Below are 57,671 nucleotides of genomic sequence, written 5' to 3' on the forward strand. Positions count from 1 at the left end.
GATGCCCATTTATAAACGCCACTTACCCCATTTAATGTTTCTAATTTATTCTTTCCAAATACTTTATAGCTATGCATTCCTTGTACTGGCTCACCATTAACCAGCTCTTTAAAATAACCAAAACGTTTATAGATTTCAGGGTCTTTCACCCAATCAGGAATATTTTCAACATGATAGGTAATGTACACATCGCGCACGGTGCCGCCCCCTACGCCATTAATGGTGTCTTTAGTGCGTTTAATTTTATCGACAACCACTCGACCAAAACAAAAATTAGTATTACCAAATGTCCATTTTACATATTTGCGCCCTAAATCGGTCAGGTTATAACGGTATATCGGTTTACCGTCGACTTCGCCTAGGTATTCCTCGGTAAAAAAGCCTCGCTTGCTAAATAAATGTAAATTCTCATTTTTTAAGCGGTTATGATATTCTTTCATAGTTTGAGTTGAGAAAGGTAATTCTTCCCCTTTTAGATGTATAGTGGTATACGGGTACATGGACTTAGTTACTCTGCCTGCCATCATACAAATCGCTTTATCGCCAGTTTCATTGTTCCAGTCATAAATTTCTTGAATATCCTTTTTATACGGGTAGTTGTCGCAAGCGGTCAACAAGATACCGCATATTGAGAGTGTTAGAATTTTTTTCATTTTTTATACTTCGCTTAATCTTTTATATAGCTGTTACCCAACACACTATTTTAACTCTTTATTAAAATCTGATGCCCATTGATAAACACCGCTTTCACCAGTTAATGTTTCTAATTTATTCTTTCCTAATACTTTATAGCTATGCATTCCTTGTACTGGCTCACCATTAACCAGTTTTTCAGAATAACCAAAACGTTTATAGATTTCAGGGTCTTTCACCCAATCAGGAATATTTTCAACATGATAGGTAATGTACACATCGCGCACGGTGCCGCCCCCCACGCCATTAATGGTGTCTTTAGTGCGTTTAATTTTATCGACAACCACTCGACCAAAACAAAAATTAGTTTCAGCAAATGCCCATTTTACATATTTGCGCCCTAAATCGGTGAGGTTATAACGGTATATCGGTTTACCGTCGACTTCGCCTAGGTATTCCTCGGTAAAAAAGCCTCGCTTGCTAAATAAATGCAAACTGTCATTTTTTAAACGGTTATTATATTCTTTCATAGTTTGAGTTGAGAAAGGTAATTCTTCCCCTTTTAGATGTATAGTGGTATACGGGTACATGGACTCAGTTACTCTGCCCACCATCATACAAATCGCTTTATCGCCAGTTTTATTGTTCCAGTCATAAGTGCCTTGGATTTTTTGTTTATACGGGTAGTTGTCGCAAGCGGTCAACAAGATACCGCATATTGAGAGTGTTAGAATTTTTTTCATTTTTTATACTTCGCTTAATCTTTTATATAGTTGTATGAAAGCAAGAATGGCGTTTTTTCTTGTTTCTCTTTATTGTTATCTGATTTTTCAAACATGCCTGTTGGCCAGTAGTTAACCCGAATTGAAACCTCGTGCTTGCCTTTTATTTTCCCCAACTTCCATTTTATTAAAAATAGCCCTACTTGGTTTTCAATTGGTTTACTATCTGATGGGGTATCAATCGGTTTACTATCCGATGGGGTTTCAATCGGTTTATTATCTGATGGGGTATCCGTCGTCGATGCATCCGAGCTTTTATTGTCGTCTGACTTGCTGTCAAAGGCGATATCCATCATTTCTATTAACAGTTTTTCATCATCATTTTCATCACCCTTTTTCTCATCCATACGGTAACGTTCTTCACTCTCTGCTTGCTCTTCGGTTCTCGGAGTAAAAAAATCAGCGGAGGATAATGGCTTAATAGCTAATAATTTACCGCCATGAGATATCGTCAATTCAACTGGCGTTTGATTACTCTTCGATAAGGATTTAATGGTTACTTTTCCTTCAAATACGGATTTATCTCTATCAAAATCCGGCAAGTTTAGCGTTAGCATTAAATCGTAATCGATTTCAATAAGTTTATACACCACCCCTATAGGATACATTGGTGGTGTATTTGTTAATATGGTATCCGCTGCTTCTAATAAGGTACTCCTTTCAGCTTCGAGCAAACAACGACCCCCATTTACCGCTAAATAGTAATCCTGCTCGGAAAGTAACATACATTTCGGCGTCGGTAAGTAATAAGGTGGGTATTTTGATTGATGAAAATCAAAATTACCTAGCATACAACGGTTTAACCATTTGTTGATTTCATCCCAATCGCTTCCATCACTGTAAAATATATTATTGACAATCAAAATACCAATAGAAATAACAATAAATATAATTTGCCCCCAAAAAGGCACAATATTTGCGCATACGGCAAGACCCATGATAAGACTTAAAGCACTTGTGGCACAAACAACACCAGAACCCGTGTTCCCTTCAATACAGCTTGTTATTGCTTGAGTCAGCGACATTGCACTGTCTATCACACCTAGCACATTAGCTACATTGGCTACCGGTTTTAACCCTTCTAGTAACGCACTGAGTCGACCGCCTCGCTCGATAAATAGTGACGCGTTTTGCGCACGTATTACCCCTAATAATTGGGTGCCGTCTATGATTAACTGCGTTGTTGCCGACATTGTTGAGGCATAACTTATCAATAGGCGATACTTCATTAAAATTTTGGCAATCGGATCTTTGATATTATCGATTTCTTTTTGCGCCTCTTTTAAGGCGGTCACCTGAAAATATAAACCTATGCTACCTAACACACAACTGGAGGATTTATCAAATATTTCAATAAGTTGTTTTTTCCTTTTTAAGGTTTTTGATAAATGCTTAATGTCATTTTCATCAAGTGTGGCATTGTTAGCTTCAATAATGTTAGAGGTTATCCGTTTTAACGATTTTTGCCCCAAACCACCCTTTGAGCTAAACCCTTTTTCAAAAAGGCGTTGCTGCTCTTCGCTTTCAAATGCCATTAATATATTGATTTCAACTGTTTCTTTTGCTATCTGTTTATTATTTGTATGTTTTATATACCAACGAGACTTTTCTGACTGGGCTAAATTGACAGTTGTCCCTTTATTGGTTTTCAGCTCTTTATGCACAAAAAAGGGCATCAGCTTTTCATTGTGTTTTATATATTCATTTAAGCCTTTGATTGACATTTTTACTTTATATTGACATACCCGTTCTTGCCCTTGTACTTTAAACAGTTTTATAGCTTCTAGATAGTGGTCTTGCAATTTTAGATTATGGATTTTTACATTATTTTCCATTGAACGATTGGCGCCTTCAATACTAAAATTCACAATTTTTTCAATGAACCGGGTCATTAACTTTTTGTTATTTTTTAACTTAACACTAAGGAGCTCATTGGTGATAGCAATAACGTCCCTGCCCGATAAGCCCACTTGTTTCAAGGCTGATTGGTCGTTGTCCTCTAATTCTGCCACATATTTAAATACCAACGGGGTCGTTGATTGTGTTGTTCCTTCCTTCTCGTTTATTTTCGTTTTATCCCCAAGCAGATAAAAATATATCGATTGGTCATTATTCAGTAACATTCCCCATAACGCCGAATGTTGCGGTAAGGTGATGGTGCCTAAACAGGCACTGTCAAATATCACTAAAAATGAATTTAAAAAGCTTAAGTGCATATCTGAAATATCTGGCTCTATTTCTGCTTGCCAAAAAAGCAGCTTATTTACCGTGCTTGGTAACGCAGCTTTCGGCTCGCCGTTTTGAGCACTACCCTTCGATGCCGGCGAAGATTCAACCTGATAATATTTGTGGTCCTCACCAAATAACCAAATCAAATAGTTATAATAATCTTGCGAGCAAGTTTCAATATAATGATATAAAGATTGATACCCCGTTTTTTCAAATGTTTCATAGTTGTCTAACGACGGTTGATTAAGTCGTTTAGCCCGTTTAGACCAGTCATCTTCAAGCCGTTCATCAGCATAATATTGTTTTACTTGTTGTAAATCATAAAAATGTACAACTTTTACACTATCGATATTTTTATATCTATTCGCTTTTTTACCTATATTAGCTTTATATTTTTCAAGTAACTCAGCTTGTTGAACCGGGGTTAAGGGAATTTCTTTATAATTACCTAAACCCCTTTTTTTTGATATTCGGTTTTCAAGACCCAATACGCTGATACGACGGCAATAAACACGCCTATTAAATTGCCATAGGTTATAGACATCATCTTCTGCTATACCCAATTTCTTCGCTAAAGGTATATCACCAATAACACCTCGTACGCTAATTTTATCTATATCACTAAGCTCATCTATGGTCTTTTGTTCTTTATCATATGTATTGATTTCATCGTTTTTCTTGATGTAATGCGTAATATTTTCGTCTGCACTGCCCACTCGATAACGTGGATATTGAGAAGGAGCATTATAGTTCTCTTTGGAATTATAGAATAAAAATAAATAAGCTTCGTTTTCACATTCTTGGGAAATGGAAGAACGTATTGAGTCTTTGTATTGTTCTATTAACTGATATTGTCGGCGGGGATAGTTCAGCTCTGGCTTAAAGTAAACAAAAGGGTATTCTTTTACTAATTGTGTTTGCTCACTGTAATAATTTGCAAGCTCATTTCGACCTCTAGCCTTTTGCATTGCCCTTGCCAATGGGTGAGCGGTTAAATGCTTCTCTTTTTCATAAATTAAATCATGACTACTACTGCGAACTAGTTGATGATACTTTTTTAATTCAACTACATCACTATTATCTTTTATATTTTGACTGGCTAGCCCTTCCGCCACCGGCGCTAATTTTTGGCGCCTTTGTATAGATAGCTCTTCTGCAATACCTAGGCTATCTTCTACTACTAATGCCGCAATTTCTGTAAGGTAATGGCTATTTGATTGGTAGCTTTGTAGCGTATTATTTAATGCCTCAAAGGATTTTTCTAATATTAATGAATTGAAATGGCTTGCCGTAAAAAACTGTTGAACATTCACTTCTTGTAACAGCTCTAGGGTGTAACGAAAAAGTCCATCCAATGAAACGTCCAGTTTTTTAAAAATGCCTTTACTCATTGAGCCGATAAGAGAAATGATTTCATCTAGCTTTTCCTTTGCTTTTTTAGGTTGACGCGATTTTTCCTTTTTTCGCCCGGTTTCATCAAAATAATCATGGACCATTCTATCGTCACACTCAAGCTCTAGTAAGTGACGTTTTTTATCCATAAAGTCGTTAAACAAAAAACTGCGATTTTGCGGCGAAATGTCTGGGGCTTTGGTTTGTGTCAGATCTACTTCACTAAATCGCTGTAAGCGTTCGATTTTATTTTTTCGGTAATGGTTAATCGTTTTGACTTTCCAACGTATCGGGGAATAAGCAATCCAAGCTTTATCATAAACTCGATTGTCAATGGTGATAAATAACCCTTTTATGTTGTGATTGTCTTTAAGGCAACTTTCGGGGATTTCTTTAGGTCTTGAACCTTTGACATCACGGAACTTTCGTAGGCGCATCGCCCCTGAATAAGTCACTTCATAAACCATTACCTCTAGTTTACTATCATCTGTATTGCCTATCGGGTTGCAAAGTATATATACATAACCTTCACGTAGCATTCGATATACGTATTTATATTCTTTCCAACTCTCTTTCGGTTCTCTGTCCCCTAACTCTACCATACCTTTAGACCAGTCAATATTATGATAAAATCTAATCGGTACAATTGACTTACGAACTAAAAATAAGGGAAAACCTTTGCGCTGACATACTCCACATTGTCCATTTTCTAATAATAAGGCTTTTTTATCCGATTCATAAACCAATTCTGGTTCAAAATAACTTTCTTGTGGATCTTGTAAATCGTCTATATTTTGTGTTTTTTTTGTTTCTAATATGTTTTCTTGGTTCATTGTTCTCTTCATCCAGATAAAACTAATACGATACTAATATATTATTTAATTGTTATTTAACGCTTTGCTTTTTATTGAAGTTAAAGCGTGCTCTTCTTGGCTTAATAATTTGCCTAGTTGACCTTGCTTTTCTTCGTTATTTATCACTTGGTTAATTATTTCAGCCAATTGTTCGTTTTCAGTTAATTGTCCATATATTATCGAAAATAATACATATGCCCGCCGGTCATTAGCATTTTTTAGCTGTTTGCCTTGAGGATCATAAAAATAATGAATTATTTTTGATAAGATTTTCGGCGGTAACGGTTTTTCTTTTTCTTCATACAGGTCTGATAATGTTACCGCTATTTGATAAAGCTGAGGTTTGTTAAGATGATTATAACGCAATGATTCATTAGTAAAATTTAATACAAACTCCCATTCATCTTGATAGCTAATTGAATGGAAAGCATACAGCTGATAGTCCATATCAACAAAGTAATAATTGCTATCGGTCGGTAATAATAATCCAAGGTGTGAATTTGGTTCAATATAACTGTGACGAATGAGATCTAATATAAAAGGTTCATAAAACGGTAAATAATTGGTATTTAAAGCTTTACCTGCTCGCAAACAAGATTCGACCAATGCTTCGGCAAGCTCTTTGGGCGGTAAGGGGCTGGCAATAAATCCAGATACATACTGTTTTTTGTTTAAAAATTCATCGTCTATTTGTACAATGGCCGCGGCTAATAGCTCTCTATTTAACGGCTCGTTGGGTGCGGCTATACATACAAGTAGTGGGCAAGAGTGTAATTCATGCAAAAGAGTCGGACGTTTGAGCACCGCTAAACGATCAGAAGGGAAATTTTCTTCTAACTCTTCACTATAGATAAGTGATAATTCACTGACAACACCTAATCTATCTAACAATATATAGCGATATTTTTGTTGATTTGTGTCATTGCTTAGTTCTTTTTTTAATTTATCAAAAGCAACGGATAATGGTATAAGGGAAGAATCCTTCATTATTGCCCCCTTATTCTAAGATTTATTACTATAAGCTTACCGCGTGACTCATCACCACTTTCCAATAAGATTTCTTCATCCAAGAACACTTTATTGGCACAACACTTTTTTTTATTCATCTCTATTCCTAAAATACTAATAGTTTGAACACCTTTTGGGTGGTATTTTTTATTTTATTCAATTAATTCTTTTAAATAAAAAATCATTAACTAATATATATGCTGTTCAACCAAAAATCAAAAAAAGTTTTTTTATGATCTTTTTTGGCTTGTTATGTAGCCGATTATTGATTTTTCTTTATTCTTAATGGTTCGGATATTATCCTTATGTTTGATTTTTTTCGCGCTCAATTGCTCGATAGCCAATATCATGACGGTAAAAACAACCATGCCAATGAATTTTTTTCACTTGTTGATAAGCTCGCTGTTGAGCATCTTGCACTGTGTTGCCAAGTGCAGTTACGCAAAGTACACGCCCACCATTTGTAAATATATGACCTTTTTCAAAACGAGTGCCGGCATGAAATACTTTACAATCTTGCGTTGGCTTTGTCGGTAAGCCCGTTATTATATCTTGGGTGTCGTAGTGACCAGGATACCCTTCTGCTGCCATAACTATGCCTAGCGATGGTCTTGGATCCCATTTTGAGTTGATGGTATTTAATTTGCCATCCACTGCTGCAAGGCAAAGTTCGATGAGATCAGATTGCATTCGCATCATTATCGGTTGTGTTTCTGGATCGCCAAGTCGGCAGTTGAATTCAATAACTTTTGGGTTGCCGTTTTTGTCAATCATTAACCCCGCATATAAGAAGCCAACATAAGTATTACCCTCTTGCGCCATGCCGTTAACAGTTGGGTAGATGATCTCATCGATTACCTTTGCAAAAACGGCATCTGTTACTACAGGAGCAGGTGAGTAAGCCCCCATTCCACCTGTATTTAATCCAGTATCACCATCACCAACTCGTTTATGATCTTGGCTTGTTGCCATCGGTTCTATATGTTTGCCGTCAACCATGACAATAAAACTCGCCTCTTCACCTTCTAAAAACTCTTCTATAACCACTCGGTGACCTGCATCGCCAAAGGCATTGCCTGCTAACATGTCACGTACGGCGTTTTCGGCTTCTTTTAGCGTCATGGCGACAATTACACCTTTTCCTGCTGCCAATCCGTCGGCTTTGATAACAATCGGGGCGCCTTTTTGCCGTAAATAAGTAAGTGCGAGCTTAACGTCTGTAAAATTTTGATATTCAGCGGTAGGGATGTTATGCCGTGCAAGAAAGTCTTTGGTAAAGGCTTTTGAACCTTCTAATTGTGCAGCGGCTTTTGTTGGACCGAAGATTTTTAATCCCGCTTTTTGAAAACTATCAACTATACCCAAAACTAATGGTGTTTCTGGTCCTACTATGGTTAAATCTATTTGCTGTTGCTCTGCAAAGTTGAGTAATCCACTAATGTCGGTTGCTTTGATGTTTATATTTTCTAAATTTGGCTCAAGCGAACTGCCTGCATTTCCTGGTGCAATAAATACTTTTGAAACGAGCGGTGATTGTGCTGCTTTCCATGCTATGGCATGCTCACGCCCGCCATTACCAATGACTAAAACTTTCATAAAAAATCCTTAATAATGCCTTTTTAATAAAAAGATAACTATAAGTAATTATTTGTAATAATAAGCAAAGTTGCCATATTATTCATTTCAAAATTAATGTCTAAAATGGCGCATATTCGTAAATATCATTGCAATATTGTGTTCATTTGCAGCTTGGATCACTTCGTCATCACGAATCGATCCGCCAGGTTGAATTATACACGTTACTCCCGCTGCCGCTGCTGCATCAATCCCGTCCCGAAATGGGAAAAAGGCATCGGAAGCAACGACAGAACCTGAAACTTTTAGGTTTTCATCTTGTGCTTTGATTCCTGCAATTTTGGCGGAATAAACTCGGCTCATTTGTCCTGCGCCAATGCCAATTGTCATGTTGTTTTTGGCATAAACAATGGCATTGGATTTAACAAATTTGGCTACTTTCCAACAAAATAAAGCATCAGACAGTTCTTGTTCTGTTGGTTTGCGTTTGGTGACAAAAGTAAGTTCGTTTGGCGATACCATGCCTAAATCACGATCTTGTACTAATAATCCGCCATTAACACGCTTAAAGTCTAAACTGACCACCGTAGGTGTTGACCATTCGCCGCATTCCAGCACGCGTACATTTTTTTTCGCTTGAATAATGGCTAACGCATCTTGATTGATAATTGGGGCAATGATAACTTCAACAAATTGTTGTTGAACAATAGCCTGAGCCGTTGCCGCATCTAATGGGCGGTTAAAGGCAATAATGCCTCCAAAAGCTGATGTGGGGTCGGTTTTGTAGGCATTTAAATAGGCATTTAAAGTATTGTCGCTAACCGCAACACCACAAGGGTTGGCGTGTTTGACAATTACACAAGCAGGCTGTTCAAAGGATTTTACGCATTCAAGCGCTGCGTCAGTGTCGGCTATGTTGTTATAAGATAGTGCTTTACCTTGTAGTTGTCTTGCCGTTGCTATTGATGCTTCGTTAACGCCTTCTTCAATATAAAAAGCGGCTTGTTGATGACTGTTTTCACCATAGCGCATGTTCTGTTTTTTTATAAATTGGAGATTTAATGTGCGTGGAAATTGTCCTGCTGGTTTATCGGTTTCGCCCATATACGGTGGTACATGTTGTCCAAAGTAGTTGGCAATCATGCCATCGTATTTGGCTGTGTGTTCAAAGGCTTTAATGGCAAGGTTAAAACGATATTCAAATGATAGTGCGTTTTGGTTATCATCCATCATATTAATGATATTTTTATAATCACTACAATCAACTACAATGGCAACATCTTTATGATTTTTAGCAGCAGATCGCACCATAGTTGGTCCACCAATATCAATATTTTCAACAGCATCATCTAAAGTACAATTTGGTTTAGCCACGGTTTGTGCAAAAGGGTATAGGTTTACAACGACCATATCAATAGGCTCAATTTGATATTGGTGCATAATATTATCATCAATTCCTCGTCGCGCTAAAATAGCGCCATGAATTTTGGGGTGTAGCGTTTTGACTCGTCCATTCATCATTTCAGGAAAACCAGTGTAATCAGATATTTCTATGACCGGTATTTGGTGTTCCATAAGTAATTTAGCGGTCCCCCCCGTTGATAGAAGTTGTACGTTTCGTTGATGTAGAGCTTGGGCAAATTCTACAATTCCAGTTTTGTCAGAAACACTAAGTAAGGCTCGATGGATGGGACGTAACTGCTGCATGATGGGACTCCCGATGTTGATACTTTAAATCCAAATCAGTTAAATCGGTATTATATATAAAAGCGTTGTTGTTGTTTAGTAATTAGTTTATATTCTGATAGATTTATGATAATTCAGGTGTTTTATTAGATAGTTTTGCTAGTAGCTTTAAAATTTAAAAATTTTGATATCACTGAGCTAATTAGGTCTAATTATATGTTTTATTTTTAATTAAATTTGGACTATAAAGCGCGTTAGGTGGGGCGTTTATATTTTAGAACTGCTTTCATTTATATAGGGCGATTTTGTGTAGTTTTGTTAGTATTTTGTATCAATAAGTTGTGATATCAATACTAGCTATCAATATTATGTTTAATTTATGCCACTATACCGATAGCTAGTTGGTTATGATATGTTAGTCGTCACTATAACCAAGACTGCGTAAGGCACGCTCGTCATCAGCCCAACCCGCTTTGACTTTTACCCAAAGCTCTAAATGAACTTTATTATCAAAGAATAACTGCATATCTTTGCGAGCTTCTATACCAATTTTTTTGATTTTTTCGCCTTTATTACCTATAACCATTTTCTTTTGTCCGTCGCGTTCAACCAAGATTAATCCATTAATACGGTACATGCCGTTACGTTCGTCCACTTTGAATTGTTCAATTTCAACAGTCACCGAATAGGGTAATTCATCACCTAAAAATCGCATTAGCTTTTCGCGAATAATTTCAGATGCCATAAAACGTTGGGAGCGATCAGTAATATAATCTTCAGGGAAATGATGCTCACCTACAGGCAAGTGTTTTTTAACAATATTTTTGATGATATCAATACCTTCGCCTGTTTCAGCACTAATCGGTATGACATCAAGAAAATTCACTTTTTGGCTGATCGTTTGAATATGTGGCAATAGCTGTGTTTTGCCAGTGACATTGTCAATTTTATTAATCACTAATAATACAGGGCTTTTGCAGTCTTTCAGTTTATTGACGACCATTTCGTCGTCATCAGTCCAATGTGTACCTTCGACAACAAAAATAACCAACTCAACATCACCAATTGAACTGCTTGCTGCTCGGTTCATTAGGCGGTTTATGGCTCTTTTTTCTTCTATATGTAATCCTGGGGTGTCAATATAGATAATTTGGTCGTTATCTTGGGTATCAATTCCAACAATACGATGGCGTGTCGTTTGCGCTTTACGTGATGTAATTGAAACTTTTTGTCCAAGTAATTGGTTTAGTAAAGTCGATTTGCCAACATTTGGGCGTCCTACTATAGCAACAAATCCACAATGTTTTGTTTTTTCTGTCATTTTATACCTAGTTGATTAAGCGCTTCTTGAGCTGCGGCTTGTTCTGCTTTACGGCGGCTCAAACCACGACCTAAATATTCATGTTTGTCATTTTCGATTTTACATTGGATTAAGAATTCTTGTTCGTGGTTATCGCCTGTCACTTCAAGAATTAGATAACATGGTCTTTCATGATGTATACCTTGTAAATATTCCTGTAAACGTGTTTTAGCATCTTTTTGTTTGATGCCTGGTTTTATCTCTTTTAATCGAGTTTGGTACCAAGATAAAATTAATCGACGTACATTTTCAATATTACTATCTAAATAAATAGCACCAATAATGGCTTCGACAGCATCCGATATTATTGATTCTCGACGATATCCGCCGCTTTTTAATTCACCTTGACCAAGAATTAGGTGATCACCCAATTTGAAGTTAATGCCAATTTCCGCTAGCGTTTGACCACAAACTAAACTTGCTCGCATTTGGCTTAAATCACCTTCATCTTGCTGGGTGAAACGGTGGAAAAGCTCATCTGCAATAACAAAGCTTAATATTGAATCCCCTAAAAATTCCAATCGTTCATTATGTGATTTATTAGCACTGCGATGAGTCAGTGCTAGTTCTAATAATGAAATATTTTGGAACTGATAACCTATTGATTGTTGAATTTGAATAAATTTTTTCATAATTGTGATAGCTTAGTGTATACCACCAATCTGGCTAAAGCGGATGCCTGTCGGCCATTCATTAGGTTGTTTTTCAAAGCTCATCCATATTGCTACCGCTTTACCAACAAAGTTTGATTCAGGAACAAAGCCAAAATAGCGACTGTCGCCACTATTGTCACGATTATCACCCATCATAAAGTAATGCCCTTGAGGTACTACCCATGTAGCTATCGGCTGTCCTTTTTGGTGATAGAAATAATTAGGATCTTCATAAGTTCCTTGTGTAATTAAGATATCATGCACCTTGTTACCTAATGTTTCTTGCCGTATTTTCATGTTAAAAGTGATTAATGAATCAGAATCGGTGATCCCTCTATCTTTATACTGTTGTAAGGTATAAAAATTAGGGTTGGATTTAGATCGTTGATGTACTTCTTTCCAATTGCTTTGTCGTAATTCACTATAGTGTAAATCAAGAGGTTCTTCCTTTTGGGCTGTGCAATTGGTATCGTTTATTTGGCAAGCCGGATAAACAATAACTTTTTTCTCTTTTACAAGATAGACAATTTTGTCACCAGGTAATCCAACAACACGCTTAATTAAATCTAATTGGGATCCATCAGGGTGTTTGAACACAGCAACATCCCCACGTTTTGGATGACCAGTTGAAATTAATACTGTATTAGTTATAGGATCGCGTAATCCATAGGAATATTTTTGAACTGCAATAAAATCCCCAATTAATAACGTTTGCATCATTGAACCAGACGGAATTTGGAAAGGTTCAATTAAAAATGAGCGTATGATAAATACCACAAAAAGTACAGGGAAAAATGAAGCTAAGTTTTCAATCCAACCTTTAGGCTTGCCAACTTCAGCAAGTATTTTTCCATCAATGTCTCCATTACATTGTTTACGAACTTCTTCAACTTTTCGTTGGCGAGCAGGTTTCCATTTATATTTTTCTAGAACCCAAAATATTCCTGTAATGAATGTTGCTAATGTTAATATGATGGCAAATGTTCCAGCCATTTTTATTCCTCTTTAACTGATTTATTAATCTTTACCGACATGCAAAATAGCTAAAAACGCTTCTTGTGGTAATTCAACATTACCAATTTGTTTCATGCGTTTTTTACCTTCTTTTTGCTTCTGTAAAAGCTTTTTCTTACGACTTACATCACCGCCATAACATTTGGCTAATACGTTTTTACGCAACTGTTTAACCGTTGAACGGGCAATAATATGATTTCCGATAGCTGCCTGAATAGCTATATCAAACTGTTGGCGTGGAATAAGATCTTTCATTTTTTCAACTAATTCTCGTCCACGATAAGGCGCATTGTCTTTGTGCGTAATTAATGCCAACGCATCTACACGCTCGCCGTTAATCAATACATCTAATCTTACCATGTCAGACGCTTGGAAACGTTTGAAACCATAGTCTAACGAAGCATACCCACGAGAGGTTGATTTGAGTTTGTCAAAGAAATCTAAAACAACTTCTGTCATTGGAATTTCATACGTTAAAGCAACTTGATTACCATGATAAACCATGTGAGTTTGTACACCACGTTTTTCTACACATAATGTTATCACATTTCCTAAGTAAGTTTGTGGGACTAAAATGTTACATTCAGCAATCGGTTCTCGTAATTCTTGAATATTGTTGACCGCAGGTAGTTTAGCCGGGCTATCCACATAAATAATGTCATTTGATGTCGTTAGTACTTCATAAACAACCGTTGGTGCTGTAGTGATTAGGTCGAGATTATACTCACGTTCTAGACGCTCTTGAATAATTTCCATATGCAGTAAGCCAAGGAAGCCACATCTAAAGCCAAAACCTAATGCGCCTGAATTCTCTGGCTCATAAAAGAGTGAAGCATCGTTTAAACTTAATTTTCCAAGTGCATCTCGAAATGCTTCATAATCATCCGAGCTCGTTGGGAATAAACCTGCGTAAACCTGCGGTTTTACTTTTTTGAACCCTGGTAATGGTTTTTCAGCAGGTGTTTTTGCAGAGGTTAAAGTATCGCCCACAGGTGCACCCAAAATATCTTTGATTGCACAAACAACCCAGCCAACTTCACCACATCGTAAGCAGTTTTTATCAACTTGTTTAGGTGTGAAAATACCAATTCTATCAACGTTATAAGTCATGCCTGTGCTCATAACTTTGATTTTGTCACCTTTATGTAATTCGCCATTTTTAATACGAATTAATGAAACAACACCCAAATAGTTGTCAAACCATGAGTCAATGATCAGCGCTTGTAGTGGAGCGTTTGAATCCCCTTTTGGCGCTGGAATGTCACTCACCAATTGTTCAAGTACTTCAATTACACCTATGCCTGTTTTAGCAGAACATCGCACCGCATTAGAGGCATCAATACCAACAATATCTTCAATTTCAGCAGCCACACGATCAGGTTCAGCAGCAGGTAAATCAATTTTATTAAGAACAGGCACCACTTCAAGATTCATGTCTAAGGCTGTATAACAGTTTGCTAATGTTTGCGCCTCAACCCCTTGACCTGCATCAACCACTAATAATGCACCTTCACAAGCTGCTAGCGATCGTGAAACTTCATATGAGAAGTCAACATGACCAGGTGTATCAATGAAATTCAGCTGATATGTTTCACCATTTTTAGCCTGATAATCTAATGTTACGCTTTGCGCTTTAATTGTAATTCCACGCTCACGTTCTAAATCCATGGAGTCTAGCACTTGTGCTTCCATTTCACGATCAGAAAGCCCACCACAAATCTGTATTATGCGGTCTGAAAGTGTTGATTTCCCATGGTCAATATGGGCAATAATTGAAAAATTGCGGATATTTTTATTCATATCAATAAATTATAATCTGTATTTTTGTTATAAAAAGTTAACGATTTAAATGCCATTTGATTATAAATAGTATTTATAATGATAACGAAGTCAGAAAAAGTAGCATTTTACACATTTATCACTACTAAGCATAGCGTTATCGAGAATTTTGCGCTGATTTCTCGACAATATTTTGCGCAATACGCTCAATGGTTGTGCGTGGCAAATTACCAATAATAATAATATTTTTTTGCCCAATATTTGTTGAAAAAACAGTTCGACCACCTTGCTGTATAAATTGATTTGATTGGCTTGTTTTTTCAGGCGATACATTAACTGTAAATGAGAAAACACCATCAGAAAATAATTTAGTTTCTATATCAGAATTGTAAAAATTAACATTGTAGGCTGCAATTTCTTTGAAACCTTTTGGTAACCAAGCTAGTTGCCATGCTTCTAGTACGTCGCCCTCTTTTTGTATTGATAATAATATGGGATATGTTCGTGTATCGATATAATCATTAATTTTGTTTTTATCAAAATTTAAATCAAGATCCACAACTTTTAATTGGCTAATAATTTCACTATGCTGGTCTAATAAGTCTATTCGAAGCGGTAAATAAATTTCATCGTCAATCCAAAAAACATAGCTATAACGATCTTTGTCTTTGGCTATCATTTTAACTAGTTGAACACTTCGATTCGCTGTTCTGGTTTTTCCCAATAATGTAAAATCATAAACATCAATCAGTTTACTGAAATTGTTATAAATTACATCCGGAAATGCTTCAAGAATTCGAGGACTGGTTATAGAAAAAGAAGCGCTGTCTGGTTGGAAATAACTAGTAATATTATCATGCAAAATAATTTCTTTCGCTGAACCTTCAAGATAAAGTAACATCGCTTTAATGTCGTTTTTTTTCGTTGCACCTAAATGTGTATATTCATAGGTGGTAACATACTGATTTTTCTCTTGCGATAGAAAATGAATTTGATAATTTTGAGTTTGCACAGCCTTATTCATTTTGTTTAGTAGGCTGAGGGCCTCATCATAATCCATTGCATTAGCAACTAGGGAGAATAATATCAGAAACAAAGTGACGATATAATATCGACTCTTTTTAATCATTAGTAAACCTGAATTAAATATTAATCTCATTTCGGGTTAACGTGCGTTCAGTCTTTTTTGTAGTTCATAATCTTGTACAAGTAATCGGATTTTATCATATTGTCTTTTTTCAAGTAATAACTGTTCGTTTGATTGTTGTATACCACCAACTGGAGCAACATTAACACCAAAAGGAACTGTGTTTAATGTCGGTACGCCATGATTACTTTCAGATTTGCCTTGTTGATACTGTACTCCTGCAATAATGGCTAAGGTAACACAAGCAGCAAGTCCTACTTGACCTACTTTTGATATGACATCTTTAATACGTATCCAAAGTAAGCTTTCAGTTTTTGGAATAGAAACTTGATTCGGATTAGGTTGGTTATCTAACTGATCATATAAATTTTCATTAGCAACTGCTTGTGCAACTTGATTAGAAATGTCTAGAGTTAATGAGCTACTATGCAGTGCACCTCGCATGACATCTCGTACAATATGGTAACGGTGCCAGCATGATTGTAAACTTACATCTTTTGATATTTCATCCATAATCTGTTGGTCTGTAAGTTGGTCATCCATAAGTAGTGAAAGTTGTTCTTTCTGTTCTGTTCGCATAGTAGATACCTTAAAATTTATGACTACTCTCAATCAATTTTTATTTCCATTAACTAATTAATGGTTTAATTTTTTCATCAATCGCATCTCTTGCTCTAAAAATGCGTGATCTCACTGTTCCAATCGGTGTATCCATAATTTCGGCAATCTCCTCATAACTTAATCCTTCAATTTCACGCAGTGTAATTGCAATCCTTAAATCATCAGGCAATGATTCAATTGCTGCAAATACCGTCTTTTTGATTTCTTCTGAAAGCGCTAAATTTTCGGGATCATCAGGATCCCTAAGAGAATCTGCACCTTCATAACTTTCGGCCTCATTAGCATCGATGTCAGATGACGGCGGCCTGCGACCTTGAGAAGTTAAGTAATTCTTTGCTGTATTTACTGCAATTCGGTATAACCAAGTGTAAAAAACACTTTCTCCCTTAAATAGACTTAAAGAGCGATAAGCCTTAATAAAGGTTTCTTGCACAACATCAGGGACTTCAGAAGCAAGTACATAACGAGAAACCAAATGAGCCAATTTACTTTGATAACGTATTACAAGTAAATTGAACGCATTTTTATCTCCACTTAATACACGAGCAACCAATACTTGATCTGTTACTTGCTCCCCCATTAAAGGCCATTCCTCATTATGTTAATAACTGCTAGCTGACCCAAAATATGTGCACACATACAGTTAGATTCTTAAAATTTAAAAAAGTTCCAATATTTTAATAGAAAATTAATTTTTTTTCTGTTTAAAATAGAACTGCCCTATTTTTATTTGAATTAATAATTGATTTTATGATATTTTTCATATTTATATCACTTTTAGTGATCATCTAATTCAATAAAAAGATCTCACGTTTACCAACATCATTATAGGTGATTTGGTAAAATTGAGGTAGATTAAAATTAACAGAGCTGCTTGTAGTAAACGTAAAACGATCATCAGATAAAACATAAAAATCATTGATATCTTTGACCATATTTTCTTTTGTGCCATTGCAATTGCGATAAATTTCTACTTGGTTGTGTTCATTTAATATATAAAGATCAAAACCTGAATTGGTATCTTCAAAAAAGAATTGGATAATACCTTCATAAGCAACACTGTCAATTTCTTTGGGTAATTCATCAGTTTCATCTAGTATATTCAATGGACGACCTTGAACTTTATTATTTGATACCGCACCATAAAAATCAACCGCATTTTCGAACTGATGAAACGAAACACCTAAGCGTTCAAAAAAAAGATACCACGAAGATCCATCAATTCTTAACGGTTTTACTTGTGTGAAATTATTTTGTGTTGTAGTTAAACGAAGTTCAATACATTCATCCATTAATTTTTTTATTTGCTGTTTAATTTCTATACTTAGATATTTACTGTAGCAAAAAATTTCAATAGGATTAGGTAAATCAGCATCTTTATGCATTCGATTTAGTAATGTTTTAATGGCTTCTAGTACACATAACGATCCACTAAAATGCAATACACGTATTTCATTCCATGAATTTCTATAAAGTAGATCAATTGATCCTACTAAGCTAAGCTCTTTTTTACCATAATTTAAAACATTTTTACTAATTTCATATTCTAATTCTAAATTGGAACTTGGATCATTTTCTAAATTTAAAATAATAGCTAAATGGCGAATTTCGCAAGGACCATATAACTGTTCTTCTGTAGCTGCGGGCACTATAATTGGGAAATATTCTTTTAGATCGCTGATGAACCGGTTGATTTTTGAATTATCTCTATCATCTGCATCATGATAATAAAATTCGGTTGTATCAGAAATTAAACCATTAAAATAACACCAACTTATTAGTTTAACAAGATATTTACTGTATTCTAGATATTGATGCCCTGATATTGATTCCAATACTGGTTTTTGATTATAAACATACCAGCCAGCTCGATTTATTCGGTCTTCTTTCACATGGATAAACGTTAACGCTTCTTCTTGTAAGTTATTGGAAATATTAAGTTTTAATGTTGTTATTTTACCTGGCAAAACTTCAAAAGAAGCATACAATTTACGCGTTAAAATAGCTAAGTCTTGTGGGCTAATTAATGAATCTAAATTATTTCGGCGACCAAAATTTAGTAAATTACGATAACCTGTCATCATTGTGTGCAAAAGTATTTCATGCATTTCGCGGACAGATTGAATTTTCCATGTATTACTTGCATCTAACTTTGTAATTCGCTGTTCACTCCAATTCCATTTTTTAACTAGATTATTTAATACATCTCGACGCCATGAAGCAGCTTTATTAGGTTGAGATAATTTTTCATTGACTTTTAAGTAAAAACAGTTTCGTATTAATTCCAATCTCTCAAGATCTTTAATTTCGATTAAATATTTTGTGATCCTGTCTAAAAGCATATAATAAGAATCTAAATAAATATTTTTCTTAGTTTCAGATTTTTGTATACATTCTCTCATTTCATAAGCGATCGGCCTATTTTCTGGATAGCTCCATGAATAGGCTTCGAGCAATAATGTTTTAAGCACCGCTTTAAAAGGAGAATCAATACTTTTATAAAGCTGCCACAAGCATGCTCCGAAATACTCTTCTGCTGATAATCCGGTTAATGGTCCAAAATCAATCCATTCTTCACGATTTACTAATTTTAGTTCAACTAAGGCGTTAACGCATTGCTCATACGTTGGGTGACTTACGTTATTTATTGTTAAATTATAAGGCACCGCAAACCATAATAGGTATTTACCGGCTAAAAGGTTTGCGGTACGATAAAATTCTTCAAGTAACAAAATATGTTGTGCTGATCCACAGTTTTCTCCCATTAAACATTCATGATGTTTATTAACGAACCGATCAGCATTTACAACAAAGAGTGTTAGTTTTACTTGTTGTTTTTCCGCCCATTGTTCTACTAAACGACATTTCTGTAGTAACGTTTGTTTTCGACTTTCTGATAAATTATTTTCAATACATATCCAAATGTCTAGATCAGACTGAACAGATTGACCAATGGAACAAGTACTACCCATTGAATATAATGCTGATATTTCTGATTTGGCTGCATTTGCTGTAGGAATAAAACCAAAATCATTTTTAAGTTGTTTTTCAATTTCATGAGGTAGATGATAATAAGCTATACCATGAGGTGTATCTTCATTAATGTACCCAGGTATTTTGGGATCATGAAAATGAAAAATAGCTGGTAACAACGAAAAAACGTATTGAAATTCAGCTGACATTCCAATCAAAGCTCGTTCATACTTTAGATTGGCTAGATCTTTAAGTTCTTTTTTTATGTTACTAATATTATATAGCATAGCATTATTTAGATAAAACAGGTGTACCACCAACGGACGGCAATCAATCTAACACTTTATAACTAGAAGGTAAATAGACTAAAAATTTTTAATATCTATAAATTAAGTTATTATTCACAATAATTGTAAAATTATTAAACAGTTTAATAACATTAATTTTGTTAAATATGTTGATAATAAAGCATCTGTTTTATTATCAATAGTAAGTTTCGATGAACAATTGCAATTATTATTTTAATTAAGACAAAAGATACTACAAAGGTAACTCAGTGGTATCTGTTTACTAAGTAGATATCTAGAATCAATCAATATTACATTTGATATATGATTAAAGGAGAAATAATTAAGTCGTTGGCTCTCCCAATAAAGCAAATCATAATATTAGATCAATGAAATTAATGTATCACATCATGAGCAAAGATCACCTATCTTTTTATGGGGGGCTCTAATTCTTTCAATTTTGAATACTATATAACTAAATCTATGTGAATTTGAAAACTGATTTACTATATGGATTAGCTTGTTTTACAAATACCCTATTAATTTAATTGATTGCTTAACCGAAAAGCTGAATGAAGAAAAAGATCTGATTATTCGTTTTATTTTTATCATTATGAATGATTATATTATTTAGGATATAACAGCCTAAACATTAAATGTTTTTATCACAGCTACTGCTAACTTAGCTTTTTTGATTCATTTGACTTTAATAATAAATTTTATAGGTACGCAAAATAAAACAGAGTTTTTTAACAACCTGTTGCGTATTTAACTACTAATACTGTAGAATGATACTGCATTTCGAAATTCTTTGAGTATCACGCAACAATTCTTTTATGTATAACAAGTTGTTTAATTATCTTTCATTAACAACTTTATGTTCGAACGCTTTTAATAAGCAGAAAATAGACAAACATCTGAGCATTCTTTCAGATTGCTATAGTATCTAGAAATTGACACTTCATCTGCCCGTTAAGTAAGCGTTACATATTGATTTAAATCACTTAAAAACAAAGGGTACTAAAATGAAACATTCCAAGAAATTATCTTTTACATTAGTTGCATTATTATCTTTTCCCGTAGTAAATCTTTATGCTGCAGAACCATTAACAGCAAAAGAAAGTAGTAATTTGGTACCAATGAAAGAAATCTCTGTAACAGGCAATTATTTACAAGCAGAAAACGCAGCTGATGATATTTCAAGAATAGCAGATGAAGCTGGCGCTAAATATTATCATATAACAGCTATTGAAAATGCTACTACTACAGATTCCGCTGATTTAGCTGTTGTTTACGCTGATATTTATCAATCAAATGCGCCAATCACATTAAAAAAAGATGAAACAACTTATAACGGAATTGTGGCATATGAACGCAATAAAGCACTTTATTATTTACCATTTGAAATTGTTAAATTTAAAGGCAATTTCAATAATACTTCTGAAATTACTAACGAAGCAAGTAAAATAGCTGCCGAGAAAAATGCTTATGCATTTTACATTACATCCATTACTTCAGCTAATTTACAAAATCTGGCGCAAGATGTGGAGGTAGCTTTATATAAAAAGGATGCCCCTGTAAGAGATTATATTGTTACTAAGGCGATTGAAGGCGAAGATGCATATGAGTTAAGTAGTGATGCATTCAAAATTATGAAACCTTATAACACAATTAGTTTCCATGGGGTATTTAATAATACTTCTGAAATAAGCTCTGCTGCACAAAAGCATGCCATTGCTAATGGGGCTCATTTTTATTATGTTAAAGAAGTTACATCAAATGCTGCAGGCACTGCTCAAACTGTATTTGTGAATTTATATAAATAATGTTATTGCAATAGTAATTTTCCACGTGTGAAATCATTTATGATCACGTGGAAATAAATAACCATACTATATCTTCTATTGATTAGTAATCCTGTTTACGCACTTGGTGCTCTATACTGAAAATTATTTATGGTATCGCTTCTTATTTTATAAAACCGGATATTTTTTCAGCTAGCTGAGTGCAATCGTGATTATGACAAGAGTTTACTATATACCACTAAACTGAATCAATTAATTATAATGTTAAAACCTAATTATGGTTTGGGAGGTACTATTACGCCCTTTCATTTCGAAAATGTTACTATTAATAGCTATAATGTTAATAATGATGAAAGTTCAAAATTAAAACAAATATTGAACTATATAACAAGGCGTTCTATTTTTTGCTAGCATGAGCACAAGAGGAATAATTCAAAAAATAATGATGGCTGGGGTACCAGGATTCGAACCTGGGCATGGCGGGATCAAAACCCGCTGCCTTACCGCTTGGCTATACCCCAATATAAAAAATAAGGCACTTGGTATGGACAATGTAAGATTTGAACTCATACAACTTTCGAAACTAAATTATGAATTAGCATATCTATCTACTAGGCGCTACCACAACAATAGCAGCTAAGCAGCGTTTAGGGCAATATGCCAAAATTTAAATCATGCCGAATCGAGTAATGTTGAATATACTAACACTGTAATGGCTGGGGTACCAGGATTCGAACCTGGGCGTGGCGGGATCAAAACCCGCTGCCTTACCGCTTGGCTATACCCCAAAAAGGATAAATACTAAGATTAAATGGTGCGGGTGGAGAGACTTGAACTCACACACCTTGCGGCGCCAGAACCTAAATCTGGTGCGTCTACCAATTTCGCCACACCCGCACTGAACACTTTCGATAAAAGTACTACTTAATCTTCATGGTGGCTACGACGGGATTCGAACCTGTGACCCCATCATTATGAGTGATGTGCTCTAACCAGCTGAGCTACGTAGCCATTTATTCGCAACGTCATAACCAACACTGCGAGGCGCATTATGCTTGTGTTACGGCAAATCGTCAACTCTTTTTTTAAGATATTTTGAAAAAAAGTGGCGACTGATTAAGTTACAATCAAATACAGTTTAATAACAATTCAATTCGTTTTTTTTGCAATTCGAGCTGAATATTTTTACCAGTGAACCCTTCAGCAATAATATTTTGGACATCCACGCTTCTAGCTATTTTATAGGCATTTTCAAGATATTGAGCTTGGGGATATGAATCGGTTTCAGAAAAAGCCTGGCTTGCAATAATCAATTGATTAAGGTGTTGTGAATTACGCCATACATCAATATTATTTAGTAAGTTAAGAATTTGACTAGCTTCTAGTCGTTGTATTTGCTCCACGTTTTTTCGATATTGTTGTACCATAATAGCAATTTTAGTATATTGGCTCGGTGTTTTAATTTTATTACATAGCGTTTTAACCAATGTGCTATTCACTATATTTCCACATAAAACAGCAAAACGAATGATTAGATTATCAGTCAATAATACTGATTTTTTTAGTGCATTAAGAAGATCATTTGTTAGCATTACAGATGGAAATAATAGTGAAAGTGCGCCGCATTGTTCGAGCACTTGAAAATAAACCTGAGGGTTTGCTGTTGATAATGCTTTCTCAGTTTCTTTCCAGACTCGTTCAGCTGTAAGGTATATAACCTCCCCTTCTGATACCATTTCTTTCATTAGATCCATTGTTTCTTGGGCTATTACAAATCCTAATTGATGATAACGAGCAGCAAAGCGTGCAACACGTAAAACACGTAATGGATCTTCACGAAAAGCAGGAGAAACATGACGTAATAATTTGTGATGAAGATCATCAACACCATGATAAGGATCAATAATGTTGCCATTTTCATCCATCGCTATAGCATTAATAGTGAGATCACGACGGATGAGATCTTGCTCTAAGGTAATATGTTTACCGAAGTCACAGGTAAACCCTGTATAACCCTTTCCTGATTTACGTTCAGTACGAGCTAATGCATATTCTTCTTTTGAAGTCGGGTGTAAAAAAATAGGAAAGTCCTTTCCCACTTGATGAAAACCTTGTGATACAAGTTCATCGGGTGTTGCTCCGACTACAACCCAATCACGATCAGCAATTGGTAATCCTAGTAAATTATCACGTACAGAACCACCAACTAGATAGGTTTTACTCATTTAATGCATCCAACGATCTTTTTTGCGTCGACGAGGCATAATATTAGGTAGAATTAGCCCTAAGAGAAAACCACCTCCTGCAACAAGACCACCATAGGTAAACCAAGTAATAATTAAATCACGCCGTTTATCGTCAACTTGATTTAATGCTGAATCCAGTTGTACTTCTTGTTCTTTGAACTTTCTTTCTAATTCATTATTTTTATTTTGTAGGTTTTCAATTAATTTTTCCGATGTTTGTAACTTTTCAACATAATCACTAATCATTTTTTGATGATAATCTTCTGCATTATCTACTTTGTCTTTATATTCTGCGATTTTTGCTTCTAAAACAGGGATTCGTTCTTTATAACTTGGATAGTCATTTAATTTGTTCGTTTCAATCCATGCGACTTTACCACTGTTAAGTTTGATACGTGTATATTTTCCATCAGGACTTTTTTCGAGCTCAGTAACTTTAGCTCCACTTTTGACCGTATATAAAATTGCATGCTGTTGGCTCGGACCACGGCGTAAATAAACATCAACCTCATCTGCCACATATTTATCTACTGCATTAGCATTTGAAGCCAACATAATAAAAGAAAATAAAGTAATAATATTCTGTTTTTTCATTATATTTCAAACAATCATCCGTAAATAATTTACATGATAACATAAAAAAATATCTTTTCGCACAATCATTTTACAATTGATGTAGGTAGAACCTGAGTTATGAAATATACTTAAATGAAATCGATTACATTTTTATGAGATATCAATCAAAAAATATTATAGTTATTAACAAGTAAATTATTGTGATCGTTACTATACATTATTTGCTCATTAAGTAATAAATCAGGTTATAGCTTAAATTATCATTAACTTTATATCCAAATTAAAAAACAACCTATTTTCGTGAGTTGAACTGTAAAAAGCTTTTGGTTCTTATGATTTAATACATAGATGTGGAGGAATATGCAATTAACTATTTTTAAAAATAAAATCAAATATTTATCAAAAAATTAATACGATTGTTAATAATAATTTTTGGACACCAAAATATACCCAAATTATTATTGACCAATAAGCGTTATAACTATAGGTGAGCTTAAAATGTTGATAAAGAAAATTTATAATCTATAAAAAAACAAGAATCTCAATTAGTATCTTATTTTTTGCCTATTACACTATTTTTATGGCATTGCCATCAAATAACTTATCAAGTTTTTCTATAAATGCTTGTTTAGGGCGATGAAAAAAGATACCTTGTTCAGGCATTCCTCGCAGAAATAGATAATAAACACCACCGAAATGAGTTTGATATTGATAATTTGTAATTCGGCTTCTTAAAAAGCGGTGTAAAGCTAAACTGTAAAATTGATATTGTAAATCATAGCGATGCTCGCACATTACTTTTTCTAACGCGTTTTTCTCATAATATGATACATTATTACCTAACCAATTTGATTTATAATCTACTATATAATATTTACCTTCAAATTCAAAAACCAAATCAATAAATCCCTTTAACATACCCTGTACTGTGCCAAAATCTAATTCAGGGCATAATTTTGATAGTTCATCATATTCTTTACATAAACTATCTAATTGCTGACTAGATATTTTTTCACGAATTGGAAAATGAAATTGTAATTCATTAATGCATTTTCCTATTAATGCATTTGATAATATTAAGTTTGGTTGATGAAGTTTCGTGGTTAGTACCTTTTGCATCCATACTTTGATAGGTTCATTCCACACTGTATCCAAATTAAGTTTTTTCAACATTTGAATACATAATTCATCAACATTTTCTGATGCAAGATTTTCCATAACGCTATGCATTAATGTACCAACATAGGCTCCTTTTGGAAAATGATGAATATCATATTGCAAATTAGTTGAATTTGTAATTTCTGATTGTGGTTGATATTCGTCCCAGTCATTATTGAGTTCTGGATTATAAGCCAATGCGGTATTATTACGCTTTTGTAATTCCGTATAACTAGTTACTCTCCAACAAGTTGAAAGCTGTCGTGAAAAAACATTAGCAGATAATGATGTTTTTTTTAAAACAGGGGAAACATATTTTTCAGTTACTATTGGCAACTGAACATCTACTAAATCAGCAATATTTGCAATCGAACGTAAATCATATTTTAATAGGTGATTTATAGCTGATTGTTTTTTCTTTAAAAAAGCAATTCCAATACTGCAATGATATATAGATCTAGTCATAGCAACATATAATAACCGTAAATCTTCGGCAAGGCGTTCTTCTTCTATTTGTTTTTTAATTTCATCTGTTAATAACCAAGCATATGTTAACTGATAGTCATTTTTTTTATCATGATAAAATTGACTTTCTGATGAACGATACATAGAAATAAATGGTAACCATACAATCGGAAACTCCAAACCTTTTGATTTATGAATGGTTATGATTTTTAATAAGTTTTCATCACTTTCAAGACGCTGCTCATGATTTTCTAAATTCAAATCAGGATTTACAATTTGTTTTTTTAACCAACTTATTAACGAATGAGGGTTATCTAATTCATTTTCTGCTTCTTGCAATAATTCACCCAAATGCATTAAATTAGTTAATATACGTTCACCATTTTGGCGAACTAAAATATCTTCAGCTAAATGACGTTTTTTCATCATTCGGCGCAGCATAACAAATACACCATAGTGTTGCCAAACAACTTGATACTGTTTAAACTCTTCTACTAAACTTTCCCATTTATCTTGGTCATCAGTGATTTGTTCAAGCTCAGACATCGTTTGCCCAAATAGAGAGGTCATTAATGCCAATCTTAACATTGATTCGTTTTCAGGCATTAATACTGCATGTAACAAGCAAAGAACATCTTTTGCTTCAGCTGAAGAAAAAACGCTACGATGATTTGATAAGTAAACACTTTTGATACCAGAATCCGACAATTTTTGACGTATAATCTCAGCCTCACGTCCAGTACGAACCAAAATAGCAATATCAGAAGTAGTAACAGGACGTAATTCATGTTGATTATTGATTAATATCGAAGGATCAGATAACCATTTCACAATTTGTTTAGCACAACAACCTGCCATATACTCTTGATATTCGTCATTGGTAGAAATATCATCAGGCAATAAATAAGCAGTGAATGCACTAGCCTCTTGATTATTAATTAATAAGGCTTTTCGTTCATTCTGCTTTGCTACGTTCATTGGTAAAAAAGGAATGTCTTTAAAGATAAACGGATTATCATGATTAGCAAATAACTGGTTAACAGCACTTATCATCGGTGCGGATGAACGATAGTTAACATCCATTGTAAAATAATTTTCACCAGTTGACTGCTTGGCTTTTAAATAAGTAAAAATATCAGCGCCGCGAAAACTATAAATAGCTTGTTTCGGATCACCAATAAATAGCAAGCCGCAATCAGATTGTTGACTATCATAAATACGATTGAAAATTTGGTATTGAAGAGGATCAGTATCTTGGAATTCATCAATTAAGGCTACACAATATTTTTTTGCAATACTTTGAGCTAACCGTTTTCCTGTTTTTTTGCATAAAGCACGATTAAGTTGCCAAATAAGATCATCAAAACTTATCTCTCCGTATTTGAGTTTTTCGTCATAAATTCCCTTTTGTATAACCTTCACAATATCCATTAATATTTGGCTACGCAAATCTATCGGGTGTTTACATAATGTCTCAATTTTTTCAAAAATAGTATGACAAGGGACGATTTTTCCTTTTTTTGTTTTTTCGGTTAAGACAGACTGACTAAACCTTTCCAGTTCATTGGGCAATTCAAATGTGTAGGTATCTTTATTTGCCCATTGAGATACTTTAGCCAACCAATTAGGTAAATTTCGGATACTATATGATTGTTTATTTATCCCTGACTGTGTAATTATACTAGTAATTTCTTCGATTGATGTTAACCATTCATGTTTTATCTCGTTAATCTTTGTCAATTTTTTTTGATAAAAGGTGTGTATTTTTGAAACAATATCAAAATTAATTTCATCACTGTCATGTTGTTCTAAATTTAAATATGGTGTGATATCTTTCAATAAGCTTTTTGGGTCTTGCCACGTAGCAAATATTAAATATGCCAGTGATTTATCAAGTGGCGAAAAATAGCGACGCCAAAATTCCTGCACTACACGCAATTGTAGTTGATATTCATCTGCAACAAAATTTTGTTCAAATAGAACACCAGATTCAAAAGCATGACTGGTTAAAATACGCTGACAAAAACTATGTATAGTATAAATTGCTGCATCGTCCATTGATTGATGAGCGTCATTTAGTTTCTGCAAAGCTGATTGACGATCAACAATTAACTCAATTAATTGTTGAAAAATAGGATCTTTATGATGCCCTTGCTGTAACCCTATTTTTAATTCTTGAATATTTAGCCTGATGCGAGAACGAAGTTCTTGAGTTGCTGCTTTTGTAAAAGTTACAACAAGAATTTGGCTAACATTTAAAGGTTTTGGATAACTATTTTGACCAATACCAAGCAATAGCCTTAAATAAATAAAAGCGAGAGAATAAGTTTTACCTGTGCCTGCCGATGCCTCAATTAAGGTTCGACCTGTTAAAGGTAAATCAAAAAGGTTGAGTTTTTTTATCCTACTTGATGAAACCATTCAAGCTTCCCAGCTGCATTTGAAGACAAATCCACACAGGCAATAGCCGCAGTTGAAAACATAGATGGCAGAGCTTGCGGGCATAGCTCGCCAATTAAATATCCTACTAACGGCAAGTGAGATACTACTATTATATTTTCAAAACTTTGTGACAATAACATAATTAATAAATCAACAATATGTGATGGGCTACCACCTGGAACTAACAATTTATTCGTTTCAATTTTTGAAACACTCACCTTTGATGATAACACCGATAGTGTTTGTTGTGCACGTAAATAGGGACTTACTAAGCCTAAATCAAATTGAAAATTTTGCTGCTTAAGCCATAGTCCAACTTGATTTGACTGTTTAATGCCATAAGTAGTCAGCGCTCGCTCGGAATCAGTGGAAGCAGAAAACCCTGCTTCGCCATGCCTCATAATGCAAACTTTCATTAATTTTCAATTAACGTAATTTTAATTGAAAAATCATACATTCAGCGCCACAACAAAATGTAAATTTAGCAGCTAATTTAAAACCACTTTCTATTTTTTCGATGCTACTGGTGATTTCACACGGTTCGGTTTCTACATCTTTTGCAGATTGTGTTAATAATGCTAATTTATTTTTAGCTTCTGACTCTGTTGCAAAAACGTGCTCATATTCAGCACTACAATTTTCATTATCAATAATAGTACCTACATCCACACAACAACAAGCAGGAGTTTCATTTGCTTTACATTTGCTTTGAGAATCTGACATGTTACACCTCTATTTACGTTTTTATTGTTAGTAGTATACTCTCAATCATAAATAAGGGCAAAATTCTGATAATAATTACTTTCGATTAATCACATATTAATTTTCTACTATACAGGTAGTTGAATATTCTTTTTTACAATTAACGTAATGATTAATTACTTTTTAAAATTAGATCTTTGTGGCATATCATATAAGACGTAAAAATTATATTTTTATTAATATTTCTTCTATAATATTAAAATAGCCATATTCATAAAATGGCAATTTTAGTCTCAACGACGTTTTTATGAAAAACTTAGATGCGACTGTGATCACCACAGCCGTACTTAGTATGACAAAATCTTTTTTATCAATATACAAAACTTTTCAATTAACTATAATAGGTTCGGTTGCCAACAATCAATTAGTACAATACATACTATATATTTTTATTGTTTAAGGTATAAACAAACACATATCATTTATATGAATCTTTTTATTCGGCTGATGTTATATCTATCCAATTTGCTAGATTAAATACTGTAGAGTTTTCAACAATCGACAAAATTAAAATTAATTTGAAAATTAATGGATAAAATTTACATTATGATCACTCAGTGCAATTCCCCCCTAACTGTATCAAGTTGCCGTGGTAATGAAGCAAACCAAATCGACCTAAACAGTCAAGCACTGTCGACTCACAGTTTTGGCATGAAAGGAATGAAATCACCCGTAACATGGGGCGATTTGGTGAACTCAATTGTCATCAACAATTTTATAGCCGTGTTCGATTGCTTAATCAAAAAGTCAAGGTCAAAGGCGACCAAAACAAACCGTTTGAATGTCATGATCAATATAATGTTGCCGATAAGCTTGGCAAAATGAGCGACAACTACAGAGGGCTGATTTTAACCCAAGATTAAAAAAGCCCGACTAAGTAGCATCAGCCACCAACCGTATAACCATGGACAATTACCGGTTGAGCTGAGCTACAAAGGCTAGCATGAACACTTTTATTTTGATAGGGCAGATAACTTACAGGGTATTGAATTACCACTTGATGAGTTAAAACATGCATCACATGCCCCAAAATTACCGCAACCCCATATAAACTCTAGATAGTAGTTAATAAAATTAAAATTTAGGTGCTGGTGGGCGAATACGCTTTTTGGTAAAACCATTATCAGATATTTCTGATTTATTGGCTCTACGATTTCGTTTTCCACTGGAAGTGCCACCAACTAAACTCATCTTCATTGGCTTATTAAGTATACGTACTTTTTCAAAGTGCTTTAAGATGTCTTTTGGCATTCCTTTTGGTAACTCAACCGTTGAATAAGTGTCATATAGTTTAATATTACCAATATAACGGCTGCTAATATCTGCTTCGTTAGCAATTGCACCAACAATATGACGGACTTCGACTCCATTTTCTTTACCAATTTCGATACGATACATATCCATATCTCCTACATCGCGGCGTTCGCGACGTTTTGGTAATTCTCGATTATCACCACGTAAACGATGCTCACCACTGCGGCTATCTCGATCACGTATTTCATGAGAAGATTTAAACACTGGGTCAGGAGGAAGAATTAATGGTCGTTCGCTTTGTGCTAATTTTAATAAAGCAGTTGCAATTGTTTCCAAATCTGCACAGCTATCAGCTTGTATTTGCGCTAACAATTTCTGGTATTGATTTAAATCATTACTTTGAAGTTGCTTTTGCACTTGCTCAACAAATTTGGTTAAACGGCGTTTTTCTAGCAACTCTTTAGAAGGTAATCCCACTTCTGGAATTGTTTTTTTAATTGTTCGTTCAATATTTTTAAGTAAACGGCGCTCACGGCTATCAACAAATAAAATAGCTCGTCCTGCACGACCAGCTCGTCCTGTTCGTCCGATACGGTGTACATAAGATTCAGAATCTAAAGTAATATCGTAATTGATAACCAAACTAATACGTTCAACATCTAAGCCTCGAGCTGCAACATCAGTCGCAATTAAAATATCTAAACGACCACTACGAAGACGATCTAGTGTTTGTTCACGTAATTGTTGTGTCATATCACCATTTAATGCTGCACAACTGTAACCATGTTTCTCAAGAACTTCAGCCACTTCTAACGTTGCTGATTTTGTACGAACAAAAATAATCGCTGCATCAAAATCTTCCGCTTCTAAGAAACGAATAATAGCTTCATTTTTACGCACTCCTCGAACTAACCAGTAGCTTTGTTCGATATCAGGTGCTGTTTGATTCGTTCCCTTGATTTGTACTTCTTTAGGGTTATGCATAAATCGTTTAGTAATACGACGAATTGGAGCTGGCATAGTCGCAGAAAATAGCGCAGTTTGATGATCTTCGGGAATCGTAGCCATAATACTTTCAACATCATCAATAAAGCCCATTCTTAACATTTCATCAGCTTCATCGAGTACTAATCCTTTAAGACTAGTAAGATCCAAAGTTTTACGATTTAAATGATCAAGTAAACGGCCTGGTGTCCCCACCACAATTTGTGGACCTTGTTTCAAAGCTCGTAATTGTACGTCGTAGCGCTGCCCACCATACAGAGCAAGCACTTTTACACCTTTCATGTATTTTGAATATTCCGAACAGGCATCTGCTACTTGAATAGCTAGTTCACGTGTTGGTGCTAACACTAAAAGCTGTGGTACTTTTAGATTTGGATCTATATTCATTAAGAAAGGAATCGAAAAAGCAGCTGTTTTACCACTTCCTGTTTGAGCCATTCCCAATACATCGTGACCCTCTAATAATAAAGGAATACACTCAGATTGGATTGGTGATGGTTTGGTAAAACCAAGATCATTTAATGCATTAAGGATATCCTTGGATAATCCAAGGTCAATAAAAGAAACTTCTTTTGTCATGTAAACTCGCTTATAAAAACTAGATATATATATACTTGCTTTCTTAAAGTACTGCCTTACTACTATTTATCAATAGCTCGAATAATTGTGATTAGCTTTAACCAATCTAATAACAAATATTATTTCGTAATTTTCTAACGAAAGAAAGTATACATGAATATAATGCCAGCTCACTAAATTGAAAATTTACAACTCACTACTATAACTAACTACGAATATTGATTAAATTAGTAAAAGTTGTGAATGTTACATGGACAAATATAAAACCTGTTCCATACTCTGATCTAAATTTGGATAAAGCCGACTAATAATATCAACAAATCTTATTAAGATACTATTAATGGCAAATCAGAACTAATTTATAACAATATTTTCACTTTTAAAACTGGCATGACCCTTGTTACTTTTCTTCAAGTAACTTTACTTCATAGAGTGCCTGTTGATGTTCAACAAAGTTATAAATATTATTCGTTAAAGCATATTTAAATAACATTTTGGCACGCTCTTTATCACCTTTACTCTGGTAATACTTACCTAAGTAAAAGTATACTTCACAAAGACGCTCGGCTAATTGCCGATTATTTTCAACGCCCCGTTGAATATTTTGCATTAATTTAGATTCGGAAATTTTGCCTAAATAAAATGCAATAATGTTACTACTATAAATCGTTTTGTCATTTATCAGATTATAACGGTTTTGTAGCATATTTAAGGCTTTTTTATCATCAATCTCTTTTTCAATTAGATAAAGCCATAAAATTCTGATCGGCTCATTTATATCATATTGATAAAATTTAATTGCATCATAATCTGCTGCTTGATAATGTCCTGTACGATACAATGTAATTGCTCGATTCAAATAAGCATAAGCATAAGTAGGGTCTAATTCTAACGTTGTATTAAATGATATTAAAGCAACTTCAAAATCCCCTTCTCTTAATGCGTAAGTTCCTAGAAAATTATATACATCTGGAATTTCTGGGTTAAAACTAAGTAGATGAGAAAAATCACTTTGTGCAAACGCTTTAAAACCTAAGGAGTCATAAATAATTCCTCTCTCAAAAATAAGTTGCATCCTTGTGGTTGTATTAATATTTCTTCGAGATAACTGCTGGCTTATCTGAGCAACTCTTAATTCATTATCATAAGAAACTTGCTCAGGAATAGCTAGTATAGGTAGAGAATTAGTGCAACCTGACAAAAGTATAACAGCAAGTAAACAGCATACAATCCTCAGGTTAAACAATCTCATATTTAACTCCTAGTGAGTAATATTTTATTCTACAGAGTGCACAGCTTCCGGTAGTGTTTCTATTGCATCCTTCATACTTAATCGGATTCGTCCTTGTCTATCAATTTCCAATACTTTGACATTCACTTCTTGTCCTACCTTTAAATAATCACCGACTTTCTCAACTCGGTGATCTGCAATCTGAGAAACATGAACAAGACCTTCTTTACCACCAATAACTGATACAAATGCCCCAAAATCAACGATTCTGGTTACTTTTCCGGTATAAATCTTTCCAATTTCAACATCTGCGACTAAATTAGTGATACGATCCATTGCATCTTTAGCTTTATTGCCATCTGATGCTGCAATTTTAACAGTACCATCATCAGTGATTTCAATTGTGGTACCTGTTTCTTCGGTTAATGCTCGGATTGTTGCACCACCTTTACCAATAATATCACGAATTTTTTCTGGATTAATATTCATTGTGTAAATGCGTGGAGCAAATTCTGAAATCTCTTGGCGAGGTTTATTAATCGCCTGATCCATTACATCTAAAATATGTAAACGAGCACCTTTCGCTTGATTAAGTGCTACTTGCATAATTTCTTTAGTGATACCTTCAATTTTTATATCCATTTGCAATGCGCTTACACCTTCACGTGTACCTGCTACTTTAAAATCCATATCTCCAAGATGATCTTCATCACCTAAAATATCAGACAATACGACAAACTTATCGCCTTCCTTCACTAAACCCATTGCAATTCCTGCAACTGATGATTTAATTGGCACACCGGCAACCATAAGTGCAAGTGAAGCACCACAAACAGAAGCCATTGAAGATGAACCATTTGATTCCGTAATTTCAGAAACAACACGCACAGTATATGGAAAATCTTCTTTGCTTGGCATTACAGCTGCAACACCTCGTTTAGCCAAGCGTCCATGACCAATTTCTCGACGTTTTGGTGACCCAACCATACCTGTTTCACCTACAGAATATGGAGGAAAGTTATAATGCAGTAAGAAACGTTCTGTATATTCGCCGGTTAGTTCATCAATAATTTGTGCATCACGCTCAGTACCTAATGTGGCAGAAACTAATGCTTGGGTTTCACCACGAGTAAATAATGCGCTACCATGTGCTCTTGGTAATAAATTTGTACGTATATCTAACGCACGAATCATATCTTTTTCTCGCCCATCGATACGTGGTTCCCCAGCAATAACACGCTTACGAACAATTTGACTTTCCAACTCAACAATAATATTAATCACTTCGTTTTCATCGAGTTCGTCATTTTGTTCTTTTAGTGTAGCTAAAACTTCTTCTTTAATTAAATCAATTTTTGCATAACGTGCTTGTTTTTCAGTAATACGATAAGCTTCACCAAGGCGATCTTTAGCTAGTTCTGAAATAGCATTATATAGCGCTTCATTCTTAGCTGGTGGCACCCAATCCCACTTTTCACGATTTGCTTTAGCTACAAATTCATTAATATTGTCTATAACAACTTGTTGTTGTTCATGCCCTAAAACTACTGCAGCTAACATTTGCTCTTCTGACAATAAATCAGCTTCTGATTCCACCATTAATACAGCACTTTTAGTACCAGCAACAACCAAATCTAAACGGCTATTTTCAAGCTCCTTCACCGATGGATTTAGCACAAACTCATTATTAATCAATCCAACTCTTGCTGCCCCAATAGGGCCATGGAATGGGACTCCAGACAAACAAAGCGCAGCAGAAGCACCAATCATTGCAACTAAATCAGGACTAACATCTGGATTTACCGAAACAACTGTTGCAATAATTTGGATTTCATTAACAAATCCTTCAGGGAATAATGGGCGAAGGGGACGGTCAATTAAACGTGCAATTAGCGTTTCACCTTCACTCGGGCGACCTTCGCGTTTAAAAAAACCACCAGGAATTCGCCCAGCTGCATAAGTACGTTCTTGATAATTAACTGTTAAAGGGAAAAAGTCTTGGCCTTCCTTCACCTTTTTTTGAGCAACAACAGTTACAAATACTGCGGTATCATCCATATTTACCATGACTGCCGCTGATGCTTGACGAGCTAAAATCCCTGTTTCTAAAGTAACTGTATGACGCCCATATTGAAATTTTTGATATGTTGGATTAAACAAAATAATGCCCTCTTGTAATTTAATATGTTGAAGTTTTTAATTCGAAAGGAAGTAACAATAATTCAATTTATTGATACTCACTTCAACAGTGTGGGGAATAACCAACAAAAAGACTATTTCACTGTCACGACTAATGACAAATCTATAAATTATAGAGTTCTCATTAGTCGCGCGAAACATGAGATATAATCTTTTATTTGTTGTGTTACATAAAAGTATTAATTTTTTGAGGCTTATTGCTAGATCAAAGCCTCAATATTTTTCAAGAAAAAGAGGCCTAAGCCTCTTTTCAAGTAGATTATAATTAGCGACGTAATCCTAATTTTTGAATTAATTGATTATAACGATCAATATCTTTACGACGTAAGTAATCTAATAATTTACGGCGACTAGATACCATGCGTAATAAACCACGACGGCTGTGGTGATCTTTCTTATGTTCAGAAAAATGACCTTGCAAGTCATTAATACGTGCAGTCAAAAGAGCAACTTGAACTTCAGTTGAACCAGTGTCATTAGTACCACGACCAAATTCAGCCACGATTTTCGCTTTAGTTTCTACAGTTAGAGACATAATAAACCTCTTAAAAATTAATATAAAATATGGGATGTCCAATCTCTAATTCAGACATACCTCGGTATTCATATAATAAATATATAAACCGTCCGCAATTATACTCAAATTTAATAAAATAGCAATGTGATTCCGCTAAGCACCGAGGATTTACTTAAGTTCAAAACCATATTCTTCTTGAATAAGTTTTTTAAGTGCTTCTATATAATTTTGTGCTGAAATACTCAATTGTGCTTTTTGTGAAGTAATCCAACCAATTAATATTTTTTCTTCTACATCAAGAGGAATCGATAAAATGTCTGAGCCATTCAAATCGGTACTTAGCACACCAGTACTAATTGTATAACCATTGAGTCCATGCAATAAGTTAAATAATGTTGCTCTATCGCTAACATGTATACTTTTTTTATGATAAACCGTACTTAAAATCTCTTCTGAAAAATAAAAAGAATTATACTCTCCTTGTTCAAAAGATAGATATGGATAATCTTCAAGATCATTTAAGGTTAATGACTTCATTGCTACTAAAGGGTGATTAGTACTAATAAATACATGGGGAGCAACCTCAAAAAGAGGGTTGAATGTTAGTCGATGCTCTTTAAGTAAACGTGAGATTACTTTTTGATTAAAATCGGTCAGATATAAAATTCCAACCTCACTGCGCAAATTTGCTACATCAGTAATAATATCATAAGTCCTTGTTTCTCTCAGCGTGAATTCATATTCATCAGTATGATTTTTTTTAATAAGGTTAACAAATGCATTAACGGCAAAGGCATAATGCTGTGTTGATATGCTGCATAATTGTTTAGAAGGCTCTTTTTTAGAATAGTGCTGTTCTAGTAGTTCGGCTTGATCTAAAACTTGCTTAGCATAACCTAAAAACTCAACACCATCAGTGGAAAGAGAAACACCTTTAGATGTGCGCACAAATATTTCAATACCAAATTCATTCTCTAGCTCTTTCACTGCTGTTGATAAGCTCGGTTGCGTAATGTATAAATTTTTGGCTGCTTCATTAATCGAGCCTGAACGGGCGATTTCCAAAATATAACGTAATTGTTGAAGTTTCATAATGTCAGTTAATTGTGTAGCATAAACTATTTTAATTAACACAAATATATACTAAATAGTATTTAATTGAAGTAAATAATTGTTGTCATTTTTATACTCAATCGAATCTTTTCCTGAAAGTTTTTAACAATAATTTACTTGCTATTAAGCCCAGAAAAATGGCTTAAGAAGCTACGGACTTAATTATAAAATTATTTTAGCTATATTGGTCAAAACACAATTAATATTGAAATATAGCAAAATACTCATTATTTAACTGGTAATACACTAAAAGAAGTTTTCATAAATCAATTTGATACTCATAAGCGTTGAAACAGTAATTAGCATTGGTCTGATTAGTTTACGACCTTTAGTAATGACCATCTTAGCGCCAATCCTTGCACCTATAAATTGACCAACTAGCATCACAAGACCAATTGACCATATCACTTCGCCCCCAACAATAAAAAACAGCAAACCAGCTAAATTTGAGGTGAAGTTTAATACTTTGGTATGAGCCGTTGCTTTGGTTAAATTAAATCCTAACAATGTAATATAGGCTAAAGCATAAAATGAACCCGCACCAGGACCAAAAAAACCATCATAAAATCCAATGCTAAAAGCGGGAATTAAAGCAAATTGGATGAGTGAAAGCCGGTTTTTACAGTCGTTTTCCCCTATGTTTTGGGAAAGTAAAAAATACATCCCGACACCAATGGTTAAGATAGATAATAATAGTTTTAAAAAGTCAGCTTTGATATGCATCACTAATAATGAACCAACTGCAGAGCCAATAAAAGCAAAAGTAATTGCCCATTTTTGCTGTATTATATCCACCATACGCTGATGAATAAAATATAAGCTAGCAGAAAATGATCCACCACAACTTTGTAATTTATTTGTGGCCAATGCACTTGCGGGCGGCAGACCAACTGCAAGTAAAGCCGGCACGGTTAATAAGCCACCACCCCCCGCAATTGAATCAATGAAACCAGCTAAAGTTGCAATTATGAACAGTAAAATAAACAATTCATAATTCATAACGAATTTACATCATTACATTGTGCACGATAGCGAAGATAATGGTCCATAAGTACAATAGCTACCATAGCTTCGGCTATTGGTACAGCTCGAATTCCTACACAAGGATCATGTCGACCACGAGTGCTAACTTCCACTGATTCATTATAAATATTGATTGATTGACCTACTAGACCAATACTTGGTGTCGGTTTTAAAGCGATATTAGCCAAAATAGTTTGGCCCGTACTAATTCCCCCCAAAATGCCACCGGCATGATTAGAAAGAAAGCCTTGTGGCGTAATCTCATCACGATTTTCGCTACCACGCTTATTAACAACAGCAAAACCATCTCCAATTTCAACACCTTTTACTGCATTTATGCTCATTAACGCATGTGCAAGATCTGCATCAAGTTTGTCAAATACTGGTTCACCTAATCCAATAGGAACATTTTCAGCAACAATACAAACTTTAGCCCCAATCGAGTCGCCTTCTTTCTTTAAATTTCTGAGTAACTCTTCAAGTAATTCTAATTTACTTTCATCTGCACAAAAAAATGGATTATGCTCAACCTGTTGCCAATCGCTTAACTCACATTCAATATCACCCATTTGAGCTAAATAACCTCGAATTTCGATACCAAGCTTTTCACGCAAATATTTTTTAGCTATTGCGCCAGCAGCAACACGCATCGCCGTTTCACGAGCAGAAGATCTTCCACCACCTCGATAATCACGTATTCCATATTTTTTTTGATAAGTAAAATCAGCATGACTTGGTCTAAAAATATCTTTAATTTGGCTATAGTCTTGTGAACGCTGATCCATGTTTTCAATTATTAAACCAATACTCGTACCTGTTGTTATTCCATCAAAAACACCCGATAAAATTTTCACTTGGTCTGCTTCGCGGCGTTGGGTGGTATAACGTGATGAGCCAGGTCGACGACGATCGAGATCCCTTTGCATATCGGATTCCGTCAAACTTAGTCCAGGAGGTACACCATCAACAATACATCCTAAAGCAATCCCGTGTGACTCACCAAAAGTAGTCACTTTAAATAACTTTCCAATTGAGTTTCCAGCCATAATAATTTTATTCCAATTATTGAAAACAGCTTATTTAAAATAGTCATGATATTGGATGAGATTTTCAAGTGTAATTGAAAAAACACCATGCCCACCATGTTCAAAATCAATCCAATTAAAAGGAACGTTAGGGTATTGTTTTTGCAAACTTATCCAACTATTACCCACCTCACAAACTAATACTCCATTTGGAGCTAAATAATTTACTGCATCGTTTAAAATTCGTTTAACTAAATCCAATCCATCAAATCCAGCTTCTAGAGCTAATTTTGGCTCATACAAAAATTCTACAGGTAGATCACTCATGTCTTCATCATCAACATAAGGAGGATTTGAAACAATAAGGTCGTATTTTTTTGGTGGAATATCATTAAATAGATCGGACTGGATTGGTATTACTTGAAAATCCATTTCATGTAATTCGATATTTGTCTGAGCAACATCTAATGCTTCTAATGAGATATCTGTTATATCAACTTGAGCTTTGGGAAAAGCGAAAGCGCAAGCAATGCCAATACATCCACTACCTGTACATAAATCTAAAATATTTACAGGATCACTAGATAATAGTGTGCGAAATTGATTGTTAATTAATTCTCCAATTGGAGAACGGGGTATTAAAACTCGTTCATCAACATAAAAACAATGCCCACAAAACCAAGCTTGATTAATTAAATATGGAGTTGGCACCCGATCTTTAATTCGTTTTTGAATAATATCGAATAGCTGCTGCTTTTCGTTATTAGTTAAGTTTGCATTATAAAATTCTGGTGGAATAAATAACGATAGACCAAGACTACCTAAAATAAGCTGTTTTGACTCATCAATAGGATTATCGGTACCATGCCCAAGATAAATTTCCGATTGACTAAATTGTGAAGTTGTCCAGCGTATAAAATCCTGAACAGTACATAAATTTTCCATTAGTGCTCCCAATAATCGAGGAGAGAGGAATAACTTGTCATTTCAGGTAGCTTACATATACAAGATGTATATTGCCAAAATAATATTAAAAGCTATATCTGATATTCACAGTGAACAAGATGATCCTATCATCCTTCAATGACTTAATTTTAATGGCGGTGAGGAAGGGATTCGAACCCTTGATACGTTGCCGTATACACACTTTCCAGGCGTGCTCCTTCAGCCACTCGGACACCTCACCTATTCTTTAGTAGAAGACTGCATACTATAATGATCATAAGATAATTAATCAAGTATTTTAATTGGTACAAACAATAATACCAAAAGCCGCAATAATACCTAATATAACCACTACTGAAATTAATGCATATTTTAGATCTATATTCATATCTGTATCTCCACTCATTTTACTGGTTAGCTTAATTAACCTATTTAACTGACGCATTAAATGAAGTTATAGCATTATCTATTTATTGATTTTTCATACCCAAATATTTAGGTGCAAAATCAAGTAACATTTCAACTGCTTCATCTAAATAGGCATCTGGTCGCTTATAGTTTTTAGGAAGATCATCCATTTTAGCAATTATAGGAAGACCTGCTCTACTTAAGCGCTCATTGATTCTTTTCAAATCACGATCTTCATTGCTTTTTTGCTCTGCTTCGCGCTCTATTTTATTTAAAGACACACTATATTGGGCTTCTGTTTTATCATTAAATTGTTTGATATCTTCTCCAATATAGGTAAACTCAGGATTTTTTGCAATTCGTACCAAATGCTGAGATTTTAGCTCTGATAAAAATGGCTTTATATTTGCAATAATAGAATATTTTGCTGGCTGTATTTTATCCCATGGCATTGCGTTATCTAAAAACCTTTCACCAGTTTCATCTATATATTTGGTGTTGATCATTTCAATATCTGGCTCTACGCCTTTAAGTTGAGTACTACCGCCATTAATGCGATAAAACTTTTGAACCGTATATTGAACACCACCTAGCTCTGGCCAATTAGGATGTAATCTCGCATCTACTGGATAAGCAATATTCCGAGATGTTTGTACTGTACCTTTACCATAAGTGGTTTCGCCAACGATTAATGCTCGACCATAATCTTGCATAGCAGCCGAAAATATTTCAGAAGCCGATGCACTGTAATGATTAATCAAGACAACAATTGGACCAAAATATTTTATTCCTTTCTTTTTGTCATCATAAATAGTCACTTTTTGTAGATTATCACGAACTTGAACAACAGGTCCTGAGTCAATAAATAATCCAGTTAAAGTAATTACTTCAGCCAATGAACCCCCACCATTATCTCGTAAATCGATAACAAGACCTTTTAAATTATCTTTATTAGCTTGCGTCAATAATGAATTAACTTTTTCTGTTAGTCCTATGTAAAAGCTAGGAATTTCAATAACCCCAACTTTTCCTCTAATATTATCAATAATAGTTAATTTTGCTTCACGATCTTCAAAATGAATTTTATCACGAGTAATTTCTACAACTTTAGGTTTACTATTGTTACCAGCTGGTAAAATTTCCAATTTAACTACCGTGCCTTTTGGTCCACGAATTTTGTCAACAATATCATCTAAACGCCAACCAATAACATCTTCAATAGGCGTATTACTTTGTCCCACGCCAATAATTTTATCCCCTACAGCTAATAGTTTACTCTTTTCGGCAGGACCACCTGTTACAAAAGACATAATTTCTGTGTAATCTTCCTGTTGGCTTAGTGTGGCACCAATACCTTCCATTGATAAACTCATTTCTGAATCAAAATCACGTTTTTTACGTGGTGCTAAATAGCTTGTATGTGGATCAATTTCTCTAGCAAAGGCATTCATAAATATTTGAAATGCATCTTCATTTTTTGATTGAATTAATGTTTTTAATACTCGAGTATAACGTTTAGTCAAAATGTCTCGAATTTCTTTTTCGCTTTTTCCAGACAGTGACAAATTTAACTCATCATATTTCACGCGTTTATTCCAATAAGTATCAAGCTCTTTTTCAGTTGTTGCCCATGAAATATCATCTCGTTTAAAATTGATACTTTCTTTCACCGAAAAATCCATAGGTTTTTGTAAAACTTCAAGCGCGAATTTATATCGATTGTATCTTTTTTGAATTGAAAGATTATAAATATCGTAAGCGGTGGTTAAATTGCCGTTTAACAATTCTTCCCCTAAATACTCTTGCTTACCTCGAAAACTATCAATATCACTTTGTATAAAGTAAGTCTTGCTTCCATCTAATAATTTAAAGTAACGATCAAAGATTTTAGCTGAAAATGCACCATCTAATTGGAAATTACGATAATGTGATTGCGTAAAATAGTTTGTTACGCGATTGGTAACAATTTGATGAATCTGATCTTGTTTTAATATTGGTAATTGTTCTATTGAAGGCGTTTTGGCCTGAGCACCTTGGCTAACAATAAACAATACAAAACTTAATTTAATTATTCCTTTTAATAATTTATTCATTTGTATTCTCTATTTATTAATAATATGCTCAGGTTTAACTGTTAATTCCATTCCAGAGCCGACTTTTACCTTTATATGCTCTTTTTCTATTTTTAGAATCTGGACTGTTAGTAGTTTTCTACCTAAAATTACTTTAACAAAATCACCAATTTGTAGGATTTTAGCGTTATTTTTAGCTTTTCTTAATGGTGAGCGAGCTGTTTTGCGTTTATCTTTTGCTTGCTCTTTTAAACGCTCTTTAACCTTATCTTTACTTTCTTTAAGCTGCTGTTGAGCATATTCCATTTGCTCTTGGGTAATTAACTCTCCCTCATTCCCATCTAAATCAACACGATGTAAACCAACTTTTATACTATATAAATAACGCCAACTCATTGTATAAGTACGTAATGCAACTCGAAGTTTTGTTTTACTTAATTCTGCTTTCCCGTTTAAACGAGAAAGAATATCTTGAAAAATACCAATCTTTAATGGTTTAACTTCCCCTTCAATAGCGAAACAATTAGGAAATTGTTGAGCTAAATAAGCAATAATTTCTTTACTATTTGTTAATTGAAACTGGTTTTCCATTCGTTTTTCCGTCGTGGCTAAAATTTTATAGCGCTAAAGTATAGCGTAGCTTTCACAATAACACTAATTATCTTTTATTTTTTGTTTATAAAAGTAATAAAATCATTAACACTGTTTTGCATTAACAATTAAGTAATTATTAATTGCTCAATAGCCGATATAACATAACTTATTATTTCTTATTTAATAAATAATAATTTTTACTATAAAAAGCAAACTACCAATATAATATTCAGAAGTTTTAGCTTCATCGCTAGTACATTTGCAAAATGTTCAATTTTCAGTTCTTGTTTTTCAATCGATACTGCATATTATCGTAATTATCCCTAAATAGTTGACAGTTCTTTGTACTATAATCATCTTCTCATTTTAATTGCTCCACTTTTCAAACAATAAAAAATTTTTGAGAAATTAAGGAAATGTCAATACACTCATTAAGTGACCAATTATTGTAATTAACCAATTTTAATACTAAAATTGGCTAATTTAGTAATTTTGAAGCTTATCATATATAAAATAATTAATAAATTGACGAAGAAACGGCATAGTTTTAACTGCTCCCAATAATAAGGTTCTGATTCGGTAGCTTTTAGAAACTGCGTTTGTTGAACTATATACGAAAAAAGAATTTTTTATTTCATTATACTTTGATTTAGATACTTCAAAAATTTGACTAAGTGATTATATCAATACAGTAACAAAACAAATTATCAAGAAGATAATTGATATATGAAGTGCAATAAATCTATGCAATAATAGGAAAATTTTAGCCGCTCAATTTATCCTAATGGAAATATAATGCGGCATCATCAAAGGTAGACTAGATCTTTTAATTTTCATAAGAAATATTTTGATTAATTCTTATTGCTGTGGTCTATTAAGTTTTACTGATAATGCAAAAAATAGTTTTTAGACTTACTGTATATTTTATCGTTCGTAGATTACACATACCCTTTAAATTAAAATACAATTCTGGACAAAATAATTCATTTCGTTATACTTATTACTGAAATTAACCAGACAATCGCTGCTTTGTTGTTGTCCTTGTGAAAATAGTGAAATAAACAAAGGGGAGGAAAGTCCGGGCTCCATAGGGCAGAGTGCCAGGTAACGCCTGGGAAGTTTTTGCGATAGCGAAAATTTACGACTAGTGCAACAGAAAGTATACCGCCGATGGCTTATTTATAAGATCAGGTAAGGGTGAAAGGGTGTGGTAAGAGCGCACCGCGTAACTGGTAACAGTTGCGGCACGGTAAACTCCACTCGGAGCAAGGTCAAATAGGGATTCATTAACGCGGCCCGCGTTGAATCCGGGTAGACTGCTTGAGCTAATGCGTGAGCATTAGCCTAGAGGAATGATTGTCCACGACAGAACCCGGCTTATCGGTTAATTTCACTTTTCTATTTTTTTTCTATTATTAATTGATGTGACTTTAGATTGTTTTTTATTAGCTAATGAACGTTTGACAGCAAGCCAAATTGAAAAAAGTAATCCTAAAACTAATAAAAACACAGGAATTATCATCAATAATGACATAATTTGTTTTTCATAAGTCTTGAAAATTGGCGATAAGCCAAATAGGTAACCTAAAGTGACAATTAAAAAGATCCATAATGTCGCACTCACCCAATTATAAATATGAAATTTTCGACTGTGTAGCCCTGATAAGCCAGCCATCATTGGCATTAATGTACGGACAAAAGCAATAAATCTCCCAATAAATAGTGCTTGTAACCCATATTTATGGAATAATAGTTCTGTTTTATGATGATATTTTTCGGGTAAATTCGCCATCCAACCTTTTACTATTTTCGTATTACCAAGCCACAACCCTTGAGCATACCCTAACCAAGTTCCCAGAGCAGCACCAGCAATTAAAATCACATTAATTAGACCGAAATGGAAGACATCTAGACTAATTAACACTCCTGTTAAAAACAGTAAACTATCACCTGGTAAGAAAGCTGCTGGCAAAAGACCATTTTCTAACAAAATGATCACAAATAACATGCCATATAATGACCATAAAACATTAGGGTTTGAGAGTGTTGCTATGTCCATATTAACAAACGCTTGATAAAGTGTAATGATTGTTTCCATTTATTTTGATATCCCACTATGTATTTTTATTATTAGTTAATAATACCACCAACCGTCAAATTATCCACTTTTAAAGTAGGTTGCCCAACTCCTACTGGTATACTTTGCCCTGCTTTACCACAAACACCTATGCCTGGATCTAATTCAAGATCATTACCCACCATTGATATTTGTTGCATAGTTTCAATACCTGAACCAATCAATGTTGCGCCTTTAACTGGTTTAGTTACTTTGCCTTTTTCAATTAAATAGGCTTCGGATGCAGAGAAGACAAATTTGCCAGATGTGATATCCACTTGCCCACCGGCAAAATTAGGTGCATAAAGTCCATACTCAACACTGCTAATAATATCATCAAAACTTGAATTTCCATGCAACATATAGGTATTTGTCATTCTGGGCATAGGTAAACATGCATACCCTTCACGACGCCCATTGCCAGTTGAATGTGTATTCATCAATTTAGCATTCAGTTTATCAAACATATACCCCTTAAGAATGCCATTTTCAATGAGCACTGTTTTTTGACTTTGTGTGCCTTCATCATCAATAGTGAGAGAGCCACGAAGATTACTAATCGTACCATCATCTACAATAGTGCAAAGTTCTGAAGTAACTTTTTCTCCTATTTTCCCTGAAAAAACAGAACTATTTTTGCGATTAAAATCGCCTTCTAAACCATGCCCTACCGCTTCATGTAATAATACACCAGGCCAACCCGCGCCTAAAATAACTGGCATTGAACCTGCAGGTGCTGGTATAGCTGATAATGAAATCAGTGCTTGTTTTACAGCATCACGAGTATAGCTATCAGCATAACTTTCTGCCGTTTTAGGATTTTTCATTAAAAAGTAATCGTAGCTAAAACGTCCCCCGCCGCCACTATTACCTCGTTCACGTATACCATCTTGTTCAACAATAACAGAAATAGATAAACGCACTAATGGTCTAATATCTGCACACAATGTTCCATCAGTCCCTGCTATTAATATATCTTCATAGCTACCAGTCAAACTAGCTGAAACCTCAATAACTCGTGAATCGATTGAACGGGCTAATTGATCTATTTGCCTTAATAACGCAATTTTCTGTTCTTGAGAAAATGAATTAATCGGGTTTAATGATTGATATATTGGCGTTACATCTATTGTTTTTAATGGCGTAATAGCCATTGGCGTTTTTAGTTTAGTAATAGAATTAGCTGCCAGTACACTTTGTTCCAAACGTTTTAAAGAAAGCTGATCAGTATAAGCGAAACCTGTTTTTTCCCCAATAATAGCTCTCGCACCTACCCCTTGATCACGATGAAAAGTAGCATTTTTAATAATGCCATCTTCAAGCGACCAACTTTCATAGTATCCTGATAAAAAATATAAATCACCATAATCAATTTGCCTCGAACTCAGTATATCCAATAAACGAAATATATCTTGTTGGCTTAGATTATTCGGATTAAGTAGTCGTTCACTAACTTGAGTTACTATCATAAATTCCTTCAATTTAAATTTTTAGACTAACCAAATAGTTATAATTATTAATACATTACTTAAAATAAACAATAATCTTTGTTTTATTTATTAGCAGTCATCAGTTTTAATATAATTAATTTATAACTTAAAAACATACAAAAATTTATCTTATTAAATTAATACAACATCATATTGTTCTTGAATATAAAGTGGCTCTACTTTTACTTCAACATGTTTACCAACAAATACTTCAACCTCTGCTAAAGCATGTGATTCATCACTGGTTAAGGCATTTACAACAGCAGCAGAAGCATAAACCAAAAAGTATTCGGAACGATGAGCTTTATGAACACGGACTATTTCACGTAAAATTTCGTTACAAATTGTTTCAACCGATTTAACCATCCCGCGGCCTTTACATGCTGGACATTCCTCACACAAAATATGTCCAATACTTTCCCTTGTTCGTTTACGTGTCATTTCAACCAGTCCTAGGGTTGAAAATGAGTTAATGGTGGTTCTAACTCTATCTTTTGATAAAAAATCCTGTAGTGATTGCAATACACGTTCGCGGTGCAAATCTTCTTGCATATCAATAAAATCAATAATAATAATTCCGCCCAAATTACGTAAACGTAGCTGCCGCGCAATAGCTATCGTTGCTTCAATATTGGTATTAAAAATCGTCTCTTCTAAATTTCGATGACCAACAAATGCCCCTGTATTAATATCAATTGTTGTCATAGCTTCAGTTTGGTCGATAATTAAATAGCCACCTGATTTTAATTTTACTTTACGATCAAGTGCTCGTTGAATTTCGTTTTCTGTATCATAAAGATCAAATATCGGAGCGCTACCACAATAATGCGATAATTTACTAGTCACTTCAGGCATGAATTCTTTCGTAAATTCCAATAAGAGATCATAAGTAAGTTTTGAGTCAACCAAAATTCGTTCTATTGGATCACCAACAAAATCACGCAATACTCTTTGAGATAATTGCAACTCACCATAAACCAAGTTTTTGCTAGTTGGGCGTGCCATACGCTGCTGTATCTTAGCCCAAAGGCGTTTTAAAAAATTAGCATCCTGTTCTAACTCATGCGCACTTGCACCTTCCGCTGCGGTTCTAACAATAAACCCACCTTCTTCTGTCACATATTGCTCGACAGTTCTTTTAAGTCTTTCGCGTTCTTCTTCGCTTTCAATACGTTGTGATGTCGCAACATGAGCTGAGTTAGGGCCAGGCATAAATACAAGATAACGTGATGGCAAAGTAATATCCGTAGTTAATCTTGCCCCTTTTGTTCCTAATGGATCTTTAACGACTTGAACCATTAAGTCTTGACCTTGACGGACAAGTTCAGAAATATCTTTAACTTGAAATTGCTCTTGTTCACTATCCGATACACATTCTGTATGTGGCATAATATCTGATGCATGTAGAAAAGCAGCTTTTTCCAAACCAATATCAACAAATGCAGCCTGCATACCTGGTAAAATACGGATAACTTTTCCTTTATATATATTACCTACAATCCCTCTGCGTGACTCACGATCAACATGGATCTCTTGTAATACACCATCTTCAACATAAGCAACTCGCGTTTCAGAAGGTGTTACATTCATTAATAATTCAACAGTCATAAACTTTCCTTTAATTAATCACAAAGCTCCGTCTTATTAGTCGCAATAATAGATAAAATACTATCCATAATATACCATCAACACAGCTTGATAATAGAATTAAAGGAGATATGGTAATGGTATGATATATAATTGCTTGAAATAAAAAAACCAATAAGTTATAACACAACAATACGCCAAATATAATGAACGACTGCTGCCATAAAGCTAAATTGCGTATCAATTGAAATTTGAAAATTAGTAAAAAGGCAATAACCGAAAAAATAAAAGCATGTATACCCAATATTGTTCCTGAACATAAATCAATTATAGTTCCAAATATAAAAGCTGTACCTATTCCCACACGGTGAGGAAGGGCAATTAACCAATAAGCTAAGATCAACATAAAAAAATGTGGTTTAACCATATTGTAAGTTGGTGACCATGGTATAATTTGAGCAAACAATCCTAATAATAATGTTACCCAAATAATGAAGACACCTCTACGGTCTCTCATGTTGTACTCCTTGATCTATTCCTAACAATAATAAATAACGTAGTCGTTTTAAGTCTGCTGTAGGTGTTGCTGAAATAAGTGGCGAAGAATCACTAATATCAATTTTTACCGAACTAACTATCGCAACAGGATACCCCTCAGGAAACCGTCCATCCAGTCCAGAAGTAACAAGAACATCACCAACTTTGACATCAACATTATTTGGCAAAAAATCGAGCGTTAAATCGTTATTACAACCATTACCAACAGCAACCATTGAGATATCATTTCTTTGCACTTGTACAGGTATTGCATGTTGATAATCACAAATTAGGATTGCTCTACTTGTATTTTGTGCTGTTTCATAAATTTGTCCAACAATACCCTTTTCATCAATCACGGGTTGACCGACATAAACGCCATCATGTTTTCCTTTATTAATGACAATTTGATAAATGTAAGGATCTGTATCTGTTAATAAAACTTGTGCAACTCTTTTAGGCTCTTTTATGTGTATCGGAGAACCAAGCAATTCTCTGAGTCTATTATTTTCATGCCTTAAATGTTCCAATAATAAAAGATCAACTTTTTTATTCAATAATTCTTCATGCAGCTTCTCATTTTCATTTGCTAATGCTTCTCTAGTTTTTGACATTTCGTAAAGCGAATCAAACGATGCTCGAGGCGCATTTGAAATATTGTAAAGTGGCGAAACAATAGTATCTAAATAATAACGAACTTCTTTGAAAGGTTGGTAGCTTACGTCTAAAACAATTAAAACGGAAGCAAGAGTCAAAGAAGCTAATAATTGCACGCTAAGAGGGGATCGTTTAGAAAAAAGTAATTTCATTGCTCAATACTTTACCTGCTATATATTCAAGTTTTATATATAATGATATGGGTCCGCCGGCTACTGCGGCGGAAAAGATAATTAAGATGCTTAGCTATTAAGCATTTTATTATTTAATTGAAAGCAAAATGATAATACATTAATACATATAGTTTTTACTCTTCACTAAACAGATCACCACCATGCATATCAACCATATCCAGAGCTTTACCTCCTCCTCTAGCAACGCATGTCAATGGATCTTCAGCAACAACCACATGAATACCTGTTTCTGCAGATAATAGTTTATCAATATTACGTAATAATGCGCCACCGCCTGTTAAAACCATACCATGTTCTGAAATATCGGAAGCAAGCTCCGGTGGACATTGTTCTAACGCAACTTTGACCGCACTAACAATACCACTAAGTGGTTCTTGCAATGCTTCTAAGATTTCATTCGAGTTTAGAGTAAAACTACGCGGAACACCTTCAGCCAAATTGCGACCTCTAACTTCAATTTCAAGAACTTCGTCACCTGGATAAGCACTACCAATAAAGTGTTTAATTTTCTCTGCCGTTGCCTCACCAATTAAAGCACCATAATTGCGGCGAACATAATTGATAATTGCTTCATCAAATCGATCACCGCCAATACGCGCAGAGGCAGAATAAACAACGCCATTTAAAGAAATAACAGCAACTTCAGTGGTCCCACCACCAATATCAACGACCATTGAACCTGTTGGTGAAGACACTGGCAAATCAGCACCAATCGCAGCGGCCATAGGCTCTTCAATTAAATATACTTCACGTGCCCCAGCGCCTAATGCTGATTCACGAATAGCTCTACGCTCCACTTGTGTAGCGCCAACTGGCACACATACAAGTACACGGGGACTTGGTCTTAAAAAACTGTGACTATGAACTTGACGAATAAAATGCTGTAACATTTTTTCAGTAACAGAAAAATCAGCAATAACACCATCTTTCATCGGTCTTATTGCAGCTATATTACCGGGAGTTCGCCCAAGCATTTGTTTCGCAGCATGACCAACAGCAGCAACACTTTTAGGTGTCCCTGAACGATCTTGGCGAATGGCCACAACAGAAGGTTCATTTAGTACAATACCTTGCCCTTTTACGTAAATAAGAGTATTGGCTGTACCTAAATCGATCGATAAATCATTTGAAAACAAGCCGCGAACTTTTTTGAACATAATAAAAACTTTTCCTAGAATTAATCTTAACTTAAGTATATTTAAATATGATGAAGTTAACTATGATATAAATATATATTTATATTTTAAATTGAGAAAATAACATACTTGCTTATTGTGTTTACTCCATAGCTGCCCCAATAATAATTGAGATTTACTATTCTATTGTATCGCAATTATAAAATAATACCTAGAAAATAGTATAAAAACAGATCGTAAAATAGATATATAATGACAAATTGTGTTTTACAGTGTATCCTTCCGCGTTAATGTTAAGTTACAGCCTTATTTTCTTTTTAAAAGGTTACTTTTAAAATATTAAGGTTACATTAAATAATTGTTACTTATATTAAATAAAATGGTGTAATTCATGGATATACGCAAAATTAAAAAATTAATTGAATTAGTTGAAGAGTCAGGTATTTCAGAACTTGAAATCTCTGAAGGTGAAGAATCAGTTAGAATTAATCGTTCTGTACCTGCTACAAATCATTCAGCGCCAGTACAAAACTTTCATATTCCTCAAGCTGCTCCAGTTGTTGTAACACCAACCACTTCAATTGAAGAAGTAGATAATGAGGCTGCATCAGTTAATATTTCAGGTACAACAATAAAATCACCAATGGTTGGAACGTTTTATCGTACTCCTAGTCCTGAATCAAAAGCTTTTGTAGAAGTTGGTCAAACAGTAAATATTGGCGATGTACTTTGCATTGTTGAAGCTATGAAAATGATGAATCAAATTGAATCTGAAAAAGCAGGTATTATCAAAGCCATTTTAGTTGAAAATGGTCAACCAGTAGAATTCGATCAACCATTATTCATAATCGAATAATATGAATTCATTCATTAATTTATAAAATTAAGAGATCGAATATGCTGGATAAAATTCTTATTGCTAACCGTGGTGAAATTGCGCTACGTATCTTACGAGCATGTAAAGAACTTGGAATTAAAACTGTCGCTGTTCATTCTTCGGCAGATAAAGATTTGAAACATGTGTTACTTGCAGATGAAACAGTCTGTATTGGTCCAGCAGCCTCTGCCAAAAGTTACTTGAATATCCCAGCATTAATATCCGCTGCCGAAGTAACTGGAGCTGCTGCTATTCACCCTGGATACGGTTTCTTGTCTGAAAATGCAGATTTTGCAGAACAAGTTGAGCGTTCTGGTTTTATTTTTGTTGGTCCAAAACCTGATACTATCCGTTTAATGGGAGATAAAGTATCAGCAATTCATGCTATGAAAAAAGCAGGTGTCCCTTGTGTGCCTGGCTCAGATGGTCCATTAAGTAGTAATATAGAGACGAACAAACAGATAGCGAAGCAAATTGGCTATCCTGTTATTATTAAAGCTTCTGGTGGCGGTGGTGGCCGTGGTATGCGCATTGTTCGAGAAGAAAAGGATCTTGAACAATCAATAAAAATGACCAAACTTGAAGCTAAGACAGCATTTAATAATGACATGGTTTACATGGAAAAATTCCTTGAAAACCCACGGCATATCGAAATTCAAGTCCTTTCCGATGGTCAAGGTCATGCAGTTTATTTAGCCGAACGTGATTGCTCAATGCAGCGACGTCATCAAAAAGTAGTTGAAGAAGCGCCAGCTGTTGGCATTACACCTAAAATGCGCAAATTTATTGGTGAGCGCTGTGTAAATGCCTGTATTGAAATAGGTTATCGTGGTGCAGGTACATTTGAATTTTTATTTGAAAACGGCGAATTTTATTTCATTGAAATGAACACCCGTATTCAGGTAGAACATCCTGTTACCGAAATGATTACAGGTGTAGATTTAATTAGAGAGCAAATTCTAATTGCAGCAGGAAAACCACTTTCTATTAAACAAAAAGACATTGAAATTAAAGGTCATGCAATTGAATGCAGGATTAATGCCGAAGATCCTAAAACATTTATGCCATCACCTGGAAAGATTACCCGTTTTCATGCACCAGGTGGGTTCGGTATTCGTTGGGAATCACATATTTATGCCGGTTATACAGTACCGCCATATTATGATTCAATGATAGGTAAACTAATAGCTTATGGGGAAACGCGAGAAGTAGCTATAGCACGAATGAAAAATGCATTAGCAGAATTAGTTATTGACGGTATCAAAACCAATATCGACCTTCATATCGAAATTATGAATGATAAAAGCTTCCAAAAAGGTGGCACAAATATCCACTATTTAGAAAAAAAATTAGGTATTTATTAATAATATAGTTCTTGAGTTCTATTTATAAACTATTATATTATTTTAATTTTTATTACAACAATTATTATATTGATAACACACAACCAGTCATTCCCGCCGACTATAATCGGCGGTGTTATTTCTGGTTGTTAATTTCGTAATCCTTTTCCTCTTTCAATTAATCGCCACACCATGACATACAACGCTATTACAAACAAAATAAGCATTGAAAAAGTGATCCAAAGTGAAACATCAGTTATGCCTAAAAAACCATAACGAAATCCATTAATCATATAAACAATGGGATTAAATTTGGATACCCATTGCCAAAAAGTTGGTAGCATAGTGATTGAATAAAACACACCTCCCAAATAAGTTAATGGCGTTAATACGAATGTGGGAATAATACTAATATCATCGAAAGTTTTAGCATATACCGCATTTAATAAACCTGCTAATGAAAACAGAATTGAAGTTAATAACAATGTGTAACCGACGAAAAACCATGAGTAGACTTGATAATTAACAAAAAATAGCGATACAATTGTGACTAATATTCCCGTTAAAATACCGCGTATCACCCCTCCCCCAACAAACCCACAAATTATGATGTGTGTAGGCACAGGAGCTACTAATAACTCTTCTATATTCCGCTGAAATTTGGCACTGAAAAAGGATGAACAAACATTTGTGTAGGAGTTAGTAATTACCGACATCATGATTAATCCCGGTACAATAAAAGCCATATAACTATAGCCCCCCATATTACCTACACGTGAACCAATTAAATTCCCAAAAATAATAAAATAAAGAGACATCGTAATCACAGGTGGAATCATTGTTTGGATCCAAATTCTTAAAAATCGAACTACCTCTTTACGCCAAATACTTTTTAAGGCTATCCAATATAAATTATTCATTATTCACTCCTTGCTTTTGTGTATCATTACGCAGTAATTCAACAAATAATTCTTCCAGCCTATTAGCTTTATTTCTCATACTTATCACTTTGATTTGCTGTTGATTAAGCTGTTCAAATAACTGGTTTAAACCATATTGTTTATCAAATTTAACCTCTAACATTCCCGGCTCGATATCTAAAAATGAATATCCTTTTAATGCAATAGGTGTAGATGTTGGTAAATAATCAATAATAATTGTTTCAGATTGGCTATTAGCTAGTAAATCACGCATTGATGAATTAGCAATAAGCTCACCATGTTGAATAATACCGATATGCCTACATAAAATCTCGGCTTCTTCTAAATAATGTGTAGTTAAAATAATGGTAATTCCTTGACGGTTTATTTCATGAAGAAAATTATGCATAGAACGACGTAATTCAATATCAACACCTGCGGTAGGTTCATCTAAAATTAATAATTTAGGCTCATGGACAAGTGCCCTTGCTATCATTAACCTTCTTTTCATACCACCTGATAACATACCTGCTCGGCTATAGCGCTTATTCCATAAATCTAAAATACGTAAATATTTTTCAGCTCGCTCTAATGCCAACTTCCGTGGTAATCCATAATAACCACCTTGATTAGCAACGATTTGAAGCACTCCTTCAAATTGGTTAAAATTAAAATCTTGTGGAACCAAACCAATCTGCCTTTTAGCATTCACTACGTCGCTATCTAAATCGTATCCAAAAATTTTAACTGTTCCTGATGTTTTGGTGACTAACGAACTAATAATACCAATAGTTGTTGATTTACCGGCCCCATTAGGCCCAAGCAATGCATAAAAATCCCCTGCTTGCACTGTTAAATTAATACCTTTTAAAGCTTCTACACCATTTTTATAAATTTTTTTGAGCCCAGTTAGCTCAAGTGCAGGAATAGATGACATGAATAAATCCTAAGTGAATAAATTATGATTAAAGAGATATAAGATCATATTTGATGAAATTTAATATTGACAATATAATCAATCATTGTAAAGGTATTTTTAGTATTATTTAATGTTGATATTAAGATAAAACATGATTCAATACCTAAATTATAATTATTTAAGCAACGATTAAACTTTGCAAAAGTTTTATTATAATTAGGTTCACCAGTAATTTTATTTTAAATTGATTTGAATACTCCCTTCATTAAGGAATAGATATTATGTTTAAAATTGGGTTAATTTCTGTATCGGATAGAGCTTCAAGTGGCATCTATAAAGACGAAGGCATTCCCACTTTAGCTTCATGGCTAAAAAAATCAATAAAAACACCTTTTGAAACTATCGATCGCGTGATTCCTGATGAACAATCAATTATTAAACAAACCTTATGTGAATTAGTTGATAAGTTAAATTGCGATTTAATTTTAACAACGGGGGGGACAGGTCCTGCTCTCAGAGATGTCACGCCAGATGCAACACTTGCAATAGCTGATCGTATTATGCCAGGCTTTGGTGAGCAAATGCGTCAGATTAGTTTGCATTTTGTACCAACTGCCATCTTGTCTCGACAAGTGGGTGTGATTCGCAAAAAATGTTTAATTTTAAATTTACCAGGTAGACCCAAATCCATTCAAGAAACCTTAGAAGGTGTTAAAGACTCCCAAGGCAATGTGATTGTAAATGGTATTTTTGCTAGTATTCCTTATTGTATACAGCTTTTAGAAGGACCTTATATTGAAACCCATGAATTAATAGTCAAATCTTTTCGTCCTAAAGATGCATTTAAATCAAATGTTTAATATTATGCAAATTTAATGGATAATTATTTAACTAATATTAATAATTTTAGATTGTCCCATTAAAAATGACAATTAACTAGTTAAAAAATATTTATAATTGGTATCAATCGAAATTATGATTAATAAATGCCGAACATAATATAAAAATATTTTCATCTAAATAGAAATAAACTCAATCTGAAGGAACATTATGAAACAAGATGCTCTCACTAAAACATTTAAAGAGATGCTTAGCCAAGAAAAGTTCAGCTCACAAGTCGAAATAGTGCAAGCACTGCAAGAACAGGGATTTGATAATATAAATCAATCTAAAATATCGAGAATGTTAACTAAATTTGGGGCAGTTAGAACTCGTAATGCAAAGTCTGAAATGGTCTATTGTTTGCCAGCTGAAATGAGTGTACCGACCACAAGTAGCCCATTAAAAAACTTAGTTCTTGATATTGATTATAACAGTTCAATGGTTGTTATTCATACTAGCCCAGGAGCAGCTCAACTTATTGCGAGATTACTTGACTCGATTGGTAAAGCCGAAGGAATTTTAGGTTCAATTGCTGGTGATGATACAATTTTTAGTACACCCACTAAAGGCTGTACAGTTAAAAAATTGTATCAAATTATTCTAGAATTATTTGAACAAGAATTGTAATCCCACTTAACTTAAATTTTAGTGAATAAGTAATTTTTTCATATTTAACATATTGACACAATTTACAAAATCGTTAATTCTATATAGCAATGATTTTGTAACTTAAGTTACAAGAACGAAGAGGCGCATTACTCAGGCGAATTATTTTAGGGACTGGAACCGTTGAAAATAATTGAGGGGATGTAATGCCGAGGTTTGTTTGATAATCCAGAAATCAATCAAATCGACTGCAAGGGCTGAATCCCTTGGGTTGTCACCATACCAGGTGGAGCGCTTCATGGTTTGTACTTCTTTGCTTTAATTGTAAATAGGACATTACCTCGCTCTATCTCTTTTAAAAATAAAAAATTTTTAATATGAGGAATCCATGGAAACATCATTTGTAATTGCTAAATTTGGAGGTACTAGTGTTGCTAATTACCAAGCAATGGTAAATAGTGCTAATATCGTCATCACAAATCCCAAAATTAAAGTCGTTGTATTATCTGCATCGGCTGGTATTACCAATTTACTCATTGCATTAGCTGATGGTCGGGATGCAGAGGTAAGAGCACAACATATTGCTAAAATTCAAGCTATCCAATACGAAATTTTAGAACAACTACCTGAAAACCCAAATCTGCGTGCAGAAATAGACCAGATTATCCTAAATATTGCCTCTTTATCCGAGGCTGCCAGTTTGGCTACATCATTAGCACTGACCGATGAGTTAGTCAGCTACGGTGAAATTATGTCTTCAAAACTTTTTGTTGAGATATTAAAAGAAAAGCAAAAAAATATATTATGGTTTGATGTCCGCAAAGTGATGCGTACAGATGATAAATTTGGTAAAGCGACTCCCAAAATAGAAGAAATCAAACAACTTTGTTGCGCACATTTAAAATCATTAAATAATAATTCTATTATTGTTACTCAAGGTTTTATTGGTTGTGAAAGCTCAGGCAAAACCACCACTTTGGGTCGTGGCGGCAGTG

The 57,671-nt window shown here is 34.3% G+C and carries 46 protein-coding genes, 5 tRNA genes, 1 other RNA gene and 1 riboswitch (1 of these 53 running past the window's edge); of the genes, 8 read left to right on the forward strand and 44 right to left on the reverse strand.

Translation table 11 applies throughout. The features are described from left to right. The 14 genes from A9G48_RS02905 to A9G48_RS02970 form a co-directional block, all read right to left on the reverse strand. Window positions 1–653: hypothetical protein (locus tag A9G48_RS02905; RefSeq protein ID WP_141672946.1), on the reverse strand; the 653-nt coding region annotated here is incomplete at its 3' end. 45 nt (window positions 654–698) lie between these two features. Continuing rightward, complete coding sequence (locus A9G48_RS02910; RefSeq protein ID WP_141672947.1) at window positions 699–1,376, reverse strand: hypothetical protein; 678 nt, start codon at window positions 1,374–1,376, stop codon at window positions 699–701. Window positions 1,377–1,390: 14 nt separating this feature from the next. Beyond that, complete coding sequence (locus A9G48_RS02915) at window positions 1,391–5,869, reverse strand: toxin VasX (protein WP_065575764.1); 4,479 nt, start codon at window positions 5,867–5,869, stop codon at window positions 1,391–1,393. Window positions 5,870–5,914: 45 nt separating this feature from the next. Further along, entirely contained in the window at window positions 5,915–6,877 is a 963-nt protein-coding gene (locus A9G48_RS02920) for a hypothetical protein (RefSeq protein WP_034943799.1), read from the reverse strand. A 324-nt stretch (window positions 6,878–7,201) separates the two neighbouring features. Next, window positions 7,202–8,494 (reverse strand): phosphoribosylamine--glycine ligase, encoded by a 1,293-nt coding sequence (gene purD, locus A9G48_RS02925; protein WP_034943802.1) that lies wholly within the window; start codon window positions 8,492–8,494, stop codon window positions 7,202–7,204. Window positions 8,495–8,587: 93 nt separating this feature from the next. Beyond that, a complete protein-coding gene (gene purH / locus A9G48_RS02930) occupies window positions 8,588–10,180 on the reverse strand; it encodes a bifunctional phosphoribosylaminoimidazolecarboxamide formyltransferase/IMP cyclohydrolase (protein WP_065575765.1) in 1,593 nt (530 codons plus the stop codon). Window positions 10,181–10,574: 394 nt separating this feature from the next. Continuing rightward, window positions 10,575–11,480, reverse strand: a complete 906-nt coding sequence (gene era / locus A9G48_RS02935; RefSeq protein WP_065575766.1) for a GTPase Era — start codon at window positions 11,478–11,480, stop codon at window positions 10,575–10,577. After that, the gene (gene rnc, locus A9G48_RS02940) at window positions 11,477–12,151 is read right to left on the reverse strand and encodes a ribonuclease III (protein ID WP_034943808.1); all 675 of its coding nucleotides are present in this window, start codon (window positions 12,149–12,151) and stop codon (window positions 11,477–11,479) included. Before rnc ends, era begins: the two co-directional genes overlap by 4 nt. A 12-nt stretch (window positions 12,152–12,163) precedes the next feature. Further along, window positions 12,164–13,165 (reverse strand): signal peptidase I, encoded by a 1,002-nt coding sequence (gene lepB / locus A9G48_RS02945; RefSeq protein ID WP_034943810.1) that lies wholly within the window; start codon window positions 13,163–13,165, stop codon window positions 12,164–12,166. Window positions 13,166–13,189: 24 nt separating this feature from the next. Next, on the reverse strand, window positions 13,190–14,986 hold the full coding sequence (gene lepA, locus A9G48_RS02950) for a translation elongation factor 4 (protein WP_034943812.1): 1,797 nt from the start codon (window positions 14,984–14,986) through the stop codon (window positions 13,190–13,192). 136 nt (window positions 14,987–15,122) lie between these two features. After that, window positions 15,123–16,124 carry a MucB/RseB C-terminal domain-containing protein gene (locus A9G48_RS02955; RefSeq protein WP_080715849.1) on the reverse strand — a complete coding sequence of 334 codons (1,002 nt, stop codon included), beginning with the start codon at window positions 16,122–16,124 and terminating at the stop codon, window positions 15,123–15,125. 6 nt (window positions 16,125–16,130) lie between these two features. Then, window positions 16,131–16,691, reverse strand: a complete 561-nt coding sequence (locus tag A9G48_RS02960; RefSeq protein ID WP_034943819.1) for an RseA family anti-sigma factor — start codon at window positions 16,689–16,691, stop codon at window positions 16,131–16,133. Between the two features lie 49 nt (window positions 16,692–16,740). Then, on the reverse strand, window positions 16,741–17,313 hold the full coding sequence (gene rpoE, locus A9G48_RS02965) for an RNA polymerase sigma factor RpoE (RefSeq protein WP_034943822.1): 573 nt from the start codon (window positions 17,311–17,313) through the stop codon (window positions 16,741–16,743). Window positions 17,314–17,521: 208 nt separating this feature from the next. Further along, entirely contained in the window at window positions 17,522–19,993 is a 2,472-nt protein-coding gene (locus A9G48_RS02970) for a class I adenylate cyclase (RefSeq protein ID WP_065575767.1), read from the reverse strand. A 1,025-nt stretch (window positions 19,994–21,018) separates the two neighbouring features. Between A9G48_RS02970 and A9G48_RS02975 the strand changes: the two genes are divergently transcribed. Beyond that, window positions 21,019–21,819 carry a YdgH/BhsA/McbA-like domain containing protein gene (locus A9G48_RS02975; protein WP_034943825.1) on the forward strand — a complete coding sequence of 267 codons (801 nt, stop codon included), beginning with the start codon at window positions 21,019–21,021 and terminating at the stop codon, window positions 21,817–21,819. A 425-nt stretch (window positions 21,820–22,244) separates the two neighbouring features. On the opposite strand, the gene A9G48_RS02980 is transcribed toward A9G48_RS02975, so the two are convergent. The 9 genes from A9G48_RS02980 to A9G48_RS03020 all read right to left on the reverse strand — a co-directional run bounded on the left by A9G48_RS02980 (window position 22,245) and on the right by A9G48_RS03020 (window position 29,408). Then, window positions 22,245–22,319, reverse strand: a tRNA-Gln gene (locus A9G48_RS02980). 192 nt (window positions 22,320–22,511) lie between these two features. After that, a tRNA-Gln gene (locus tag A9G48_RS02985) sits at window positions 22,512–22,586 on the reverse strand. A 24-nt stretch (window positions 22,587–22,610) separates the two neighbouring features. Then, a tRNA-Leu gene (locus tag A9G48_RS02990) sits at window positions 22,611–22,695 on the reverse strand. A 37-nt stretch (window positions 22,696–22,732) separates the two neighbouring features. Continuing rightward, window positions 22,733–22,809: transfer RNA gene (locus A9G48_RS02995), tRNA-Met, on the reverse strand. 116 nt (window positions 22,810–22,925) lie between these two features. Then, the gene (locus A9G48_RS03000) at window positions 22,926–24,023 is read right to left on the reverse strand and encodes a CCA tRNA nucleotidyltransferase (RefSeq protein WP_065575768.1); all 1,098 of its coding nucleotides are present in this window, start codon (window positions 24,021–24,023) and stop codon (window positions 22,926–22,928) included. Further along, window positions 24,024–24,638 carry a TIGR04211 family SH3 domain-containing protein gene (locus A9G48_RS03005; RefSeq protein WP_051825037.1) on the reverse strand — a complete coding sequence of 205 codons (615 nt, stop codon included), beginning with the start codon at window positions 24,636–24,638 and terminating at the stop codon, window positions 24,024–24,026. Window positions 24,639–25,187: 549 nt separating this feature from the next. After that, the gene (gene recB, locus A9G48_RS03010; RefSeq protein ID WP_065575769.1) at window positions 25,188–28,664 is read right to left on the reverse strand and encodes an exodeoxyribonuclease V subunit beta; all 3,477 of its coding nucleotides are present in this window, start codon (window positions 28,662–28,664) and stop codon (window positions 25,188–25,190) included. Next, window positions 28,643–29,101, reverse strand: a complete 459-nt coding sequence (sixA, locus tag A9G48_RS03015) for a phosphohistidine phosphatase SixA (RefSeq protein WP_034943836.1) — start codon at window positions 29,099–29,101, stop codon at window positions 28,643–28,645. Before sixA ends, recB begins: the two co-directional genes overlap by 22 nt. A gap of 10 nt (window positions 29,102–29,111) precedes the next feature. Continuing rightward, window positions 29,112–29,408: a YfcZ/YiiS family protein gene (locus tag A9G48_RS03020; RefSeq protein ID WP_034943839.1), complete on the reverse strand. Its 297-nt coding sequence runs from the start codon at window positions 29,406–29,408 to the stop codon at window positions 29,112–29,114. A 716-nt stretch (window positions 29,409–30,124) separates the two neighbouring features. Between A9G48_RS03020 and A9G48_RS03025 the strand changes: the two genes are divergently transcribed. Next, window positions 30,125–30,310, forward strand: a complete 186-nt coding sequence (locus A9G48_RS03025) for a hypothetical protein (protein WP_034943842.1) — start codon at window positions 30,125–30,127, stop codon at window positions 30,308–30,310. A gap of 20 nt (window positions 30,311–30,330) precedes the next feature. On the opposite strand, the gene A9G48_RS11930 is transcribed toward A9G48_RS03025, so the two are convergent. The 13 genes from A9G48_RS11930 to proQ form a co-directional block, all read right to left on the reverse strand. Next, window positions 30,331–30,465, reverse strand: coding sequence for a hypothetical protein (locus A9G48_RS11930; RefSeq protein WP_255309144.1), 135 nt, complete (start codon window positions 30,463–30,465; stop codon window positions 30,331–30,333). Between the two features lie 56 nt (window positions 30,466–30,521). Continuing rightward, window positions 30,522–32,285 carry a DEAD/DEAH family ATP-dependent RNA helicase gene (locus A9G48_RS03030; protein WP_080715850.1) on the reverse strand — a complete coding sequence of 588 codons (1,764 nt, stop codon included), beginning with the start codon at window positions 32,283–32,285 and terminating at the stop codon, window positions 30,522–30,524. Between the two features lie 400 nt (window positions 32,286–32,685). Further along, the gene (gene nlpI / locus A9G48_RS03035) at window positions 32,686–33,537 is read right to left on the reverse strand and encodes a lipoprotein NlpI (protein WP_034943844.1); all 852 of its coding nucleotides are present in this window, start codon (window positions 33,535–33,537) and stop codon (window positions 32,686–32,688) included. Window positions 33,538–33,561: 24 nt separating this feature from the next. Further along, complete coding sequence (gene pnp / locus A9G48_RS03040; protein WP_034943847.1) at window positions 33,562–35,676, reverse strand: polyribonucleotide nucleotidyltransferase; 2,115 nt, start codon at window positions 35,674–35,676, stop codon at window positions 33,562–33,564. Between the two features lie 304 nt (window positions 35,677–35,980). Beyond that, window positions 35,981–36,250 carry a 30S ribosomal protein S15 gene (gene rpsO / locus A9G48_RS03045; protein WP_034943850.1) on the reverse strand — a complete coding sequence of 90 codons (270 nt, stop codon included), beginning with the start codon at window positions 36,248–36,250 and terminating at the stop codon, window positions 35,981–35,983. Window positions 36,251–36,400: 150 nt separating this feature from the next. Next, complete coding sequence (locus A9G48_RS03050) at window positions 36,401–37,324, reverse strand: LysR family transcriptional regulator (RefSeq protein ID WP_034944753.1); 924 nt, start codon at window positions 37,322–37,324, stop codon at window positions 36,401–36,403. Between the two features lie 267 nt (window positions 37,325–37,591). Continuing rightward, entirely contained in the window at window positions 37,592–38,344 is a 753-nt protein-coding gene (locus A9G48_RS03055) for a TSUP family transporter (RefSeq protein WP_034943852.1), read from the reverse strand. Beyond that, window positions 38,341–39,414, reverse strand: a complete 1,074-nt coding sequence (aroC, locus tag A9G48_RS03060; RefSeq protein ID WP_034943855.1) for a chorismate synthase — start codon at window positions 39,412–39,414, stop codon at window positions 38,341–38,343. The genes A9G48_RS03055 and aroC overlap by 4 nt, the downstream gene beginning before the upstream one ends. A gap of 30 nt (window positions 39,415–39,444) precedes the next feature. Then, complete coding sequence (gene prmB, locus A9G48_RS03065) at window positions 39,445–40,338, reverse strand: 50S ribosomal protein L3 N(5)-glutamine methyltransferase (protein WP_051825038.1); 894 nt, start codon at window positions 40,336–40,338, stop codon at window positions 39,445–39,447. A gap of 153 nt (window positions 40,339–40,491) precedes the next feature. Beyond that, window positions 40,492–40,579 (reverse strand) — tRNA-Ser (locus A9G48_RS03070). A gap of 57 nt (window positions 40,580–40,636) precedes the next feature. Beyond that, window positions 40,637–40,726 (reverse strand): cytochrome bd-I oxidase subunit CydH, encoded by a 90-nt coding sequence (cydH, locus tag A9G48_RS11530; protein WP_162174515.1) that lies wholly within the window; start codon window positions 40,724–40,726, stop codon window positions 40,637–40,639. A gap of 82 nt (window positions 40,727–40,808) precedes the next feature. Further along, window positions 40,809–42,839 carry a carboxy terminal-processing peptidase gene (gene prc, locus A9G48_RS03075; protein WP_034943861.1) on the reverse strand — a complete coding sequence of 677 codons (2,031 nt, stop codon included), beginning with the start codon at window positions 42,837–42,839 and terminating at the stop codon, window positions 40,809–40,811. A gap of 9 nt (window positions 42,840–42,848) precedes the next feature. Next, window positions 42,849–43,409, reverse strand: coding sequence for an RNA chaperone ProQ (proQ, locus tag A9G48_RS03080; protein WP_034943864.1), 561 nt, complete (start codon window positions 43,407–43,409; stop codon window positions 42,849–42,851). Between the two features lie 1,008 nt (window positions 43,410–44,417). Between proQ and rnpB the strand changes: the two genes are divergently transcribed. Continuing rightward, window positions 44,418–44,808, forward strand: an RNA gene (gene rnpB, locus A9G48_RS03085) — RNase P RNA component class A. Here rnpB and A9G48_RS03090 read toward each other — a convergent pair. From A9G48_RS03090 to A9G48_RS03115, 6 genes are all read right to left on the reverse strand, one after another. Then, complete coding sequence (locus tag A9G48_RS03090) at window positions 44,803–45,510, reverse strand: DedA family protein (protein ID WP_034943867.1); 708 nt, start codon at window positions 45,508–45,510, stop codon at window positions 44,803–44,805. The genes rnpB and A9G48_RS03090 overlap by 6 nt on opposite strands. Window positions 45,511–45,542: 32 nt before the next feature. Further along, a complete protein-coding gene (gene tldD, locus A9G48_RS03095) occupies window positions 45,543–46,997 on the reverse strand; it encodes a metalloprotease TldD (protein ID WP_034943870.1) in 1,455 nt (484 codons plus the stop codon). Window positions 46,998–47,150: 153 nt separating this feature from the next. Continuing rightward, window positions 47,151–48,626: a ribonuclease G gene (rng, locus tag A9G48_RS03100; RefSeq protein WP_034943873.1), complete on the reverse strand. Its 1,476-nt coding sequence runs from the start codon at window positions 48,624–48,626 to the stop codon at window positions 47,151–47,153. Between the two features lie 10 nt (window positions 48,627–48,636). Beyond that, a complete protein-coding gene (mreD, locus tag A9G48_RS03105) occupies window positions 48,637–49,122 on the reverse strand; it encodes a rod shape-determining protein MreD (RefSeq protein ID WP_034943877.1) in 486 nt (161 codons plus the stop codon). Next, window positions 49,109–49,951, reverse strand: coding sequence for a rod shape-determining protein MreC (gene mreC / locus A9G48_RS03110; RefSeq protein WP_051825039.1), 843 nt, complete (start codon window positions 49,949–49,951; stop codon window positions 49,109–49,111). Before mreC ends, mreD begins: the two co-directional genes overlap by 14 nt. Window positions 49,952–50,106: 155 nt before the next feature. After that, on the reverse strand, window positions 50,107–51,150 hold the full coding sequence (locus tag A9G48_RS03115; protein ID WP_034943880.1) for a rod shape-determining protein: 1,044 nt from the start codon (window positions 51,148–51,150) through the stop codon (window positions 50,107–50,109). A gap of 370 nt (window positions 51,151–51,520) precedes the next feature. On the opposite strand from A9G48_RS03115, the gene accB reads away from it, so the two are divergent. Together accB and accC are read left to right on the forward strand one after the other, a co-directional pair. Further along, window positions 51,521–51,985 carry an acetyl-CoA carboxylase biotin carboxyl carrier protein gene (gene accB, locus A9G48_RS03120; RefSeq protein ID WP_034943883.1) on the forward strand — a complete coding sequence of 155 codons (465 nt, stop codon included), beginning with the start codon at window positions 51,521–51,523 and terminating at the stop codon, window positions 51,983–51,985. 41 nt (window positions 51,986–52,026) lie between these two features. Next, the gene (accC, locus tag A9G48_RS03125) at window positions 52,027–53,370 is read left to right on the forward strand and encodes an acetyl-CoA carboxylase biotin carboxylase subunit (RefSeq protein WP_034943886.1); all 1,344 of its coding nucleotides are present in this window, start codon (window positions 52,027–52,029) and stop codon (window positions 53,368–53,370) included. 128 nt (window positions 53,371–53,498) lie between these two features. Here the strand turns inward: accC and A9G48_RS03130 are convergent, their stop codons facing one another. Continuing rightward, entirely contained in the window at window positions 53,499–54,269 is a 771-nt protein-coding gene (locus A9G48_RS03130; RefSeq protein WP_034943889.1) for an ABC transporter permease, read from the reverse strand. Further along, window positions 54,262–55,206, reverse strand: a complete 945-nt coding sequence (locus tag A9G48_RS03135) for an ABC transporter ATP-binding protein (RefSeq protein ID WP_034943892.1) — start codon at window positions 55,204–55,206, stop codon at window positions 54,262–54,264. Before A9G48_RS03135 ends, A9G48_RS03130 begins: the two co-directional genes overlap by 8 nt. Window positions 55,207–55,469: 263 nt before the next feature. On the opposite strand from A9G48_RS03135, the gene mog reads away from it, so the two are divergent. From mog to lysC, 3 genes are all read left to right on the forward strand, one after another. Next, entirely contained in the window at window positions 55,470–56,048 is a 579-nt protein-coding gene (gene mog / locus A9G48_RS03140) for a molybdopterin adenylyltransferase (RefSeq protein ID WP_034943895.1), read from the forward strand. A 190-nt stretch (window positions 56,049–56,238) separates the two neighbouring features. Beyond that, window positions 56,239–56,697: a transcriptional regulator ArgR gene (argR, locus tag A9G48_RS03145; protein ID WP_034943898.1), complete on the forward strand. Its 459-nt coding sequence runs from the start codon at window positions 56,239–56,241 to the stop codon at window positions 56,695–56,697. 110 nt (window positions 56,698–56,807) lie between these two features. After that, a riboswitch (Lysine riboswitch) is annotated at window positions 56,808–56,981 on the forward strand. An 83-nt stretch (window positions 56,982–57,064) separates the two neighbouring features. Continuing rightward, on the forward strand, window positions 57,065–57,671 hold the beginning of the coding sequence (gene lysC / locus A9G48_RS03150) for a lysine-sensitive aspartokinase 3 (RefSeq protein ID WP_034943901.1). The gene runs 755 nt beyond the window's last position; only the first 607 of its 1,362 coding nucleotides appear in the window; it begins with the start codon at window positions 57,065–57,067; the stop codon falls past the right edge of the window.

The organism is Gilliamella sp. wkB18 (genome assembly GCF_001690875.1).
Taxonomy (GTDB): domain Bacteria; phylum Pseudomonadota; class Gammaproteobacteria; order Enterobacterales; family Orbaceae; genus Gilliamella; species Gilliamella apicola_A.

Coding starts and splice junctions, on each gene's coding strand:
- A9G48_RS03090 (WP_034943867.1), bottom strand. CDS start 45,510: ATGGAAACAATCATTACACTTTATCAAGCGTTTGTTAATATGGACATA.
- aroC (WP_034943855.1), bottom strand. CDS start 39,414: ATGGCTGGAAACTCAATTGGAAAGTTATTTAAAGTGACTACTTTTGGT.
- mog (WP_034943895.1), top strand. CDS start 55,470: ATGTTTAAAATTGGGTTAATTTCTGTATCGGATAGAGCTTCAAGTGGC.
- purH (WP_065575765.1), bottom strand. CDS start 10,180: ATGCAGCAGTTACGTCCCATCCATCGAGCCTTACTTAGTGTTTCTGAC.
- A9G48_RS03000 (WP_065575768.1), bottom strand. CDS start 24,023: ATGAGTAAAACCTATCTAGTTGGTGGTTCTGTACGTGATAATTTACTA.
- A9G48_RS03115 (WP_034943880.1), bottom strand. CDS start 51,150: ATGTTCAAAAAAGTTCGCGGCTTGTTTTCAAATGATTTATCGATCGAT.
- rpoE (WP_034943822.1), bottom strand. CDS start 17,313: ATGGGGGAGCAAGTAACAGATCAAGTATTGGTTGCTCGTGTATTAAGT.
- sixA (WP_034943836.1), bottom strand. CDS start 29,101: ATGAAAGTTTGCATTATGAGGCATGGCGAAGCAGGGTTTTCTGCTTCC.
- A9G48_RS03055 (WP_034943852.1), bottom strand. CDS start 38,344: ATGAATTATGAATTGTTTATTTTACTGTTCATAATTGCAACTTTAGCT.
- mreD (WP_034943877.1), bottom strand. CDS start 49,122: ATGAGAGACCGTAGAGGTGTCTTCATTATTTGGGTAACATTATTATTA.
- lepB (WP_034943810.1), bottom strand. CDS start 13,165: ATGGCTGGAACATTTGCCATCATATTAACATTAGCAACATTCATTACA.
- A9G48_RS03025 (WP_034943842.1), top strand. CDS start 30,125: ATGGGGCGATTTGGTGAACTCAATTGTCATCAACAATTTTATAGCCGT.
- A9G48_RS11930 (WP_255309144.1), bottom strand. CDS start 30,465: ATGCATGTTTTAACTCATCAAGTGGTAATTCAATACCCTGTAAGTTAT.
- rpsO (WP_034943850.1), bottom strand. CDS start 36,250: ATGTCTCTAACTGTAGAAACTAAAGCGAAAATCGTGGCTGAATTTGGT.
- cydH (WP_162174515.1), bottom strand. CDS start 40,726: ATGAATATAGATCTAAAATATGCATTAATTTCAGTAGTGGTTATATTA.
- accC (WP_034943886.1), top strand. CDS start 52,027: ATGCTGGATAAAATTCTTATTGCTAACCGTGGTGAAATTGCGCTACGT.
- tldD (WP_034943870.1), bottom strand. CDS start 46,997: ATGATAGTAACTCAAGTTAGTGAACGACTACTTAATCCGAATAATCTA.
- A9G48_RS02910 (WP_141672947.1), bottom strand. CDS start 1,376: ATGAAAAAAATTCTAACACTCTCAATATGCGGTATCTTGTTGACCGCT.
- A9G48_RS03020 (WP_034943839.1), bottom strand. CDS start 29,408: ATGTCAGATTCTCAAAGCAAATGTAAAGCAAATGAAACTCCTGCTTGT.
- A9G48_RS02970 (WP_065575767.1), bottom strand. CDS start 19,993: ATGCTATATAATATTAGTAACATAAAAAAAGAACTTAAAGATCTAGCC.
- lepA (WP_034943812.1), bottom strand. CDS start 14,986: ATGAATAAAAATATCCGCAATTTTTCAATTATTGCCCATATTGACCAT.
- era (WP_065575766.1), bottom strand. CDS start 11,480: ATGACAGAAAAAACAAAACATTGTGGATTTGTTGCTATAGTAGGACGC.
- argR (WP_034943898.1), top strand. CDS start 56,239: ATGAAACAAGATGCTCTCACTAAAACATTTAAAGAGATGCTTAGCCAA.
- A9G48_RS03030 (WP_080715850.1), bottom strand. CDS start 32,285: ATGACAAAAGAAGTTTCTTTTATTGACCTTGGATTATCCAAGGATATC.
- A9G48_RS03005 (WP_051825037.1), bottom strand. CDS start 24,638: ATGAAAAAACAGAATATTATTACTTTATTTTCTTTTATTATGTTGGCT.
- prmB (WP_051825038.1), bottom strand. CDS start 40,338: ATGGAAAATTTATGTACTGTTCAGGATTTTATACGCTGGACAACTTCA.
- A9G48_RS03130 (WP_034943889.1), bottom strand. CDS start 54,269: ATGAATAATTTATATTGGATAGCCTTAAAAAGTATTTGGCGTAAAGAG.
- A9G48_RS02975 (WP_034943825.1), top strand. CDS start 21,019: ATGAAACATTCCAAGAAATTATCTTTTACATTAGTTGCATTATTATCT.
- mreC (WP_051825039.1), bottom strand. CDS start 49,951: ATGAAATTACTTTTTTCTAAACGATCCCCTCTTAGCGTGCAATTATTA.
- nlpI (WP_034943844.1), bottom strand. CDS start 33,537: ATGAGATTGTTTAACCTGAGGATTGTATGCTGTTTACTTGCTGTTATA.
- A9G48_RS03135 (WP_034943892.1), bottom strand. CDS start 55,206: ATGTCATCTATTCCTGCACTTGAGCTAACTGGGCTCAAAAAAATTTAT.
- prc (WP_034943861.1), bottom strand. CDS start 42,839: ATGAATAAATTATTAAAAGGAATAATTAAATTAAGTTTTGTATTGTTT.
- A9G48_RS03050 (WP_034944753.1), bottom strand. CDS start 37,324: ATGAAACTTCAACAATTACGTTATATTTTGGAAATCGCCCGTTCAGGC.
- accB (WP_034943883.1), top strand. CDS start 51,521: ATGGATATACGCAAAATTAAAAAATTAATTGAATTAGTTGAAGAGTCA.
- A9G48_RS02920 (WP_034943799.1), bottom strand. CDS start 6,877: ATGAAGGATTCTTCCCTTATACCATTATCCGTTGCTTTTGATAAATTA.
- purD (WP_034943802.1), bottom strand. CDS start 8,494: ATGAAAGTTTTAGTCATTGGTAATGGCGGGCGTGAGCATGCCATAGCA.
- A9G48_RS02960 (WP_034943819.1), bottom strand. CDS start 16,691: ATGCGAACAGAACAGAAAGAACAACTTTCACTACTTATGGATGACCAA.
- proQ (WP_034943864.1), bottom strand. CDS start 43,409: ATGGAAAACCAGTTTCAATTAACAAATAGTAAAGAAATTATTGCTTAT.
- A9G48_RS02955 (WP_080715849.1), bottom strand. CDS start 16,124: ATGAGATTAATATTTAATTCAGGTTTACTAATGATTAAAAAGAGTCGA.
- rng (WP_034943873.1), bottom strand. CDS start 48,626: ATGACTGTTGAATTATTAATGAATGTAACACCTTCTGAAACGCGAGTT.
- A9G48_RS02915 (WP_065575764.1), bottom strand. CDS start 5,869: ATGAACCAAGAAAACATATTAGAAACAAAAAAAACACAAAATATAGAC.
- rnc (WP_034943808.1), bottom strand. CDS start 12,151: ATGAAAAAATTTATTCAAATTCAACAATCAATAGGTTATCAGTTCCAA.
- recB (WP_065575769.1), bottom strand. CDS start 28,664: ATGGTTTCATCAAGTAGGATAAAAAAACTCAACCTTTTTGATTTACCT.